This is a genomic window from Aeromonas sp. R10-1, from assembly GCF_040908465.1.
Lineage (GTDB): Bacteria > Pseudomonadota > Gammaproteobacteria > Enterobacterales > Aeromonadaceae > Aeromonas > Aeromonas caviae.
The window spans coordinates 1-54836 of sequence record NZ_JBFODT010000027.1; the positions used below are offsets into that span (position 1 = coordinate 1).

64 protein-coding genes (1 of these 64 running past the window's edge) are annotated in these 54836 nt (G+C 60.7%); 19 read left to right on the forward strand and 45 right to left on the reverse strand.

The features are described 5' to 3' along the window. Nucleotides 1-506 precede the first annotated feature (506 nt). The 28 genes from rplQ to rpsJ form a co-directional block, all read right to left on the reverse strand. Nucleotides 507-890 carry a 50S ribosomal protein L17 gene (rplQ, locus tag AB5Y93_RS13860; protein ID WP_005307999.1) on the reverse strand — a complete coding sequence of 128 codons (384 nt, stop codon included), beginning with the start codon at nt 888-890 and terminating at the stop codon, nt 507-509. A gap of 43 nt (nt 891-933) precedes the next feature. After that, nucleotides 934-1923: a DNA-directed RNA polymerase subunit alpha gene (gene rpoA, locus AB5Y93_RS13865; RefSeq protein ID WP_005307997.1), complete on the reverse strand. Its 990-nt coding sequence runs from the start codon at nt 1921-1923 to the stop codon at nt 934-936. A 25-nt stretch (nt 1924-1948) separates the two neighbouring features. Continuing rightward, nucleotides 1949-2569, reverse strand: coding sequence for a 30S ribosomal protein S4 (rpsD, locus tag AB5Y93_RS13870; RefSeq protein ID WP_010672568.1), 621 nt, complete (start codon nt 2567-2569; stop codon nt 1949-1951). Nucleotides 2570-2608: 39 nt separating this feature from the next. Continuing rightward, nucleotides 2609-2998 (reverse strand): 30S ribosomal protein S11, encoded by a 390-nt coding sequence (gene rpsK / locus AB5Y93_RS13875; RefSeq protein ID WP_005319702.1) that lies wholly within the window; start codon nt 2996-2998, stop codon nt 2609-2611. Between the two features lie 14 nt (nt 2999-3012). Next, nucleotides 3013-3369 (reverse strand): 30S ribosomal protein S13, encoded by a 357-nt coding sequence (gene rpsM, locus AB5Y93_RS13880; RefSeq protein ID WP_005307991.1) that lies wholly within the window; start codon nt 3367-3369, stop codon nt 3013-3015. 139 nt (nt 3370-3508) lie between these two features. Beyond that, complete coding sequence (gene rpmJ / locus AB5Y93_RS13885; protein WP_005319705.1) at nt 3509-3622, reverse strand: 50S ribosomal protein L36; 114 nt, start codon at nt 3620-3622, stop codon at nt 3509-3511. A gap of 27 nt (nt 3623-3649) precedes the next feature. Further along, nucleotides 3650-4978, reverse strand: a complete 1329-nt coding sequence (gene secY, locus AB5Y93_RS13890; RefSeq protein WP_010672567.1) for a preprotein translocase subunit SecY — start codon at nt 4976-4978, stop codon at nt 3650-3652. 8 nt (nt 4979-4986) lie between these two features. Then, nucleotides 4987-5424 carry a 50S ribosomal protein L15 gene (gene rplO, locus AB5Y93_RS13895; protein WP_005307987.1) on the reverse strand — a complete coding sequence of 146 codons (438 nt, stop codon included), beginning with the start codon at nt 5422-5424 and terminating at the stop codon, nt 4987-4989. Between the two features lie 2 nt (nt 5425-5426). Next, nucleotides 5427-5606, reverse strand: coding sequence for a 50S ribosomal protein L30 (gene rpmD, locus AB5Y93_RS13900; RefSeq protein WP_005307985.1), 180 nt, complete (start codon nt 5604-5606; stop codon nt 5427-5429). Between the two features lie 6 nt (nt 5607-5612). Further along, nucleotides 5613-6113, reverse strand: coding sequence for a 30S ribosomal protein S5 (gene rpsE / locus AB5Y93_RS13905; RefSeq protein WP_005340605.1), 501 nt, complete (start codon nt 6111-6113; stop codon nt 5613-5615). Nucleotides 6114-6127: 14 nt separating this feature from the next. After that, entirely contained in the window at nt 6128-6481 is a 354-nt protein-coding gene (rplR, locus tag AB5Y93_RS13910) for a 50S ribosomal protein L18 (RefSeq protein WP_010672566.1), read from the reverse strand. A 9-nt stretch (nt 6482-6490) separates the two neighbouring features. Next, a complete protein-coding gene (gene rplF, locus AB5Y93_RS13915) occupies nt 6491-7024 on the reverse strand; it encodes a 50S ribosomal protein L6 (RefSeq protein ID WP_010672565.1) in 534 nt (177 codons plus the stop codon). Nucleotides 7025-7037: 13 nt separating this feature from the next. Beyond that, on the reverse strand, nt 7038-7430 hold the full coding sequence (rpsH, locus tag AB5Y93_RS13920) for a 30S ribosomal protein S8 (protein ID WP_010672564.1): 393 nt from the start codon (nt 7428-7430) through the stop codon (nt 7038-7040). Nucleotides 7431-7449: 19 nt separating this feature from the next. Continuing rightward, nucleotides 7450-7755 carry a 30S ribosomal protein S14 gene (gene rpsN, locus AB5Y93_RS13925; protein WP_005331161.1) on the reverse strand — a complete coding sequence of 102 codons (306 nt, stop codon included), beginning with the start codon at nt 7753-7755 and terminating at the stop codon, nt 7450-7452. Nucleotides 7756-7765: 10 nt separating this feature from the next. Next, the gene (rplE, locus tag AB5Y93_RS13930; RefSeq protein ID WP_005331162.1) at nt 7766-8305 is read right to left on the reverse strand and encodes a 50S ribosomal protein L5; all 540 of its coding nucleotides are present in this window, start codon (nt 8303-8305) and stop codon (nt 7766-7768) included. Nucleotides 8306-8318: 13 nt separating this feature from the next. Then, nucleotides 8319-8636: a 50S ribosomal protein L24 gene (gene rplX / locus AB5Y93_RS13935; protein WP_005307977.1), complete on the reverse strand. Its 318-nt coding sequence runs from the start codon at nt 8634-8636 to the stop codon at nt 8319-8321. A gap of 11 nt (nt 8637-8647) precedes the next feature. Beyond that, entirely contained in the window at nt 8648-9016 is a 369-nt protein-coding gene (gene rplN / locus AB5Y93_RS13940; RefSeq protein ID WP_005307975.1) for a 50S ribosomal protein L14, read from the reverse strand. A gap of 148 nt (nt 9017-9164) precedes the next feature. Then, nucleotides 9165-9413 carry a 30S ribosomal protein S17 gene (gene rpsQ, locus AB5Y93_RS13945; RefSeq protein WP_005307966.1) on the reverse strand — a complete coding sequence of 83 codons (249 nt, stop codon included), beginning with the start codon at nt 9411-9413 and terminating at the stop codon, nt 9165-9167. Beyond that, nucleotides 9413-9604, reverse strand: a complete 192-nt coding sequence (rpmC, locus tag AB5Y93_RS13950) for a 50S ribosomal protein L29 (protein WP_005307965.1) — start codon at nt 9602-9604, stop codon at nt 9413-9415. Before rpmC ends, rpsQ begins: the two co-directional genes overlap by 1 nt. Next, nucleotides 9604-10017, reverse strand: coding sequence for a 50S ribosomal protein L16 (rplP, locus tag AB5Y93_RS13955; RefSeq protein ID WP_010672562.1), 414 nt, complete (start codon nt 10015-10017; stop codon nt 9604-9606). The genes rpmC and rplP overlap by 1 nt, the downstream gene beginning before the upstream one ends. 13 nt (nt 10018-10030) lie before the next feature. Then, nucleotides 10031-10744, reverse strand: coding sequence for a 30S ribosomal protein S3 (gene rpsC / locus AB5Y93_RS13960; RefSeq protein WP_005331168.1), 714 nt, complete (start codon nt 10742-10744; stop codon nt 10031-10033). 3 nt (nt 10745-10747) lie between these two features. After that, nucleotides 10748-11092, reverse strand: coding sequence for a 50S ribosomal protein L22 (gene rplV / locus AB5Y93_RS13965; RefSeq protein ID WP_010672561.1), 345 nt, complete (start codon nt 11090-11092; stop codon nt 10748-10750). A 10-nt stretch (nt 11093-11102) separates the two neighbouring features. Next, complete coding sequence (gene rpsS / locus AB5Y93_RS13970; protein ID WP_005307960.1) at nt 11103-11381, reverse strand: 30S ribosomal protein S19; 279 nt, start codon at nt 11379-11381, stop codon at nt 11103-11105. Between the two features lie 22 nt (nt 11382-11403). Beyond that, on the reverse strand, nt 11404-12225 hold the full coding sequence (gene rplB, locus AB5Y93_RS13975; RefSeq protein WP_010672560.1) for a 50S ribosomal protein L2: 822 nt from the start codon (nt 12223-12225) through the stop codon (nt 11404-11406). Nucleotides 12226-12240: 15 nt separating this feature from the next. Further along, a complete protein-coding gene (rplW, locus tag AB5Y93_RS13980; RefSeq protein WP_342690021.1) occupies nt 12241-12540 on the reverse strand; it encodes a 50S ribosomal protein L23 in 300 nt (99 codons plus the stop codon). Further along, complete coding sequence (gene rplD, locus AB5Y93_RS13985; RefSeq protein ID WP_005340616.1) at nt 12540-13145, reverse strand: 50S ribosomal protein L4; 606 nt, start codon at nt 13143-13145, stop codon at nt 12540-12542. Before rplD ends, rplW begins: the two co-directional genes overlap by 1 nt. A gap of 17 nt (nt 13146-13162) precedes the next feature. After that, nucleotides 13163-13795 carry a 50S ribosomal protein L3 gene (rplC, locus tag AB5Y93_RS13990; protein WP_010672559.1) on the reverse strand — a complete coding sequence of 211 codons (633 nt, stop codon included), beginning with the start codon at nt 13793-13795 and terminating at the stop codon, nt 13163-13165. A 22-nt stretch (nt 13796-13817) separates the two neighbouring features. Further along, nucleotides 13818-14129, reverse strand: coding sequence for a 30S ribosomal protein S10 (gene rpsJ, locus AB5Y93_RS13995; protein WP_005307944.1), 312 nt, complete (start codon nt 14127-14129; stop codon nt 13818-13820). A gap of 354 nt (nt 14130-14483) precedes the next feature. Here rpsJ and AB5Y93_RS14000 point away from each other — a divergent pair, with 354 nt between their 5' ends. Then, nucleotides 14484-15398: a DMT family transporter gene (locus AB5Y93_RS14000; RefSeq protein ID WP_368229645.1), complete on the forward strand. Its 915-nt coding sequence runs from the start codon at nt 14484-14486 to the stop codon at nt 15396-15398. Nucleotides 15399-15434: 36 nt separating this feature from the next. Here AB5Y93_RS14000 and envZ read toward each other — a convergent pair whose 3' ends face one another. Both envZ and ompR read right to left on the reverse strand, forming a co-directional pair. Then, on the reverse strand, nt 15435-16745 hold the full coding sequence (envZ, locus tag AB5Y93_RS14005; protein ID WP_010672557.1) for a two-component system sensor histidine kinase EnvZ: 1311 nt from the start codon (nt 16743-16745) through the stop codon (nt 15435-15437). Then, nucleotides 16742-17461, reverse strand: a complete 720-nt coding sequence (ompR, locus tag AB5Y93_RS14010) for a two-component system response regulator OmpR (protein ID WP_010672556.1) — start codon at nt 17459-17461, stop codon at nt 16742-16744. Before ompR ends, envZ begins: the two co-directional genes overlap by 4 nt. A 202-nt stretch (nt 17462-17663) precedes the next feature. On the opposite strand from ompR, the gene greB reads away from it, so the two are divergent. Next, nucleotides 17664-18137, forward strand: a complete 474-nt coding sequence (gene greB, locus AB5Y93_RS14015) for a transcription elongation factor GreB (protein ID WP_041214073.1) — start codon at nt 17664-17666, stop codon at nt 18135-18137. A 267-nt stretch (nt 18138-18404) separates the two neighbouring features. Next, nucleotides 18405-20711, forward strand: coding sequence for a Tex family protein (locus tag AB5Y93_RS14020; protein WP_368153940.1), 2307 nt, complete (start codon nt 18405-18407; stop codon nt 20709-20711). 58 nt (nt 20712-20769) lie between these two features. Here the strand turns inward: AB5Y93_RS14020 and AB5Y93_RS14025 are convergent, their stop codons facing one another. The 3 genes from AB5Y93_RS14025 to bioH form a co-directional block, all read right to left on the reverse strand. Continuing rightward, nucleotides 20770-21531 (reverse strand): putative metalloprotease CJM1_0395 family protein, encoded by a 762-nt coding sequence (locus AB5Y93_RS14025; protein WP_368229646.1) that lies wholly within the window; start codon nt 21529-21531, stop codon nt 20770-20772. A 1-nt stretch (nt 21532) separates the two neighbouring features. Continuing rightward, nucleotides 21533-21766 (reverse strand): hypothetical protein, encoded by a 234-nt coding sequence (locus tag AB5Y93_RS14030; protein WP_010672552.1) that lies wholly within the window; start codon nt 21764-21766, stop codon nt 21533-21535. Nucleotides 21767-21838: 72 nt separating this feature from the next. After that, complete coding sequence (gene bioH / locus AB5Y93_RS14035; protein ID WP_041212176.1) at nt 21839-22603, reverse strand: pimeloyl-ACP methyl ester esterase BioH; 765 nt, start codon at nt 22601-22603, stop codon at nt 21839-21841. Nucleotides 22604-22641: 38 nt separating this feature from the next. Here bioH and AB5Y93_RS14040 point away from each other — a divergent pair, with 38 nt between their 5' ends. Both AB5Y93_RS14040 and nfuA read left to right on the forward strand, forming a co-directional pair. Then, nucleotides 22642-23370, forward strand: a complete 729-nt coding sequence (locus tag AB5Y93_RS14040) for a ComF family protein (protein ID WP_029313494.1) — start codon at nt 22642-22644, stop codon at nt 23368-23370. 148 nt (nt 23371-23518) lie between these two features. Further along, entirely contained in the window at nt 23519-24097 is a 579-nt protein-coding gene (gene nfuA / locus AB5Y93_RS14045; protein WP_010672549.1) for a Fe-S biogenesis protein NfuA, read from the forward strand. Nucleotides 24098-24169: 72 nt separating this feature from the next. Here the strand turns inward: nfuA and gpsA are convergent, their stop codons facing one another. The 3 genes from gpsA to AB5Y93_RS14060 are packed head-to-tail and all read right to left on the reverse strand — an operon-like array spanning nt 24170 to nt 26126. Continuing rightward, a complete protein-coding gene (gpsA, locus tag AB5Y93_RS14050; RefSeq protein WP_010672548.1) occupies nt 24170-25174 on the reverse strand; it encodes an NAD(P)H-dependent glycerol-3-phosphate dehydrogenase in 1005 nt (334 codons plus the stop codon). Between the two features lie 2 nt (nt 25175-25176). Beyond that, nucleotides 25177-25647, reverse strand: coding sequence for a protein-export chaperone SecB (secB, locus tag AB5Y93_RS14055; protein ID WP_010672547.1), 471 nt, complete (start codon nt 25645-25647; stop codon nt 25177-25179). A gap of 47 nt (nt 25648-25694) precedes the next feature. Then, entirely contained in the window at nt 25695-26126 is a 432-nt protein-coding gene (locus AB5Y93_RS14060; protein WP_010672546.1) for a rhodanese-like domain-containing protein, read from the reverse strand. A gap of 347 nt (nt 26127-26473) precedes the next feature. Here AB5Y93_RS14060 and gpmM point away from each other — a divergent pair, with 347 nt between their 5' ends. Beyond that, entirely contained in the window at nt 26474-28003 is a 1530-nt protein-coding gene (gene gpmM, locus AB5Y93_RS14065) for a 2,3-bisphosphoglycerate-independent phosphoglycerate mutase (protein WP_045522397.1), read from the forward strand. Nucleotides 28004-28012: 9 nt separating this feature from the next. Then, nucleotides 28013-29416, forward strand: a complete 1404-nt coding sequence (locus tag AB5Y93_RS14070) for a peptidoglycan DD-metalloendopeptidase family protein (RefSeq protein ID WP_368229648.1) — start codon at nt 28013-28015, stop codon at nt 29414-29416. A 206-nt stretch (nt 29417-29622) separates the two neighbouring features. On the opposite strand, the gene AB5Y93_RS14075 is transcribed toward AB5Y93_RS14070, so the two are convergent. Continuing rightward, on the reverse strand, nt 29623-30273 hold the full coding sequence (locus AB5Y93_RS14075) for a Qnr family pentapeptide repeat protein (RefSeq protein ID WP_042864588.1): 651 nt from the start codon (nt 30271-30273) through the stop codon (nt 29623-29625). 88 nt (nt 30274-30361) lie between these two features. On the opposite strand from AB5Y93_RS14075, the gene AB5Y93_RS14080 reads away from it, so the two are divergent. Further along, nucleotides 30362-31369: a substrate-binding domain-containing protein gene (locus AB5Y93_RS14080; protein WP_039039499.1), complete on the forward strand. Its 1008-nt coding sequence runs from the start codon at nt 30362-30364 to the stop codon at nt 31367-31369. Nucleotides 31370-31479: 110 nt separating this feature from the next. Continuing rightward, complete coding sequence (locus AB5Y93_RS14085) at nt 31480-31869, forward strand: nuclear transport factor 2 family protein (RefSeq protein ID WP_041214080.1); 390 nt, start codon at nt 31480-31482, stop codon at nt 31867-31869. 55 nt (nt 31870-31924) lie between these two features. Here the strand turns inward: AB5Y93_RS14085 and AB5Y93_RS14090 are convergent, their stop codons facing one another. The 4 genes from AB5Y93_RS14090 to AB5Y93_RS14105 all read right to left on the reverse strand — a co-directional run bounded on the left by AB5Y93_RS14090 (nt 31925) and on the right by AB5Y93_RS14105 (nt 35771). Beyond that, entirely contained in the window at nt 31925-32617 is a 693-nt protein-coding gene (locus AB5Y93_RS14090; protein ID WP_139736782.1) for an AraC family transcriptional regulator, read from the reverse strand. 136 nt (nt 32618-32753) lie between these two features. Next, nucleotides 32754-33395 carry a bifunctional 4-hydroxy-2-oxoglutarate aldolase/2-dehydro-3-deoxy-phosphogluconate aldolase gene (locus AB5Y93_RS14095; RefSeq protein ID WP_368229650.1) on the reverse strand — a complete coding sequence of 214 codons (642 nt, stop codon included), beginning with the start codon at nt 33393-33395 and terminating at the stop codon, nt 32754-32756. Nucleotides 33396-33404: 9 nt separating this feature from the next. After that, the gene (gene edd / locus AB5Y93_RS14100) at nt 33405-35201 is read right to left on the reverse strand and encodes a phosphogluconate dehydratase (RefSeq protein ID WP_039039503.1); all 1797 of its coding nucleotides are present in this window, start codon (nt 35199-35201) and stop codon (nt 33405-33407) included. 60 nt (nt 35202-35261) lie between these two features. Further along, nucleotides 35262-35771 carry a gluconokinase gene (locus tag AB5Y93_RS14105; protein ID WP_368229651.1) on the reverse strand — a complete coding sequence of 170 codons (510 nt, stop codon included), beginning with the start codon at nt 35769-35771 and terminating at the stop codon, nt 35262-35264. A 165-nt stretch (nt 35772-35936) separates the two neighbouring features. Here AB5Y93_RS14105 and AB5Y93_RS14110 point away from each other — a divergent pair, with 165 nt between their 5' ends. The 4 genes from AB5Y93_RS14110 (at nt 35937) to AB5Y93_RS14125 (ending at nt 43361) form a co-directional block, all read left to right on the forward strand. Further along, the gene (locus AB5Y93_RS14110; protein ID WP_223931884.1) at nt 35937-37298 is read left to right on the forward strand and encodes a GntP family permease; all 1362 of its coding nucleotides are present in this window, start codon (nt 35937-35939) and stop codon (nt 37296-37298) included. 152 nt (nt 37299-37450) lie between these two features. After that, on the forward strand, nt 37451-38800 hold the full coding sequence (gene pssA / locus AB5Y93_RS14115) for a CDP-diacylglycerol--serine O-phosphatidyltransferase (protein ID WP_041212167.1): 1350 nt from the start codon (nt 37451-37453) through the stop codon (nt 38798-38800). A 176-nt stretch (nt 38801-38976) separates the two neighbouring features. Beyond that, nucleotides 38977-41046, forward strand: coding sequence for an ATP-dependent DNA helicase RecG (gene recG / locus AB5Y93_RS14120; protein ID WP_048209245.1), 2070 nt, complete (start codon nt 38977-38979; stop codon nt 41044-41046). 254 nt (nt 41047-41300) lie between these two features. After that, nucleotides 41301-43361, forward strand: a complete 2061-nt coding sequence (locus tag AB5Y93_RS14125; protein WP_368229653.1) for an AsmA-like C-terminal region-containing protein — start codon at nt 41301-41303, stop codon at nt 43359-43361. Between the two features lie 46 nt (nt 43362-43407). Here the strand turns inward: AB5Y93_RS14125 and AB5Y93_RS14130 are convergent, their stop codons facing one another. After that, nucleotides 43408-44316, reverse strand: a complete 909-nt coding sequence (locus AB5Y93_RS14130; protein ID WP_010672532.1) for a bifunctional GNAT family N-acetyltransferase/hotdog fold thioesterase — start codon at nt 44314-44316, stop codon at nt 43408-43410. Nucleotides 44317-44489: 173 nt separating this feature from the next. Here AB5Y93_RS14130 and AB5Y93_RS14135 point away from each other — a divergent pair, with 173 nt between their 5' ends. Next, nucleotides 44490-45170: a methyltransferase domain-containing protein gene (locus AB5Y93_RS14135; RefSeq protein ID WP_368229655.1), complete on the forward strand. Its 681-nt coding sequence runs from the start codon at nt 44490-44492 to the stop codon at nt 45168-45170. 66 nt (nt 45171-45236) lie between these two features. Here the strand turns inward: AB5Y93_RS14135 and dtd are convergent, their stop codons facing one another. The 3 genes from dtd to typA form a co-directional block, all read right to left on the reverse strand. Beyond that, entirely contained in the window at nt 45237-45674 is a 438-nt protein-coding gene (dtd, locus tag AB5Y93_RS14140) for a D-aminoacyl-tRNA deacylase (RefSeq protein WP_010672529.1), read from the reverse strand. Between the two features lie 126 nt (nt 45675-45800). Beyond that, nucleotides 45801-46673 (reverse strand): virulence factor BrkB family protein, encoded by an 873-nt coding sequence (locus tag AB5Y93_RS14145; protein ID WP_368229657.1) that lies wholly within the window; start codon nt 46671-46673, stop codon nt 45801-45803. 177 nt (nt 46674-46850) lie between these two features. Then, the gene (typA, locus tag AB5Y93_RS14150) at nt 46851-48662 is read right to left on the reverse strand and encodes a translational GTPase TypA (RefSeq protein ID WP_043153538.1); all 1812 of its coding nucleotides are present in this window, start codon (nt 48660-48662) and stop codon (nt 46851-46853) included. A gap of 350 nt (nt 48663-49012) precedes the next feature. On the opposite strand from typA, the gene glnA reads away from it, so the two are divergent. The 5 genes from glnA to add form a co-directional block, all read left to right on the forward strand. Beyond that, the gene (glnA, locus tag AB5Y93_RS14155; protein WP_010672526.1) at nt 49013-50422 is read left to right on the forward strand and encodes a glutamate--ammonia ligase; all 1410 of its coding nucleotides are present in this window, start codon (nt 49013-49015) and stop codon (nt 50420-50422) included. A 191-nt stretch (nt 50423-50613) separates the two neighbouring features. Next, complete coding sequence (locus AB5Y93_RS14160; RefSeq protein WP_010672525.1) at nt 50614-51183, forward strand: DUF4124 domain-containing protein; 570 nt, start codon at nt 50614-50616, stop codon at nt 51181-51183. Between the two features lie 86 nt (nt 51184-51269). Then, nucleotides 51270-52325: a nitrogen regulation protein NR(II) gene (gene glnL, locus AB5Y93_RS14165; RefSeq protein ID WP_010672524.1), complete on the forward strand. Its 1056-nt coding sequence runs from the start codon at nt 51270-51272 to the stop codon at nt 52323-52325. Between the two features lie 9 nt (nt 52326-52334). Next, the gene (glnG, locus tag AB5Y93_RS14170; RefSeq protein WP_010672523.1) at nt 52335-53753 is read left to right on the forward strand and encodes a nitrogen regulation protein NR(I); all 1419 of its coding nucleotides are present in this window, start codon (nt 52335-52337) and stop codon (nt 53751-53753) included. 141 nt (nt 53754-53894) lie between these two features. Beyond that, nucleotides 53895-54836, forward strand: the 5' portion of a protein-coding gene (gene add, locus AB5Y93_RS14175) for an adenosine deaminase (protein ID WP_041212164.1). It continues 60 nt past the right edge of the window; the window shows 942 of its 1002 coding nt (coding positions 1-942); the start codon lies at nt 53895-53897; the stop codon falls past the right edge of the window.

The following is a 54836-nucleotide window of genomic DNA, read 5'->3' on the forward strand; positions in this document are numbered from 1 at the left end:
TTACGAGGCTTTTACGAGGCACCGACGGGCTTGTTTGCGTTGCCGCTTGCCCTGTCGATGGAGGCGCATTATAGGGAGCGAATTCGTTCTGGCAACCCCTCCTCTGCAATAAAATTGCAAAAATCGGCACTTTTTTAGTTATTCATGTCCAAGCACAGCTTTTATACAGGCTTATCCACAGGAGAAGCCCTCAACGGCACTACAGCAGCCACACGCCATCACTCACGGCCTGCTTAATACGTCAGATGGACAATGACATTGCCCTACTCTGGGCTATGTAACACGAACCGCTGTCGTTCAGGTAGAGATAAAGACTTAATATAGAGACTATTGAAAAATCATCGCTCACTTACAAAGTAAGGCAGTAGAGGCAGTAGAGGCAGTAGAGGCAGTAGAGGCAGTAGAGGCAGTAGAGGCAGTAGAGGCAGTAGAGGCAGTAGAGGCAGTAGAGGCAGTATCAGAATCCACCAAAAGAAAAGCCGGGACAAGCCCGGCTTTTTCTTTTATCACTCAGCAGCTGCTTCAGCAGCGGCCGGGCGGTCTACCAGCTCAATGTAAGCCATAGGAGCGTTGTCGCCAGCACGGAAACCGCATTTCAGAATGCGAGTATAACCGCCGGCGCGCTCCAGGTAGCGCGGGCCCAGTTCATTGAACAGCTTAGCCACGATCGCGTTATCGCGAGTACGGGCAAATGCCAGGCGACGATTAGCAACGCTATCAGTCTTGGCAAGGGTGATCAGCGGTTCAACTACACGACGCAGCTCTTTTGCCTTAGGCAGAGTCGTCTTGATGATCTCATGACGAACCAGGGAGCTGGCCATGTTGCGGAACATAGCCTGACGATGGCTGCTGTTCCGGTTCAGTTGACGACCACTCAAACGATGGCGCATGACCTTATCCTTCTAACTAAATCTGTGAAACCCGTAATCTGGATTACTCGTCAGCGATGCTGGCGGGCGGCCAGTTCTCAAGGCGCATGCCAAGAGACAGACCACGGGAGGCCAACACGTCCTTGATCTCAGTCAGGGACTTCTTACCGAGGTTAGGAGTCTTAAGCAACTCAACTTCGGTACGCTGTACCAGATCACCAATATAGTGGATAGCTTCTGCCTTCAGACAGTTCGCTGAACGAACTGTCAGCTCCAAATCATCGACAGGACGCAGCAGAATCGGATCAAACTCGGGTTTCTCTTCTTTCTTCTCGGGCACGCTGACATCGCGCAGATCCACGAAGGCTTCCAGTTGCTCTGCCAGAATAGTGGCTGAACGACGGATGGCTTCTTCCGGATCCAGAGTACCATTGGTCTCCATGTCGATAACCAGCTTGTCCAAGTCGGTGCGCTGTTCCACACGTGCCGCTTCGACATTGTAGGCGATGCGAACGATGGGGCTGAACGCGGAGTCCAGCAGCAGGCGACCGATAGGACGCTCTTCATCATCGTTGTGAACACGAGCAGAAGCAGGCACATAACCACGACCGCGCTGAACTTTCAGGCGCATGCTTATCTCAGCATTTGCACCAGTCAGGTGGCAGATTACGTGCTCCGGGTTTACGATCTCGACTTCATCACCGTGAGTGATATCACCAGCGGTAACGGGGCCTGTTCCAGACTTGGTCAGGGACAGAGTTACCTCGTCCTTGCCTTCCAGCTTCACAGCGATACCTTTCAGGTTGAGCAGGATTTCAAGAATGTCTTCCTGTACACCTTCTTTGCTGCTGTACTCGTGCAGTACTCCGTCGATCTCGACTTCAGTAACCGCACAACCGGGCATAGATGACAGCAAAATACGACGCAGGGCATTGCCCAGCGTGTGGCCAAAGCCACGCTCAAGCGGCTCGAGAGTCACTTTCGCGTGAGTCGGGCTAACTTGCTCGATGTCAACTAGCCGCGGTTTAAGAAAATCTGTTACAGAACCCAGCATTGTGTCCTCTCTTTAGAAGCTAGCTTTACTTGGAGTAAAGCTCGACGATCAGCTGTTCGTTAATGTCGGCAGACAGGTCGGAACGCTCCGGCAGGCGCTTGAAGGCACCTTCCATCTTAGCAGCGTCAACCTCTACCCAAGTCGGCTTCTCGCGCTGACCAGCAACTTCCAGGGAAGCTTTGATACGCGCTTGCTTCTTAGCCTTCTCGCGAACGCAGATCACGTCCTCAGGGGATACCTGGAAAGAAGGAACATTCACAACGCGGCCGTTTACCATGATGGCTTTGTGGCTCACCAGCTGACGAGATTCAGCACGAGTGGCGCCGAAGCCCATGCGGTAGACGACGTTGTCCAGACGACCTTCCAGCAGCTGCAACAGGTTTTCACCGGTGTTACCCTTTTGACGGGCAGCGTCGCGGTAGTAGTTGCGGAACTGTTTTTCCAATACGCCGTAGATACGACGTACTTTTTGTTTCTCGCGCAGTTGCACACCGTAGTCGGACAGACGCGCTTTACGCGCACCGTGTTGACCAGGAACGGTGTCAATCTTGCACTTAGAATCAATCGCACGAACACCAGACTTCAGGAAGAGGTCGGTGCCCTCACGACGGCTAAGCTTAAGCTTAGGACCGATATATCTTGCCATCTTCTTTCTCCAACAATCCTAGACCAAGTAGCTACAGCGTTACACGCGGCGCTTCTTGGGAGGACGACAACCGTTGTGCGGGATCGGAGTCACATCAGTAATGTTAGTGATGCGGAAACCAGCCGCGTTCAGAGCGCGGATGGAAGACTCACGACCGGGACCCGGACCTTTGACCATGACTTCCAGGTTCTTCACGCCGTATTCTTTGGCGATCTCACCAGCACGCTCAGCAGCTACCTGGGCAGCAAACGGAGTGGACTTACGGGAACCACGGAAACCGGAACCACCAGAGGTAGCCCAAGACAGAGCATTGCCCTGACGGTCAGTAATGGTCACGATTGTGTTGTTGAAAGATGCATGAACGTGCGCAATACCGTCGCTCACTTGCTTTTTAACGCGCTTGCGAGCACGAGTCGGAGTTTTAGCCATTTTCTACCTTCCCGTTACTTCTTGATAGCCTTGCGCGGACCCTTACGGGTACGAGCGTTGGTCTTGGTACGTTGACCACGAACAGGCAGGCTACGACGGTGACGCAAACCACGGTAGCAACCCAGATCCATCAATCGCTTGATGTTCATGGAAATCTGACGACGCAGGTCACCTTCAACGGTGAATTTACCTACTTGTTCACGCAGACTCTCGATCTGAGCTTCGTCCAGGTCTTTAATTTTCACATTCTCAGCGATACCGGCTGCGGCACAGATGGCCTTGGAGCGGGTACGACCGACGCCATAAATAGCAGTCAACGCAATGACTGCATGTTTATGGTCAGGAATGTTAATGCCAGCGATACGGGCCACTATTCACTCCTACATATAGTAGATAACGACCACCACAAAGCCCGTGAGCGGATACGTGGCGGTCAACCAATACACAACAAAAGTTGGCTGGCTATATTAGCCAGCACAACTATTTGTTGCAAGTACTAACCGTAAAAAATTAGCCTTGGCGCTGTTTATGCTTTGGCTCGCTGCAAATCACACGCACCACACCGTGACGCTTGATGATTTTGCAGTTACGGCAGATTGCCTTAACGGAAGCACGAACTTTCATTGCTTAACTCCGTAACTACGCCGACCTTTAGCGGCCGTAGCCCTTCAGGTTGGCCTTCCTCAGGACGTCGCCATATTGATGAGACATCATATGGGTCTGAACCTGAGCCATGAAGTCCATGATAACTACCACGATAATCAGCAGCGAGGTGCCACCGAAGTAGAACTGTACGTTCCAGGCAGTCATCAGGAACTGGGGTACCAGACAGATAAAGGTAATATAGAGCGCACCTGCCAATGTCAGGCGAGTCATAACCTTATCGATGTAACGTGCTGTCTGCTCGCCCGGGCGGATCCCCGGGATAAAGGCTCCACTCTTCTTCAGGTTATCTGCTGTCTCGCGGGGGTTGAACACCAACGCGGTATAGAAGAAGCAGAAGAAGATAATGGCTGCTGCATAGAGCATCTCGTACAAGGGCTGACCCGGCTGCAGGACCATAGAGACCTGTTGCAGAATGTCAGCGATCTTGCCCTCCCCCTGACCAAACCAGGAGGTAATGGTACCCGGGAAGAGGATGATGCTGGATGCGAAAATCGCAGGAATCACACCGGCCATATTCACTTTCAACGGCAGGTGTGTGCTTTGCGCAGCGAATACCTGGCGGCCTTGTTGACGCTTGGCATAGTTAACGACGATACGACGCTGACCACGCTCCACGAACACCACAAAGTAAGTCACAGCGAAAACAATCAAGCCCAGCAACAACAACAGCAGGATGTGCAATTCCCCTTGACGTGCCTGTTCGGCCGTAGCGCCAATGGCATGAGGCAGACCGGCGACGATACCTGTGAAGATAATCAACGAGATACCATTACCAATCCCACGCTCGGTAATCTGTTCACCCAACCACATCAAGAACATGGTACCGGTGACCAGACTCACAACGGCTGTGAAATAGAAGCCCAAACCCGGATGAGTCACGAGTCCTTGCATCATATTCGGCAGACCTGTTGCAATACCAATGGCCTGGAACGTTCCCAAAACCAGCGTGCCCCAACGGGTATATTGGCTAATCTTGCGACGGCCGGATTCACCTTCTTTCTTGAGTTCAGCAAGAGCAGGGTGAACCACAGTCAGCAACTGGATAATGATCGACGCCGAAATGTACGGCATGATCCCCAGTGCAAGAATAGAAGCACGCGAGAGTGCACCACCACTGAACATGTTGAACATCTCAATGATGGTGCCCTTCTGTTGTTGGAACAACTCGGCCAGTACGGCGGCGTCAATACCAGGGATCGGCACATAAGAGCCTGCACGGAACACGATAATTGCCCCGAGAACGAAGAGCAGACGGCTCTTCAGTTCGCTCAGACCACCTTGTGCTTTAACATCCAATCCTGGTTTCTTAGCCATTGTACTGATTATTCCTCGATTTTACCGCCAGCGGCCTCGATGGCTGCACGTGCACCCTTGGTGACGGACAGACCACGAACGGTCACAGCACGGTCAATGTTGCCAGACAGAACAACTTTAGCGAACACGATGTTTTTGGTAATAACACCGGCTTGCTTCAGAGTGCTCACGTCGACCACATCACCTTCTACCAGGGCGATTTCGTTCAGGCGCACTTCGGCAGAAACCAAAGACTTGCGAGAGAAGAAACCGAACTTCGGCAGACGGATTTTCAAAGGCATCTGGCCGCCTTCGAAACCGTTGCGGACCTTGCCGCCACCGGAACGAGAGGTTTGACCTTTAACACCACGACCACCGGTCTTGCCCAGACCAGAACCGATACCACGGCCCGGACGGTGCTTGACGCGCTTGGAGCCAGCGGCCGGAGACAGAGTATTCAGACGCATGCTTAGCCCTCCACCTTAACCATGTAATAAACCTGGTTGATCATGCCGCGTACGCAGGGAGTATCTTCCAGCTCAACGGTGTGACCAATGCGACGCAGACCCAGACCACGCAGAGTCGCCTTGTGCTTTGGCAGACGGCCGATAGAGCTGCGAGTTTGAGTTACTTTTACAGTGTTAGCCATGTCGCATTACCCCAGAATTTCTTCAACGCGCAGACCACGCTTGGCCGCGATCTGTTCCGGTGATTGACCGTGAACCAGAGCGTCGACAGTTGCGCGAACAACGTTGATTGGGTTGGTGGAACCGTAGGTCTTGGCCAGCACGTTGTGGATACCGGCAACTTCCAGTACGGCACGCATGGCGCCGCCTGCAATGATACCAGTACCTTGGGAGGCCGGCTTCATGAACACGGTGGAACCAGAGTGAACGCCACGCACCGGGTGGTGCAGGGTGCCGTTGTTCAGCTCAACCTTGTTCAGGTTACGCTTAGCCTGTTCCATCGCCTTTTGAATGGCGGCCGGAACTTCACGGGCCTTACCGTAACCGTAACCTACACGGCCGTTACCATCACCCACCACGGTCAACGCGGTGAAGGACATGATACGACCACCTTTAACAGTTTTCGAAACACGGTTTACTGCAATGAGCTTTTCTTGCAGTTCGCCGGCTTGAGATTCGACTTTAGCCATCTTCGACTCCTAGCTTAGAACTGAAGACCAGCGTCACGAGCAGCGGCAGCCAGAGCGGCTACACGACCGTGATACTTGAAACCGGAACGATCGAAAGATACGTTCTGAACGCCTTTGGCAATAGCACGCTCAGCGATAGCCTTTCCTACAGCGGTAGCAGCATCTGCGTTACCGGTGTATTTCAGAGCTTCACTGATGGCTTTCTCTACTGTGGAAGCAGAGGCCAGAACTTCGGAACCGTTGGCTGCAATAACCTGCGCATAGATATGACGCGGGGTACGGTGAACAACCAGACGGGTAGCTCCCAGTTCCTGCATCTTTTTCCGAGCACGAGTAGCACGACGGAGACGAGCTGCTTTCTTGTCCATAGTGTTACCTTACTTCTTCTTAGCTTCTTTAGTACGCACTTGCTCGTTGGCATAGCGTACACCCTTGCCCTTGTAGGGCTCCGGAGCGCGGTAAGCACGGATATCGGCGGCGACTTGGCCAACCAGCTGCTTGTCCACACCACGCAGAACGATCTCGGTGGCGGACGGACATTCAGCGGTGACACCAGCCGGCAGCGCATGCTCTACCGGGTGAGAGAAGCCCAGTGCCAGCGCAACAGCATTGCCCTTGATGGAGGCTTTGTAACCTACACCAACCAGCTGCAGCTTGCGCTCGAAGCCTTGGGTAACACCGACTACCATGTTGTTGACCAATGCACGGGCAGTACCGGCCTGAGCGTCAGCACCAGCGATGCCGTCGCGCGGGGCGAACTTCAGTACATTGTCTTCTTTGGTCACTTCTACACCGGCGTGGATGGAACGAACCAGGGAACCTTTACCACCTTTGATGGACAGTTCCTGACCGTTCAGAGTCACCTCTACGCCAGCAGGAATAGTGACGGGTGCCTTAGCAACGCGAGACATTTCCGACCTCCTATTAAGCGACGTAGCAGATGATCTCACCACCCATGCTTGCCTTGCGGGCAGCACGGTCGGTCATCACACCTTTAGACGTGGACACGATAGCAACACCGAGACCGCCCATGACTTTCGGCAGATCAGTAGTGCGCTTGTAAATACGCAGGCCGGGACGGCTCACGCGTTGGATCAGTTCTACAACCGGCTTGCCCTGGAAATACTTCAGTTCGATTTCCAGTTCCGGTTTCACGTCACCAGCTACGTTGTAGCCAGCGATGTAACCTTCTTCTTTCAGCACTTTGGCGATAGCCACTTTCAGCTTGGAAGAAGGCATGGAAACCGCAACTTTGCTCGCCGCCTGACCGTTACGGATGCGGGTCAGCATATCCGCGATCGGATCTTGCATGCTCATAGTCTAACTCCCGAGATTCTTACCAAGAGGCCTTTTTGAGGCCCGGAATTTCGCCCTTCATGGCATGCTCACGCACCTTGATGCGAGAGAGGCCAAACTTCCGCAGGAAACCGTGCGGACGACCAGTGATGTTGCAACGGTTACGCTGGCGGGACGGACTGGAATCACGGGGCAGCTGTTGCAGTTGCAAGACAGCATCCCAACGCGCTTCTTCAGAAGCGTTCATATCAACGATGATAGCTTTCAGCTCGGTACGCTTGGTCGCGAACTTGGCTGCCAGCTTCGCACGCTTTGCTTCACGTGCTTTCATGGATGTTTTAGCCATAACCCTAACCTTACTTGCGGAATGGGAAGTTAAAGGCAGCCAGCAGAGCACGGCCTTCTTCGTCGGTATTCGCGGAAGTGGTGATGGTGATATCCAGACCACGGACGCGATCGACCTTGTCATAGTCGATTTCCGGGAAGATGATTTGCTCACGCACGCCCATGGAGTAGTTACCACGGCCATCGAACGCCTTGGCGTTCAGACCACGGAAGTCACGGATACGCGGTACGGAGATGCAAATCAGCCGTTCCAGGAACTCCCACATACGCTCGCCACGCAGGGTTACTTTACAACCTATCGGGTAGCCTTCACGAATCTTGAAGCCCGCAACAGATTTGCGTGCTTTGGTGATCAGCGGTTTCTGACCGGAAATGGCAGCCATATCGGCAGCAGCATTTTCCAGCAATTTCTTGTCAGAGATCGCTTCACCAACACCCATGTTCAGGGTGATTTTCTCGATCCGAGGGACTTGCATGATAGTCTTGTAACCGAACTGCTTGGACAGTTCATTTACTACATCGGATTTGTAGTAATCATGCAGTTTCGCCATCGTTAAACTCCAATTACTTCACAAGTTCGCCGGTGGATTTGAAGAAACGGACTTTCTTGCCGTCTTCAATCCGGAAACCAACGCGGTCAGCCTTGCCAGTGGCAGAGTTGAACAGCGCGACGTTAGATACATCGATGGGGGCTTCTTTGGTGACGATGCCGCCAGCCTGACCCAGTGCGGGTACCGGCTTTTGGTGTTTCTTCACCTGGTTGATGCCTTCCACGATTACCTTACCTTTTGCAATCAGGACTTGAGTGACTTTGCCACGCTTGCCCTTGTCTTTGCCGGTAAGAACAATTACTTCGTCTTCGCGACGGATTTTAGCTGCCATCGTTCGACTCCTTACAGTACTTCGGGTGCCAGGGACACAATCTTCATGAACTTCTCGTTACGGAGTTCACGGGTCACCGGGCCAAAAATACGAGTACCGATTGGCTGTTGGTTGTTGTTAAGCAACACAGCCGCATTGTTGTCGAAACGGATGACAGAGCCGTCCGGACGACGAACGCCTTTACGGGTGCGTACGACCACCGCGTTATACACATCACCTTTCTTCACTTTACCGCGAGGAATGGCTTCCTTGATGGAAACCTTGATGATGTCGCCGATGCCGGCATAACGGCGGTGCGAACCACCCAGAACCTTAATACACATTACACTGCGAGCGCCGGAGTTGTCGGCAACACCCAGCATACTTTGCATCTGGATCATCTTAGTGCTCCGCTTTGTTTACTTCTTATCCCTGATGGGATCTGGCTGCCTTCAAAAGGCGCGAAACTATAACACAGCTATTTTTGAAAAGGTAGCCTAAAAAACAAACGGCCCCGATGGGGGGCCGTTTGGGCTAAAAAGTACCGAATTAGGCCTTTTCTACGACAGCAACCAGGGTCCAGGACTTGGTCTTGGACAGCGGGCGGCACTCGCGGATTTCCACGAGATCGCCAGCCTTGCACTCGTTGTTCTCGTCATGCACGTGCAGCTTGGTAGTACGCTTGATGATCTTACCGTAGATCGGGTGCTTTACCTTGCGCTCGATAGCGACGGTGATGGACTTGTCCATCTTGTCGCTAATTACACGACCTTGCAGAGTACGGATCTTGTCAGTCATTACGCACCTGCCTTCTCAGTCAGTACAGTCTTGATACGTGCGACGTCACGACGCACTTGTTTCAGAGTGTGAGTCTGAGCCAGCTGGCCGGTGGAAGCTTGCATGCGCATGTTGAATTGCTCACGCAGCAGACCCAGCAGCTCCTGGTTCAGTTCTTCGACGCTCTTTTGACGCAGATCTTGGGCTTTCATCACATCACCGTCTTAATTACGAAAGTGGTCTGAACAGACAGCTTAGCTGCGGCCAGGGCAAACGCTTCACGCGCCAGAGCCTCAGGTACACCATCCATCTCGTACAGAACCTTGCCAGGCTGGATCGGGCAAACCCAGTATTCCACGTTACCCTTACCTTTACCCATACGAACTTCGAGGGGCTTTTCGGTGATGGGCTTGTCCGGGAACACACGGATCCAGATCTTGCCTTGACGCTTAACGTGACGGGTCATGGCACGACGGGCTGCTTCGATTTGACGAGCAGTCAGTTGACCACGAGATGTCGCCTTCAGGCCAAAGGTACCGAAGGATACTTCGTTACCGGCATTGGCCAGACCGCGGTTACGACCCTTGTGGGTCTTGCGGAATTTAGTACGCTTAGGTTGCAACATTTACCGAATCTCCTTACTTGGCAGCGCGGCGCTTGTTGTCACGCTTGGGCTTCGCAGGAGCTTGCTCTTGAGCAGCGGCAGCATTGACTGCAGCCAGACCGCCCAGAACTTCGCCCTTGAAGATCCAAACTTTAACGCCGATCACACCGTAAGTGGTGTGGGCTTCAGAAGTTGCGTAGTCGATGTCGGCGCGCAGGGTGTGCAGGGGCACACGACCTTCACGGTACCATTCGGTACGCGCGATTTCAGCGCCGCCCAGACGGCCGGAAACTTCCACTTTGATGCCCTTGGCACCCAGGCGCATGGCGTTCTGTACGGCGCGCTTCATAGCACGACGGAACATTACGCGACGCTCCAGCTGGGAAGTGATGCTGTCGGCAACCAGTTTGCCATCCAGCTCCGGCTTGCGGACTTCGGAAATGTTGATCTGAGCAGGCACGCCAGCGATTGCGGCTACAGCTTTGCGCAGTTTTTCAACGTCTTCGCCTTTCTTGCCGATCACGACACCCGGACGAGCGGTGTGAATGGTCACACGGATGCTCTTGGCCGGACGCTCGATAGTGATCTTGGACAAGGAAGCGTTTTTCAGCTCCTTGGTCAGGAACTGGCGTACTTGGAAATCGCTGTACAGGTTGTCAGCGAAGTCTTTGGTGTTCGCGAACCAGGTAGAATTCCAAGGCTTGGTAATACCCAGGCGAATGCCATTAGGATGTACTTTCTGACCCATTGCTTATCTCCCAGCCTTAGCGTCGGATACCACTACAGTGATGTGAGCGGTACGCTTGAGGATACGATCCGCGCGACCTTTGGCACGCGGGCGGATGCGCTTCATGGAGGGACCTTCGTCTACCATGATGGTGGCAACACGCAGGGTGTCGATATCGGCACCTTCGTTGTGCTCAGCGTTGGCAATGGCAGATTCCAGCACTTTCTTCACCAGAACAGCAGCCTTTTTCGGGCTGAAGGTCAGGATGTTCAGAGCCTTGTCTACGGACAGACCACGTACTTGATCGGCTACCAGACGAGCTTTCTGGGCAGAAGTACGGGCATAACGGTGTTTAGCGATAGCTTCCATCATTTATCCCTTAGCGCTTCTTAGCCTTCTTATCAGCAGCATGGCCGCGATAAGTACGAGTCGGTGCGAATTCACCCAGTTTGTGACCGATCATTTCTTCGGTAACGAAAACCGGAACGTGCTGACGACCATTATGGACAGCGATGGTCAAACCGATCATGTTCGGGATGATCATTGAACGACGGGACCAGGTCTTAACCGGCTTTTTATCCCCGCTTTCCACCGCTTTCTCTACCTTCTTCAGCAAGTGCAGGTCGATAAATGGACCCTTCTTGAGAGAACGTGGCATGGTGATTCCTCTATGTTAACAATTACTTGTTACGACGACGTACGATGTACTTGTCGGTACGCTTGTTCTTACGGGTCTTGAAGCCCTTAGCCTTCTGGCCCCATGGGGACACAGGCTGCATGCCCTTGTTACGACCCTCACCACCACCGTGCGGGTGATCAACCGGGTTCATCGCCATACCGCGAACGGTCGGACGAATACCACGCCAGCGGTTAGCACCGGCTTTACCCAGTTGACGCAGCATGTGCTCGGAGTTACCCACTTCACCGATGGTAGCGCGGCACTCGGCCAGAACTTTACGTACTTCGCCGGAACGCAGACGCAGAGTTACATAGTTACCTTCACGAGCCAGGATCTGGATGAAAGTACCAGCGGAACGAGCCAGCTGGGCACCTTTACCAGGCTTCATCTCAACGGCGTGAACGGTAGAACCGACCGGGATGTTGCGCATCGGCAGGGTGTTACCTACCTTGATGGCAGCATCAGCACCAGAGGCGATTGCATCACCAGCTTTCAGGCCTTTCGGAGCCAGGATGTAACGACGCTCACCGTCTGCATACAGCACCAGGGCGATGTTTGCGGTACGGTTAGGATCGTATTCCAGACGCTCAACTTTGGCCGGAATGCCGTCTTTGTCGCGCTTGAAGTCGATCAGACGGTAGTGTTGCTTGTGACCACCACCGATATGACGAGTGGTGATACGGCCGTTGTTGTTACGGCCACCGGACTTGCTTTTGCTGTCCAGCAGAGCGGCGAAGGGCTTGCCCTTGTACAGCTCTTGGTTGACGATCTTGACGACGTGGCGGCGGCCCGGAGAAGTAGGCTTGCACTTAACGATTGCCATTTTTCAGAACTCCTCTTACTCGGCTGCGCCCATGAAGTCGATGTCCTGACCAGCTTTCAGGGTCACATAAGCCTTTTTCCAATCGGAACGACGGCCTACGCGTGCACCTGCGCGCTTGGTCTTACCCTTCATGTTCAGGGTACGGACGGTCTCAACTTCGACCTCGAACAGTTTCGCAACTGCAGCTTTGACTTCCGCCTTGGTGGCATCAACAGCAACTTTGAACACGATAGTGTTCTGCTTTTCTGCGACCATGGTGCTCTTTTCAGAGATGTGCGGAGCCTTCAGAACTTTCAGCAGACGCTCTTCACGGATCATGCCAGCATCTCCTCGATTTGCTTAACTGCGTCAGCAGTCATCAGAACCTTGTCGAAAGCGATCAGGCTGACCGGGTCGATACCGGCAACGTCACGCACGTCAACTTTGTACAGGTTACGAGCAGCCAGGAACAGGTTCTCATCGACTTCAGCAGTCACGATCAGAACGTCAGTCAGTTCCATTTCTTTCAGCTTGGCGATCAGTTCTTTGGTCTTCGGCGCTTCGATGCCGAACTTCTCAACAACGATCAGGCGCTCTTGACGTACCAGCTCGGACAGGATGCTACGGATAGCGCCGCGGTACATCTTCTTGTTTACTTTCTGGCTGTGATCTTGCGGCTTAGCAGCAAAGGTCACACCACCGGAACGCCAGATGGGCGAACGGATGGAGCCAGCACGGGCACGACCAGTACCCTTCTGACGCCACGGCTTTTTGCCGCCACCAGACACTTCAGAGCGAGTCAGCTGCGCACGAGTACCCTGACGGGCACCAGCGGCATATGCAACGACAACCTGGTGAACCAGAGCTTCGTTGAATTCGCGCCCGAAGGTAGTCTCGGAAACTTCAAGAGCGCTCTTGGCGTCTTTCATTACCAATTCCATTACTATCTCCTCAGACGTTACGCTTTGACGGCAGGTTTGACGATCACGTTGCCGTTGGTTGCACCCGGTACTGCGCCTTTGATGAGCAGCAGGTTGCGTTCAGCGTCAACACGAACCAGTTCCAGGTTCTGAGTCGTTACACGCTCAGCACCCATGTGACCAGCCATCTTCTTGCCCTTGAATACACGGCCCGGGGTCTGGTTTTGACCGATGGAGCCAGGTACACGGTGGGACAGGGAGTTACCGTGGGTCATATCCTGGGTACGGAAGTTCCAGCGCTTAACAGTACCGGCAAAACCTTTACCCTTGGATGTGCCGGTAACGTCTACCAGCTTAACGTCAGCGAGAAGATCTACTTTCAGCTCGCTACCAACAGTGAAAGTTTCACCGTTGTTCAGGCGGAATTCCCACAGACCGCGACCGGCTTCTACACCAGCTTTGGCGAAGTGGCCAGCTTCCGGCTTGGTTACGCGGCTGGCTTTCTTGGCGCCAGTGGTAACCTGAATAGCGTTGTAGCCGTCGGTTTCTACAGATTTGACCTGAGTTACACGGTTAGCTTCAACTTCGATAACAGTCACCGGGATAGAAACGCCATCTTCAGTGAAGATGCGAGTCATACCCACTTTGCGACCTACAAGACCGATTGTCATTGTTATCAACCTCTTTCCGTAATTAACCCAGGCTGATCTGGACGTCTACACCAGCTGCCAGATCCAGACGCATCAGAGCGTCAACGGTCTTGTCAGTCGGTTCAACGATGTCTACCAGACGCTTGTGAGTGCGGATCTCGTACTGATCACGCGCGTCTTTGTTGACGTGCGGGGAGATCAGAACGGTGAAACGCTCTTTGCGAGTCGGCAGCGGGATAGGACCGCGAACCTGCGCGCCAGTGCGCTTAGCAGTTTCAACGATTTCCGCAGTGGATTGATCGATCAGGCGATGATCAAAAGCCTTCAGGCGGATACGGATTCTTTGGTTCTGCATTGACAGAGCTCCAATAGATAAAAGAACATAAATCAACACCGCCCGACCGGGACTACTCCCGCCAGAGGTGTGATTTTTCACGTTTCCTCCCATATCGGGAGGACTGTATGGCTGGCAACTCGTAAACGGGAAGCTCAGCAAGCAGACATATCGTCTGGCTGCCTCATGGGCAAGCGGAGGGGATTATACGGATTTTTTCCACTCACGCAAGTGAAGGCGGACAGATTGTGCGCAATGTTGTGTGGCAGATGGATCTCCAGGCGATCAAATCATCGCCATCGGCGAGACGGTAACGACAATGTTGCAAACAGGCTGATAGACTGCACCCTCGCCCCAGTTTGCGGAACGCATCCCATGCTCAAGAATCAGAAGAAAGCCTACCAGTACGGGCTCTGTGCCGTCGCCCTCTGGTCCACGGTGGCCAGCGCCTTCAAGATCTCCCTCGCCTACTTTGAACCGGTACAGCTGCTGCTGGTCGCGGCCTGCACCTCGACCCTGACCCTGGGGTGCATCGTGGCCTGTCAGGGCAAACTGCCGCTACTGCTCGACTACATCAAGAGTCGCCCCCTCTACTACCTCGCTCTCGGGGTCCTGAACCCCTTCCTCTATTACCTGCTGCTGTTCAAGGCATATGATCTGCTGCCCGCCCAGCAGGCACAGACTCTCAACTACACCTGGGCCATCACCCTCAGCCTGCTGGCCGTTCCCTTCCTCGGTCAAAAGCTGCGCCGCCGCGATGGCGTCGCCATCGTGCTCGGCTATTTCGGCGCCCTGGTGATCGCCACCAGGGGGGACGTGTTCGGTCTACAGTTCGACAGCCCCCTCGGCGTCACGCTGGCGCTGGTGTCGACCCTGATCTGGGCCGGTTACTGGATCCTCAACACCCGCAATCAGGGGGATCCCGTCGTCAGCCTGCTGCTCGGCTTCCTCATCAGCCTGCCCTTCATCATCGTGGCGACCTGGTTGCTCTCGGACTTTGCCATGACCGCCTGGCAGGGATGGGCCGGCGCCATCTATGTGGGGCTGTTCGAGATGGGCTTCGGTTTCGTGCTCTGGCTGATGGCCCTGCGCCACGCCACCAACACAGCCCCCATCAGTAACCTCATCTTCATCTCGCCGTTTGCCTCTCTGGTGCTGCTCAACCTGTTGATCGGCGAAACCATTCACCCGGCAACCCCCATCGGGTTGGCTCTCATCGTCGCCGCCCTGCTTATCCAGCAACTCAAATATGGCAAGCGCTACCGCAAGGTGAGCGCCCCCCACCCCTGACAGACAAAAGGGCGCATCTCTCGATACGCCCTGCTTTCAATCCATCCACTCCAGCGGCTGGTTCTTGGGTAGCCGGATCTCCACCTGCAAGCCCCCCAGTTCGGAGCGCCCCAACCTGATGGTGCCGTGATGCTGGGAGACTATCTTGGCAACGATGGCCAACCCCAGCCCGCTGCCTCCACCGGTGCGCGCCACATTGCCCTGGGTGAAGGGCTTGAGCACCCGGGAGTAGTCCTCTTCTGCGATCCCCGGGCCATTGTCGGAGAGTCGCAGCCGCACCCAGTGGCCATCATCCCTGAGCTCGGCCTGCAACCGGGTCGCGCCATAGCGCAGGGAGTTGCCCGACAGATTGTTGAGGATACGGCGAATGCTGATGGGATGGCAGGCCACACGCACCGCCTCCTCCGGCAGGAGCAGCTCCACTTCCAGTCCCTGATCGGTCTGCATCAGCAACGCATCGTGAATGAGCTGGGTCAGGTCGACGGGCCGGGCATCGAGTCCCTCGTTCGGGCGAATGTAGTCGATGAACTGATCGATGATGCCGTTCGACTCATCGATATCCGCATTGATGCTCTCCTTGAGGTACTCATCCCCCGAGGACATCATCTCGGTTGCGAGACGAATGCGGGTGAGAGGGGTGCGCAAATCGTGGGATACCCCGGCCATCATCAGGTTGCGCTCCTCGATCAGCCCCTTGATGGAGCTCGACATGTGGTTGAAGGTGCGGGTCAGGCGGCGCACCTCCCGCGAGCCCTGCTCCCCCAGGGCATCGGGAAAGTTGCCGCGCGCCACCGCCACGGCCCCCGCTTCCAGATCCTCCAGCGGTCGCACCAGCTGACGGGCAAAACGCCAGGCTGCAAACAGGGTCACCACCAGCAAGACGCTCATATAGAGGATGAGCGGTTCGATGTCGTCATCTTCAATTTCAGTCAGGGGAATGCGCACCCACATCTGGCTGGCCTGGGGAGGCTGGATCCAGATGATATAGTGATCCTGGATTTCAACTCTGACCCTGGTATCCCCTTTCAATTCGCGGCTGATGCTCTGCTCCAGATAGGGGTAGGGCTTGGAATCATTCAGCCCGTGCTGCTCCGCCTCGCTCTGGGTATAGATGTCGCTGCCAGTGGTGACATAGACCAGCGCCTCGGCATCTTCACTGAGCGCCAGCTGGTTGTTGTCCACCGGAAAGATGAGTTTGACCTGGTTTGCCAGCAGGTGGCTGATCTGCTTGACGGTCGGCGCCAGCAGGTAGTTGTAGAAGGTAACGTAGGAGACGACTTGATAGACCACCAGCACGGCAGCCAGAAACCAGAGCATGCGGGAGAACATGCTGCCCACTTTCTTCATGCGTTCTCACCGTCCGGTACGAACACATACCCCAGACCCCAGACGGTCTGCAGATAGCGAGGCTGGGCCGGGTCCTGTTCCAGCAGGCGGCGCAGGCGGGAGACCTGCACATCAATGCTGCGCTCGGTGGCCGTGTACTCGCGACCACGGGCCAGGTTCATCAGCTTGTCACGGGAGAGCGGTTCGCGAGGATGACTCACCAGCACCTTGAGCACGGCGAACTCCCCGCTGGTCAGGGCAACCGGTTCGCCATCACGGCTCAGTTCACGGGTCGCCAGATTGAGCTGGTAGGCCCCGAAACTCACCATCTTCTCCGCCGCGGAAGGGGCGCCGGGCAGCTCCACGGTATGGCGGCGCAGCACGGCGCGGATCCGGGCCAGCAGCTCACGGGGGTTGAACGGCTTTGGCAGATAATCGTCGGCCCCCATCTCCAGGCCGACGATGCGATCCACTTCATCCCCCTTGGCGGTGAGCATCAAAACAGGGATCTGGTTGCCGGCCTCACGCAGGCGGCGGCAGATGGAGAGGCCGTCTTCCCCCGGCAGCATCAGGTCGAGCACCATCAGGCTGAAGTTTTCACGCGTCAGCAGGCGATCGGCCTGCTCCCCGTTGGCGACACCCCGCACTACAAACCCCTGCTCGGTGAGGTAGCGCTCCAGCAAGGAACGCAGTTTCAGATCGTCGTCCACCACCAGGACCTTGTATTGCTGACTCATTGCCACCTCTCTTTTCTGTCTCCCCTCATACTAGAGCCGCCCCCTGCAACCACAAAGCATAAATATGTTACCGGTTATTGCCCTCATTCGGCCCCGGAGCCGGGAAGGATGGATGGCCAGCTCTGCTTTTTGCTCGACAGCGCGGCGACAATGACTAAGATCCCGAGCAACCGGATGCAATTGGCGAGGGAGTGATAACCCCATGAAAACCAAACTCATTACCCGTGAAGGCTACACCAGGCTCCGGCAGGAGCACGACATGCTCTGGCGGGAGGAGAGGCCCGATGTCACCAAAAAAGTGGCCTGGGCGGCGAGCCTGGGTGATCGCAGCGAGAATGCCGATTACCAGTACAACAAGAAACGCCTGCGGGAGATCGACCGCCGGGTTCGCTACCTGCGCAAGTGCCTGGAAGAGCTGACCATAGTCGACTACTCCCCCTCCCAGGAGGGCAAGGTCTTCTTCGGCGCCTGGGTCGAGGTGGAAAACGACGAGGGTGAGACCAAGCGCTTTCGCATCGTCGGCTATGACGAGATCTTCGGCCGCAAGGATTACATCTCCATCGACTCCCCCATGGCCCGCGCCCTGCTCAAGAAGGAGGTGGGCGATGAAGCCATGGTGCAAACGCCAGTGGGTGACGCCTGCTGGTACGTCAATGAGATCAGCTATTCCCAATGAGCCAGCCACCGTCATACTGGCGGTCACCGCCCAGGGCGGGCAGGAGAGTCAACCCGGCGAGCTGAAGACCCCCTCCCCGCCTTGTCGGCCAGGGTGGCATCCCGCTGCCCGACCCCATATAGTGCTCACATCCGGCGCCTTGCGGCGCCAACCGGCCCGCGCGGCAGTGGCCTGGCAGGTATCTAAAGTATCGCCAGGACAGACCCCCTGTTTGGCGACATAGCCCCACGCTGACCAGTTAGACAGGACCCGACCAAGAGACCCTCCATGCAAAGCCACGTAATAGAACATCAGATCGCCGGTGAGCTGAATGCCCGCCCGGAACAGGTGCAGGCAGCCGTTCGCCTGCTGGACGAAGGCGCGACCGTTCCCTTCATCGCCCGTTACCGCAAAGAGGTGACCGGCGGTCTGGACGACAGCCAGCTGCGTACCCTGGAGAGCCGCCTCGGCTACCTGCGTGAACTGGCGGATCGCCGCCAGGTGATCCTGCGCTCCATCGAAGAGCAGGGCAAACTGACCCCCGAGCTGGCCCGCGAGCTGAACGACGCCGACAGCAAGACCCGGCTGGAAGACCTCTACCTCCCCTACAAGCCCAAGCGGCGCACCAAGGGGCAGATGGCCATCGAGGCGGGGTTGGAGCCACTGGCGGATTTGCTGCTGGGTGACCCCATGAAGGATCCCGAACAGGAGGCGGTTCGCTTCCTCAATGCCGAGCAGGGGATCACCGACGGCAAGGCCGCCCTCGACGGTGCCCGCTACATCCTGATGGAGCGTTTCGCCGAGCAGGCCGATCTCCTCGAGAAGCTGCGGGACTACCTGTGGCAGAACGCCACCCTGCGCGCCCGCGTGGTGGCCGGCAAGGAGCAGGAAGGGGCCAAGTTCAAGGACTACTTCGAACACGACGAACCCCTGCACAAGGCCCCCTCCCACCGGGTGCTGGCCATGTTGCGCGGCCGCAACGAGGGGATCCTCAACCTGGCGCTGGTCACCGGCGAGGATGAGGGTACCAGCCCCTGCGAAGGGATCATCGCCCATCACCTCAGACTCAACCTGCAAAGTCGCCCGGCCGACAAGTGGCTGCAGGGGGTGGTGAGCTGGACCTGGAAGATCAAGCTCTCCTTGCAGATGGAAACCGAGCTGATCGGCCGCATCCGCGAGTCAGCAGAGGAGGAGGCGATCAAGGTGTTCGCCATGAACCTCAAGGATCTGCTGATGGCGGCACCGGCTGGCATGCGCTGCACCATGGGGCTGGATCCCGGCATCCGCACCGGGGTCAAGGTGGCGGTGGTGGATGCCACCGGCAAGCTGGTCGATCACGCGACCATCTATCCGTTCGAACCCAAGCGCCAGGTTGACCAGAGTCTCAAGACTCTGAGCGAGCTGTGCCAGAAGCACAAGGTCGAGCTCATCAGCATCGGCAACGGCACCGCATCCCGGGAAACCGACCGTCTGGTGAGCGATCTGTTCGAGCGCTACCCGGCCGCCAAGGCGCAGAAAATCGTGGTCAGTGAAGCGGGGGCATCGGTCTACTCCGCCTCCGAGCTCGCCTCCCAGGAATTCCCGGATCTCGACGTCTCCATTCGCGGCGCCGTCTCCATCGCTCGCCGGCTGCAGGATCCCCTGGCGGAGCTGGTCAAGATCGATCCCAAGAGCATAGGTGTGGGCCAGTACCAGCACGACGTCGGCCAGAGCCAGCTGGCCCGCCGCCTCGATGCGGTGGTCGAGGATTGCGTGAACGCGGTGGGGGTGGATGTGAATACCGCCTCGGTCGCCCTGCTCAACCGGGTTTCCGGCCTCTCCCAGACCCTGGCCCAGAACATCGTCGCCTACCGCGACGAGAACGGCGCCTTCAAGAGTCGTCAGCAGTTGCTGAAAGTAAGCCGGCTCGGGCCCAAGGCATTCGAGCAGTGCGCTGGCTTCCTGCGCATTCGGGGCGGCAGCAATCCGCTGGACGGCTCGGCGGTGCACCCGGAATCCTACCCTGTGGTGGAGCGGATCCTCGCCAAGCTGGAGCAGACCGTGGACAGCCTGCTCGGCAACAGCAGCCTGCTGCGCACCCTCAAGCCCACCGACTACACCGACGAGCAGTTCGGGGTGCCTACCGTCACCGACATCATCGGCGAACTGGACAAGCCCGGCCGCGACCCGCGTCCCGAGTTCAAGACCGCCACCTTCAAGGAAGGGGTGGAGAAAATCAGCGATCTGGTGCCCGAGATGGTGTTGGAGGGTGTGGTCACCAACGTCACCAACTTCGGCGCCTTCGTCGACATCGGCGTCCATCAGGACGGGCTGGTGCACATTTCTTCCCTCACCGATCGCTTCGTCAAGGATCCCCGCGAGGTGGTCAAGGCCGGTGACATCGTCCGGGTCAAGGTGCTGGAAGTCGACGTACCGCGCAAACGCATCAGTCTGACCATGCGTCTGGATGAAAAAGCCGGCCAGCCTGCACGCAAACCGGCCGAGCCGCGTCACACCGGCAACGCCCGACCGAAACAGGCGCCCCGTCAGAGCGCTCCGACCGAGGGCGCCATGGGCAACGCCTTCGCGGCTGCCCTGTCGAAACTGAAGAAATAAGTCCCCAGAATGCAAAAAAGCCCCGAAAGGGGCTTTTTCATGCCTGCACGGAGCGGGATCAAACGTCCTGACTCAGGCTATGCGGGGAGGCTGGCCTCACCGCTTGCTGATAGTGCCTGGCAATCACCTGGTTTCGATTGTCCATATAAGCACCGAGCGGGCCTGTGGTTTCCTGCCTGAGGGTCATCAGATCCTTGCGGGCCTGTGCCTCCTTGCCAGAGGCGGCACGGGCCACACTCAGGTCTTGTAACGATGGTTCATCGGGAGCCAGTGCAGCGGCACGCACCTGCTGCATCTTGGCGATGGTCGCGGCGGGATCCCCGGGAATGGTCCCCATGTCGATGACCACCTCCCCCCCGGTGGCATAACGCTTGCCATCCGGCCCACGGGAAAACTGGTAGGTAGGGCTCCCCGCATGCTCGCCGCCGGCTGCCTGGTGAGCCTGCTCGTGCTTGCGAACTTCGAGATCCCGTTCGACCAGCGCAGCCACCTGACGCTGCTGCTTTTGCTGCTCCTGCTGCTCACCCTCCTGACGTTGTCGACGCTCCCCCTCCTCCCCCGTTGCCTCGACAAAACGGTGCGCCACCATCACGGGGCCGGTCTGGCCGTTCTCTTTCGTGGACGAGGATGGGGTGGCGGGATTGGCCTGGGCGGCCCGGGATCTCTCTTTCTGGGAACCGACGCCGGACTCCGCGTTGGACGCTTCGCTCTGGCGGCTGGGGGGCACCAGTTCTGCACGGCGGTTGTCAGTCTGTGCCGATTCCGTCTGCGGCTGCAGTTGATTCGGAATAATGGTCGGCAGACTGACGTTGATGTTCATGTCACACCCGGATATCGATCAGGGTGCCCAGCATGTCGCTGGCCGTCTGGATCACCTTGGCGGATGCCCCGGCATGCAGCTCGGCCACCTTGAGATTCACCAGTTCATCCGGCAACTGCACCTGATCACCCGCTGGCGTATTGAGACGGGCGATCTGGCTGGACGCCTGTCCGGCCAACTGCTCGGCTCGTTGGAACCCCTGCACGCCCGCCGTCATGGCTGATTCGATACGCATTGGCACACTCCTCTGTAGGGTTGGCTAATTATCCATCAACCTGACGAGTTATTGAAGCCTGCCGCTCAAATCTCAGTCAATGAACTGCCGCAGGAGGGTGATGAACTGCTCTGGATGGGAGATGAAGGGAGCATGGGATGCCTTCTCCAGCACCAGACTGTGGCTGGCAGGGTAGCGCGCATCCAGCAAGGGAATGGCGGCCTTCGGCACCAGGGTATCCAGCCTGCCGTAAAGACGCAGCCAGGGCAGATCCAGGCCGATCAGTTCATCCCGCAGATCGACCTCGGCCAGCAGGCCCAGACCCGCCTCCAGGGCCGCAAGCCGGGGAGCGGGTCGCTCCGCCAGCCAGTGACGCAACTGGCGAATGTCGTTTCTGGCGTGCTCGCTGCCCATGGCCTGGATCGCGAGAAAGCGCTCTATGGTCTGCATGAAGTCGCCGGCCAGCATCTGGTTGAACCCTGCCAGCACCTTGGGGGCAATCCCGGGCCACTCGTCGCGGGCCATGAAGCAGGGAGAGCTGGCTACGGTAATGAGAGAGTGAAGGCGTTCAGGCATGGTCAGCGCCAACTGACTCGCCACCAGACCACCGAGGGACCAGCCGAGCAGATGGCATTTTTCAGGTAATATGGCCGCCACCTGCTCTGCCAGCCAGGGCAGGGTGTAGTCTGTCCCTGCTTGCAGGGGGCTGTTGCCAAAGCCGGGCAGGTCCACCAGATGCAGCCGATAGTGGGCAGCCAGTTCTTGGGCAATACCGTGCCAGACGGCCCCGTTCATGCCCCAGCCATGCAACAACACCAGGTCCGGGCCCTGGCCAAACCGCTCAACCGATACGCTCATCTAGACTCAAGATCCCTGTTTATCTGCTTGGAGCCTGCATGTTAAAGCGGCTGCTCGCCAAAGCAAGTCCGATCCTTGGCACCCAGTCCGACTGGCTCGGTCTGTGCCTGCTCTGTCGCCAACCCTGTGACGAGACGCCCTTGTTGTGCTCCTGGTGCCGCCACGCCCAGCGCCAGCACGACAGACGATGCCTGATGTGTGCAGCACCGCTGCCGGAGCAACATCGCGAGAGCGAACTGCTGTGCGGACGCTGCCAGCGCAGACCCGCCCCCTGGGAGCGTTTGCAGGTGATCGGCGACTATCAGGCACCCTATGCCCAGCTCATCCCCCGGCTGAAGTATTCCGGTCAGATCCTGCTCGCGCCGCTGCTTGCCCGCCTGCTGGCAGACCATCTGGACCTCGCCAACCCGCCGCAGGTCATCATTCCGGTTCCCCTGCACTGGTGGCGCCAGTGGTGGCGCGGCTTCAATCAGGCAGAAGAAATCGGCCATGCCCTGAGCGCACTCACCGGCATTCCTTGCGACACCCGCGTACTGCGCCGGACAAGGTCGACCCCGCAACAGACCCGGCTCAGTGCCGGCCAGCGACGACGCAATCTGCGTGGCGCCTTCGAAATAGAACCTCACCACTACCGGCATGTGGCACTGCTCGATGATGTGGTCACCACGGGCGCCACCGCAGGTCAGCTCACCCGGTTGCTTCATGAGCACGGCGTCACCACGGTAGAGGTGTGGGCCATCTGCCGTACCCTCCGACACCTGAAATAACCGGGCTGGGATCCGGCCCGGGAGTCCGCTGGCGGCATGATTCCGATACGCCCGGGCTCACAGGCTCGCCATCGGCACGCTACCCAAGCCCCGCCAAGCGAGTTATCATGAATACCCTAGTCGTACACTCAGGTTTATGAGGATAGTGATGATCAGCATTTCCGACACCGCCCAGGCCCACTTCCGCAAGTTGCTGGAGAAGCAGCCTGATGGCACCAACATCCGGGTGTTTGTGGTCAATCCGGGAACCCAGAATGCCGAGTGCGGCGTATCCTATTGCCCACCCGACGCGGTCGATCCGGAAGATCAGCACCTGCCCTTCAGCGGCTTCGACTGCCTGGTCGATCCCCTGAGCGCCCCCTTCCTGGTGGATGCCACCATCGATTTCGTCACCGATCAGATGGGCTCCCAGCTCACCCTGAAAGCCCCCAACGCCAAGATGCGCAAGGTGGCCGACGACGCCCCGCTGATCGACCGTATCGAATACGTGCTGATGTCCGAGGTGAACCCCATGCTGGCCGGTCACGGCGGCAAGGTCACCCTGGTCGAGCTGACCGACGACAAACTGGCCATCCTGCAGTTTGGCGGCGGTTGCAACGGTTGCTCCATGGTCGACTACACCCTGAAAGAGGGGATCGAGAAGCAGTTGCTGGAGAAATTCCCGGGCGAGCTCAACGGCGTCAAGGATGCCACCGAGCACCAGCGCGGCGACCACTCCTACTACTGATTTGCCCCCTTGCGGCAAAGAAAAGGCCCCGCCAGTTGGCGGGGCCTTTTGCATGCTGCGGCTGGCAGAAGATCACTCGTCCTTCTTGTCTCGCGACAGCAAGGCGATGGCCGCCTCTTTCGGATTCTTGCCCTCGTACAGCACCTTGAAGATCTGTTCGCAGATGGGCATCTCGACGCCGCAACGGGCCGCCAGCAGATGCACTTCTTTGGTGTTGCGATAGCCTTCCACCACCTGGCCTATCTCGGCCATGGCGGTGTCAACCGACTTGCCCGCTCCCAGCGCCAGACCGAAACGGCGGTTGCGCGACTGGTTGTCGGTACAGGTCAGCACCAGATCCCCGAGCCCCGCCATCCCCATGAAGGTCTTGGCGTCGGCCCCGAGGGCGGCGCCGAGGCGCTGCATCTCCACCAGGCCCCGGGTGATGAGCGCGGTTCTGGCGTTGGCGCCAAAGCCGAGTCCGTCGGAGAGACCGGCACCGATGGCGATGACGTTCTTGACCGCCCCGCCCAGCTGCAGACCGATGAAGTCCGGATTGGTATAGACCCGGAACGAGCGGCCGCAGTGCAGCAGGTGGGAGAGATCGTCAGCAAAGTCGTCGTGGGTCGAGGCCACCGAGATGGCGGTCGGCAGACCGGCAGCCAGCTCGCGGGCGAAGGTCGGGCCCGAGATGACCGCCAGTGGAATGGCATCCCCCAGCACCTCCCGCGCCACCTCTTGCAGCAGACGGCCGCTGTCCGGCTCCAGCCCCTTGGTCGCCCAGGCGATCCGGGTATCCGGGCGCAGGAAGGGTTTGACCCGGGCCAGTACCTGGCCGAACACATGGCTCGGCACCACCAGCAGCAGCACGGGAGCGGCTTGCACCGCCGCCTGCAGATCCGACGTCAGTTGCAGATCGGCCGGGAAGGGGACATCCGGCAAGAATGCCTTGTTGCAGCGATCCTGTTCCAGCTCGGCGACATGGGCAGGGTCGTGACCCCACAGCAGGGTCGGATGACCATTGCGCGCCAGAGAAATGGCAAGGGCGGAGCCATAAGACCCCGCCCCCAGGACCGAGATTGCGATCTGGTCGGCCATTATCAGGCTTCCGCAGTCGCCTGCTGGGCCTGTACCTGCGCCATGTGCTGGGCGAACAGGGCGTCGAAGTTGACCGGTGCCAGGTTCAGTTGCGGGAAGGAACCCTTGCTCACCAGGTTGGACACCGCTTCGCGGGCATACGGGAACAGGATGTTCGGGCAGAAGGCCGCCAGGCAGTGGGCCAGTTGCGGCTCAGGCAGGTTGCCGATGGTGAAGATGCCGGCTTGCTGCACTTCGCACAGGAAGGCGGTCTCGGTTTCCAGCTTGCAGGTGACAGTCAGGGTCAGCACCACTTCATAGACGCTGTCGGCCAGGACATTGGTCTTGGTGTCCATGTCCAGCTTGACGTCCGGCTGCCACTCTTTCTGGAAGATGTGCGGGGTATTCGGGGCTTCGAAGGAGACATCCTTGGTGTAGACACGCTGGATGTGGAATTCCGGTTGCACTTCCTGGTTGTTGATTTCGTCAGCCATTTCGTTTGATTCCTTTTTAAGATAATGAGTGGGCGCAGGCCCTTAAATCAGCGTTTTTTGGTCACCGGCAGATTGTCTGCACGCCATTGGGCCATGCCACCGCTGAGCACATACACCTGCTTGAAACCGGCCTTGCTCAGTTGGCGACCCGCGCCACCAGCGGTCATCCCCGACTCGCACACCACTATGATGGGGGCATCCTTGTGCTTTTCAACCGGACCCAGATTATTCGCCTGGATCTGGGCGAGCGGCAGGTGATGGGCCCCGGCCAGATGGCCCTTGGCAAATTCATCCTGACTGCGAATGTCCACGACGGTGGCATTTTCACGGTTGATAAGCAGGGTAGCGGCGTGGTTGTTGACCGCCTTCACCGGAGAAAAACGAGCACGCACAGTGGTATACACCAGGGTGCCTGCCAGGCCCAACCAGGCTGCGGTCAGCAGCGGATTGCGGGCCGCGAAATCCAAATACTCTTGCATCTTCTACTATCCAGGGACCAAGACAAGGGCCCGAGTATACATGGGGCCCTGCATAAGATCAGCCATCTTGGCGGCAAAGCGAGAGCAAGCTCCCATCAGGGATGGCTGCCGATTCTTCCTCCTCCAACCGGGCCGAACGAGAGGATGCTCCATGCCGAAAAGAGGGGGAAACAGAGGAAAACCCGCCGCGGCAGACAAGCCGGCAACATGCCTAAAACAGCGGGATAACAGTTAAAAAGCGAGGCTGGAGAGGGACTTGGCTATCAGGTGACTATTTCGGCAGATGTAGTAATATTACGCTAGTTTCACTTCCCGCAATTCATTCCTATCCGAGAGGACATAGCCTTATGTCAACAGCTAAGAAACCGCTGGTTCTGGTCATCATGGACGGTTGGGGCTACAGCACCAAGCAAGAGTACAACGCCGTTGCTGCCGCCAAGACCCCCAATCTGGATCGCCTGGCCCGTGACTACACCAGCACCCTGATCTCCGGCTCCGGCCTGGACGTGGGTCTGCCGGACGGCCAGATGGGCAACTCCGAAGTGGGCCACACCAACATCGGTGCCGGTCGCGTCGTCTATCAGGAGCTGACCCGCATCTCCAAGGACATCCAGGACGGCGACTTCTTCCAGAACGTCGAGCTGGCCAAGGCTGTCGACGCTGCCGTGACCAAGGGCAAGGCCGTGCACATCATGGGTCTGATGTCCCCGGGTGGCGTACACAGCCACGAAGAGCACATCATGGGCATGATCGAGATGGCCGCCAAGCGTGGCGCCGAGCAGATCTACTTCCACGCCTTCCTGGATGGCCGCGACGTCCCGCCGCGCAGTGCCCAGTCCTCCATCGAGCTGTTCGACGCCCTGTTTGCCCGACTGGGCAAGGGTCGTTTCGCCTCCATGATCGGTCGTTACTACGCCATGGACCGCGACAACCGCTGGGATCGCGTGCAGCAGGCCTATGACCTGATGACCCAGGGCAAGGGCGAATTCACCGCCGACAACGCCACCGACGCGCTGGCCGCCGCCTATGCCCGCGACGAGAACGACGAGTTCGTCAAGGCCACCCGCATCGGCGACGCTGTACCGATGATCGACGGCGACGCGCTGATCTTTATGAACTTCCGTGCCGACCGCGCCCGCGAAATCACCCGCGCCTTCGTCGACAGCGACTTCACCGGCTTCGCCCGCACCGCCACCCCGGCCCTGCACTTCGTGATGCTGACCGAATACGCGGCCGACATCAAAACCGCCTGCGCCTATCCGCCCACCGCCCTGGTCAACACCCTGGGTGAGTGGCTGGCCAAGCAGGGCAAGACCCAGCTGCGCATCTCCGAGACCGAGAAGTACGCCCACGTCACCTTCTTCTTCAACGGTGGCGAAGAGGCCTGCTTCACTGGCGAAGATCGCGAAATCGTAGCGAGCCCGAAAGTGGCTACCTATGACCTGCAGCCGGAGATGAGCTCCGAAGAGCTGACCGACAAGCTGGTTGCGGCCATCAAGAGCGGCAAGTACGACGTCATCATCTGCAACTACCCGAACGGCGACATGGTCGGTCACACCGGCGTGTTCGATGCGGCCGTCAAAGCCTGTGAAGCGGTCGACCACTGCATCGGTCGCGTCACCGACGCCCTGGCGGAAGTGGGCGGCGAGTGCCTCATCACCGCCGACCATGGCAACGCCGAGAAGATGATGGACGAAGAGACTGGTCAGGCCCACACCGCCCACACCAATCTGCCGGTTCCCCTCATCTACTTCGGTCGTAAAGCCGAGGTCGCCGAAGGTGGCAAACTGTCCGATCTGGCCCCCACCATGCTGACCCTGATGGGTCTGCCGGTGCCGCCGGAAATGACTGGCAAGCCCCTGATGATTCTGAAATAATCCTGCCCCATGCGGGGATGCGAAATTATTTCACAGAAAACCAGTCGCGTCGGCCTGTTGGCCGGCGCGCTGTTTTTTTGCCTGATCGGCGGTACCGGCACAGCCCAGGCTGCGAACCAGCAGCTGGGGGCCATGCAGTCCCAGATCAAGGAACAGCAACAGACCCTCAAGCTCAGCAAGCAGGAGCTTGCCAAGCTCAACACCCAGCTCAAGGCTGACGAGCAGGCCATTTCGGCTGCCGCCGCCAAACTCGAGCAGACCAAACAGCAACTCCGGCAGAACCAGCAGAAGCTGGCGTCCCTGCAGCAGGACAAGCTGGCACTGGAGCAACAAGCAAAACATCAGAAACAGTTGCTGGCCAAGCAGGCGGAAAGCGCCTTCCAGGCGGGCAACCACGATTACCTCAAACTGCTGCTCAACCAGCAGGATCCGGCCAAGCTGAGCCGCGCCCTCGACTATTTCGACTACCTCAACAAGGCCCGTATCGAGGCCATCGAAGCCCTGCGCGCCACCCGTGACAAGCTGGCCAAGAACCAGCAGGCCACCAAAGAGACCGAGAACCGCCTCCAGACCCTGCTCGGCGAGCAGCAGGAGCATCACCAGAGCCTGCTGGCCAGCCAGCAGAGCCGTGCCAAGGTGCGTAACCAGTTGCAGCAGTCGGTGCAGGCCGACGAGCAGAAGCTCGACAAGCTGGTCAAGGCGGAGAAAGCGCTCAAGGCGCGGCTGGAAGAGCTGCGTCGCCAGCAGGAAGAAAAGGAACGCCGCGAACGGGCCGAGCGGGAGCGCCTCGCCAAGATCAAGGCCGAGCAGGAGCGCCAGCGCCGTCTGGAGGCCCAGCGCCTGGCAGCCGAACAGAAACGCATCGAGGAGCAGCAGCGGATCGCGGCCCAGCAGCGCCAGGTCGGCGAACAGCAGCGGCTGGCGGCCCAGCAGCAGCGCGTCGCCGAACAGCAGGCCAAGGTGGCGCAGCAGCAAGCGGCCGCCCGCAACAGCGCCAAGGCGAGCAGCAACGGCTACGGCGGTCTGAGCACGGGTGGCAACCTGCGCTGGCCGGTGCAGGGCCCCATCCTCATCTCCTACGGCTCGCCGCGTACCGCCGAGCTGAAGTGGAAGGGCACCCTGATCGGCGCCAGCGAAGGGACCCAGGTCAAGGCGGTGGCACCGGGACAGGTGGTCTACGCCGACTGGCTCGACGGCTTCGGCATGCTGCTGGTCATCGACCACGGCAAGGGCTACATGAGCCTCTACGGCCACAACCAGTCGCTGCTGCGCCAGGTGGGACAAAAGGTGGAGCAGGGTGAGCCCGTGGCCCTGGTCGGCGACAGCGGCGGACAGGAGCGCTCCGGCCTCTACTTCGAGATCCGCTATCAGGGCGAGGCCATCAACCCGACCAAGTGGCTGGCCAGACGCTAGGCCCGCCTTGTCGGTGCCCGAGTGGAGTCCGCTACCTCATCCCCAGCCCTTCTCCCGCGAGGGGGGCAGGGAGCAAAAGACAGCAACACCGCGTCGTTTACCACTTCACCTGACAAAAAGTCTGCATCGCGCAGGCTTTTTGCTTGGCAGGGGAGGCACCACACCGCCCGCCCCGATGATGAAAACTTACCTCTTTTCCACCCCGCTCAGGGGAAGACCACCAGCCCGATCTGCTCCAGCAGCCCCTGCTGCTGATCTTCATTGATCTGCACCCCGGCGAGGTTGACCCGGCGCAGATCCAGACCGGGTAGATCGCACTGGCGCAGATCGCAGCCTTGCAGGTTGAAGCTGGTCCAGTCGATTTGCCCGAACTCGGAGCCGCTGAGATCCGAGCCTGCCAGGGAGGCGCCCAGCAGGTTGGCCCCCTGCCAGCGGTTTCCGGCAAGCTCGCACCGCTCCAGCAGGCAGCTTTCGAAGTTGGCGTAGCTGAAGTTGTTGCCGGTGAGGTGGGCCTCGCAGAAATAGCTTTTGGCAGTGATCCGGTTGGCGAAGCTGGCATGGGCGAAGTTGATCCCCATGGCCTGGCAGTCGCGCATCTCCAGCCCAAGACACTGGCTGCGGCCGAAGTCCGCCAGGGTGAGATCGCAGCGCAGGAAGCTCGCCTCCCTCAGATCGCAGCCCTGAAACAGGCATCCCAGCTCCCGTTCCCTGTCATAGAAGCTGCAGTCGACGAAGCGGCTCTCCCCGAGATCCAGCCAGGAGAAGTGACAGCCGATGAAGCGGCACCCCTGGAACTGCTCCCCCTCCACCTCCTGCTGCTCGAAGTGGATCCCCTCGAAACACCTGCCCTTGATCATCCCCTGCCCCCTGTTGATGGCGTCATATGCTGACATTGCCGTGCAAAAACGGTAATGTTACGTGTAACATTTTTTGCCGGATCCCCAGATGAACGACACCCGCAAGCGCCGCCCTACCCTGCAGGACATTGCCGACCTGACCGGTGTCACCAAGATGACCGTCAGCCGCTACCTGCGCGACCCGTCCGCCGTGGCCGAAGGGACCCGCGAGCGCATCGCCGCCGCGGTGGAGGAGCTCGGCTACATCCCGAACCGGGCGCCGGACATGCTGTCGAACGCCACCAGCAAGGCGATTGGCATCCTGATCCCCTCCCTCTCCAACCAGGTCTTCTCGGCGGTGATCCACGGCATCGAGGCGGTGACCCGGCCCGCCGGCTACCAGACCCTGCTCGCCCACTACGGCTACAGCCCGGAGCGGGAGGAGGAGCAGGTCGCCTCGCTCCTCTCCTACAACGTGGACGGGCTCATCCTCTCGGACACCCAGCACACCGAGCGCACCCGCAAGATGATCGCCACCGCCGGCATCCCGGTGGTGGAGACCATGGATCTGCCCCTCTCCCCCATCGACATGGTGGTGGGCATGGATCACCGGGCCGCCGCCCGGGCCATGGTAACAGAGATGCTGCGCCGGGGACGGCGCAAGGTGATCTACCTCGGCGCCCGGCTCGACGTGCGCACCCAGCTGCGAATGGAAGGCTACTACCAGGCGATGGCCGATTTCGGTCTGACCGGCCAGCACCTGCTGACGGAGCAATCCTCCAGCTTCACCCTGGGGGGAGAGCTGCTGGCCCAGGCCATGGCGCGCTTCCCCGATCTCGACGGCCTGTTCTGCACCAACGACGACCTGGCGGTGGGGGCACTGCTGCAATGCCAGGCCAGGTGGATCCCGGTGCCCCAGCAGGTGGCCATCGCCGGCAGCAACGCCCTCGACATCGGCCACGCCATGACCCCCAAGCTCGCCAGCATCGTCACCCCCCGCGAGACCATAGGTCGCGAAGCCGCCATCATGCTGCTGGCCCGCCTCGGCGGCCAGCCGCTGGCGACCAGGTGCAAGGACATCGGCTTCTCCCTCTATGAGGGGGAAAGCCTCGGCTGATCCCTGGCCATCATGGCGCGTTCGACCGCCATGATGGCGCCTTCTCCCCTCTCCCCTCGCCGCCCCCTGGCCTATGCTGGCTCCTCCATCCAACCTGTCAGGAGCAGACCATGCACCACACCGAACGATTGAAAGCCTGCCTGCAGCGCGTCATCTGCGATCCCGCCTTCCCCCTGGCGGAGCTCGACGCCTGGTTCACCCCCGACTACTGCCAGGAGGTGAACGGCGAGCGGCTCGACTACCCGGCGTTTCACCAGCACATCGCCACACTGCGCCGCCATCTGGCCGGTGCGAGCATCGAGTTTGTCGCCACCCTGGCGCAGGGGGAGCGGGTGCACTCGACCCATGTGGTACGGGCCACCCGCCAGGACGGCGGCACCCTGGTCTGCAAGGTGAGCGGCCTCTTCACCTTTCGCGGCGATCGGATCTGCCACACCGACGAGGTGACCTGCCTGCTGGCAGGCAGCAAGGAGGATGCGGATATAGGCTCGCGGCGCTGACTGCCGGCAACCCGCAGACACCGCCATGGCGGGCAGGAAGGCAGACGACGGGCCCTCAGGCCGCCGGTTCGCGTCGGGCAAGGCGCTGGAGGGCGCGGGACAAGGCGCCGGGATCCTCGTAGCCGAGCCGATCGGCGATCTGGGCCAGCGTGAGCCCCCGGTGCTGCAACTGGCGCGCCCGTCCCAGCACCACCTGCTCCCGCCACTGGCGAAAGCTGCACCCCAGCTGCTGGAGGAAGAGCCGGTTAAGGGTACGCACCGAGGCGCCGCAATCTGCCGCCAGCGCCGTCAGCGTCAGATGGATGGCGGGTGCCTGGCACACCCTGTCCAGCACCCGCAGCAGGCGCGGGTCCAGCGCCCCGGCGAGGGGAATGCGCGCCGCGAGCGGGTCGGCGCGCTCCAGCTCCTGGCCAAGCACCGTCAGATAGGCCCCTTTCACCTCCTCCTCGGCCAGCTCGGGCAGGCGGGCGAAGAGGCCCGCCAGCAGCGGGCTGGCCTGCAAGGGGCCGAAGGCGGTGCGGGCCGACGTCGGCACATAGAGGAGGGAGAGCCGGGAGCGGCGCAGCACGCGAAACTCGTGCTCCCACCCCGCCGGAATAAAGCAGATCTGGCCCGCCACCAGCAGTTCTCCCTCCCCTCGCCCCGTGATGATGCCGCCCCCGTCGTGCAGATAGCAGTATTGGGCATGGGGGTGGCAGTGCAGCGCGGTGAAGTGCCCTTGCGGGTAGGATGGATGCAGACAGGACATGAAGGCTCCAGGGGAGAGGGGCAGCCCCCGACCTTAAGCCAGGGCGAGGCCGGAAGCAAACGGCCCCCCCTCCGGGGGCGGAAAAACAGCAGGCCACCCGGGGGTGGCCTGTTTAATTTTTCTAAACGATATTTGCTTAGCGTTTAACCATTTCAACCGCTTCCCGGGAGAGGCGGGTCACCTCCTCCCAGTTGCCGCTCTTGACGGCGTCTGCCGGCAGCATCCAGGAGCCGCCGACGGTGGCCACACATTTCAGCGCCAGGTAGTCGGCCACGTTTTTCGGGCCGATGCCGCCGGTGGGGCAGAATTTCACCTGGGGCAGGGGCGCCGCGATGGCGGAGAGTGCCTTGGTGCCGCCGTTCGCCTCGGCCGGGAAGAATTTGAGGTGGTCGTAGCCCGCTTCCAGCGCCTGCATCACCTCGGACGGGGTGGCCACCCCCGGGATCAGCGGCGCCGTGCTCTTGGCCGCGTGGGCCAGCAGGGCCGGGGTCATGCCCGGGGAGATGACGAAGCGGGCACCGGCAGCGACGGCGGCATCAAACTGCGCGCAGTTGAGCACGGTACCGGCACCGACCATGGCATCCGGCATCGCCTTGGCGATGAGGGTGATGGCGTCCAGCGCCACCGGGGTGCGCAGGGTGATCTCGAACACCGAGATGCCACCATCCAGCAGGGCCTTGGCCATGGGCAGGGCCTGCTCCAGGTCGTTGATGACCATCACGGGTACCAGGGGGGAGGCGGCAAACACCTCGGCAGGGGTCACTTTCCAGTTCTGCATAGCTCTTCCTTAGTCAAAGATGGTGGCGCCGCACTCGGCGCTCGATACCGCGCGACGCATCACGCTGAACAGTTCACGGCCCCACCCCTCTTGTTCCAGGGTGAGGTCGATCTCGGCCTGGGTACGGCCGCTCAAATCGGTCAGGCAGTCGAGGCGGCCTGACTCGGCATCCACCCGCAGCAGGTCGCCATCGGCAAGCAGGCCGATGGCCCCGCCGTGCAGCGCTTCCGGGGTGACGTGGATGGCGGCCGGGATCTTGCCGGAGGCGCCGGAGAGACGGCCGTCGGTGACCAGGGCCACCTTGTGACCCGCCTTCTGCAGGTTGCCAAGCACCGGCATCAGCTTGTGCAGCTCCGGCATGCCGTTGGCGGCCGGGCCGTTGTGGCGCACCACGATGACGGCGTCCTGGTTCAACTCACCGGCCTTGTAGGCCGCCTCCACCGCATGCTGGGAGGAGAAGACCCGGGCCGGGGCCTCGATGACCCGATACTCGGGCGCGACGGCGGAGACCTTGACCACGGCGCGGCCCAGGTTGCCCGCCAGCAGCTTGGTGCCGCCGGTGGCCTGGAACTCGCTGCCAGAGGGGGAGAGCACGCTCGGATCCGCGCTCTCGCCCACCGGTTGCCACACCAGCTTGCCATCCACCAGTGCCGGACGGCTGAGGTAGTCCTGCATCTCGCCGAAGACCGGGGTGGCATCCATGTGGATCAGCCCCTCTTCGGCCAGACGACGCATCAGGCCAGGCACGCCCCCCGCCTGTTCGAAGGCGTTGACGTCCGCCGGGCCGTTCGGGTACATGCGCACCAGGAGCGGCACCACGTCGGAGAGATCACTCAGGTCGTCCCAGGTCAGCTCCAGCCCGGCGGCGCGGGCCAGCGCCACCATGTGGATGCTGTGGTTGGTGCTGCCGCCGGAGGCGAGCAGGGCCACCAGGCCGTTGACCAGGGCGCGCTCGTCGATCACCGCACTCAGGGGGCGATAGGCCGGGGAGCCCGGGATCATGGCGCTGATGCGGCGGGCCGCTTCCTCGGTGAGGGCGTGGCGCAGCTCGCTGTGCGGATGCACGAAGGCGGAGCCCGGCAGCATCAGGCCCATGGCTTCGAACACCAGCTGGTTGGTGTTGGCGGTGCCGTAGAAGGTGCAGGTGCCCGCCGCGTGGTAGGCGCCGCACTCCATCTTGAGCAGGGCGTCGCGGCCCACTTCACCGGCAGCGTACTGCTGGCGCACCTTCACCTTCTCGTCGTTGCTGATGCCGCTCGCCATGGGGCCGGCAGGCACGAAGGCGGTGGGCAGGTGGGCGTGGGAAAGCGCCCCCATGATCTGGCCCGGGGCAATCTTGTCGCAGATGCCGAGCAGCAGGGTGGCGTCGAAGGTGTTGTGGGAGAGGGAGACCGCGGTGGCCTGGGCGATGAGGTCCCGGGAGAAGAGGGACATGTCCATCCCCGGCTGACCCTGGGTCACGCCGTCGCACATGGCGGGCACGCCGCCGGCGACCTGGGCGCTGTGGCCGAGCTCGGCCAGGGCGCCCTTGATGATGTCCGGGTAGCCCTGATAGGGCTGATGGGCACTCAGCATGTCGTTGTAGGCGGTGACGATGGCCACGTTGGCGCGGGTCATGTCGAGGATCCGCCCCTTCTCGTCACAGCTCGAGGCGGCCACGGCGTGGGCCAGGTTGCCGCAGGAGAGGGAGGCGCGGGTCTTGCCCTGATCGGCCTGGCGCTGGATGCGGGCCAGGAAGCGGGCACGGCGGGCGGTGCTGCGCTCGCGGATGCGGTTGGTCACCTGGGTGATCACGGGATGGGTCATAGCTTTCTCTCCAACTCTATATACGGGCGCGGTCGGCCGCAGCCGGGCGCGCGACATGGCTCATTGCGCCTGCGTCAGCGCGGTGACGGCACGGTCGACCACCTGTTCGAAGGTCCCGTCGATATCGATGCGAAACACGCCGAGCTCGCCATCCGGTCGCTCCAGGGTATCAAACTGGCTTTGTACCATGGCTTCGCGCATGAAATGGCCCTGCCGTGCCCGCATCCGTTCGAGAATGAGGGACTGGCTGCCATCCAGAAACAGGAAACTCACCGAGTCGTTGCCCTCGCGGATCTGGTCGCGGTACTGCTTCTTGAGGGCCGAGCAGACGATGACGCCGAGCTCGTTCTTGCGCTCCAGGCTGTAGGCCGCATCGCGGATCCGCTCCAGCCAGGGGGCTCTGTCTTCATCGTTGAGCGGGTTGCCCGCCGCCATCTTCTGGATGTTCGCGCGAGGGTGCAGATCATCGCCGTCGATGAACTTGGCCCCCAGGGCATTGGCCACCTTGAGGCCGATGCTGGACTTGCCGCTGCCACACACACCCATCACGATAATGCACTTGCCCGCCATTATTTGACCTCTCTCTCACTTTTCAAAAAACGTTCGCCTGATGGGTTCTAAGCTACCACGTTACCGGTAACATGTTACCGGTAACGTTTCGCAATGTGAAGTGCAGCACAGAAATGTGCAGAACAACAACTAGAACCATTTGAGGACAATTTTATGGACGGAGCAATGAACACACCCGATGTCGCCTATCTGCTCTCGGTAGCGGGCGGAGCCATTGTCATGTTGCTGGTGCTGATCATGCGATTCAAGGTACATGCCTTCGTGGCATTGACCCTGGTCAGCATGCTGACGGCCCTGGCCACCGGGGTCACCTATGACCAGGTGATCCCCACCATGCTGACCGGTTTCGGCGGCACCCTGGCCTCGGTCGCGCTGCTGGTCGGCCTCGGCGCCATGATAGGCCGGATCCTGGAGATGACGGGGGGCGCCAAGGTACTGGCCGATACCCTGATCAACCGCTTCGGCTCCCACCGCGCCCCCTTCGCACTGGGTGTGGCCTCCCTGCTGTTCGGCTTCCCGATCTTCTTCGACGCCGGCCTCATCGTCATGCTGCCCATCATCTTCAGCGTGGCGAAGCAGTTCGGCGGCTCCGTCCTCAAGTATGCCCTGCCCTCCGCCGGCGCCTTTGCGGTGATGCACGCCTTCCTGCCGCCCCACCCGGGCCCGGTGGCCGCCAGCGAGCTGCTGGGTGCCAACATCGGTCTGCTCACCATCGTGGGCCTGCTGGTCGCGCTGCCCACCTGGTATCTGGGTGCCTACCTGTTCGGGCTCTGGTCCGGCAAGAAGTTTGAGCTGCCCCTGCCCCCGAGCTTCACTGCCAGCGCCGAGCAGCTCTCCGACAAGGCGCCGAGCTTCGGCCAGGTGATCTCCATCCTGCTGCTGCCGCTGGTGCTCATCTTCATGGATACCGGCCTCAATACCCTGGGCGTCATGGGCGTCATCGACAAGGGTGCGGACTGGGTCAACGTGCTGCGCATGGTCGGCAAGACCCCGGTCGCCCTGCTCATCACTGTGCTGTACGCCCTCTGGATGTTCCGCCAGAGCCAGGGTAAGGTGCAGCTCGAGAAGTTCTGCAACGACGCCCTGGCCCCGGTCTGCGCCGTCATCCTGGTCACCGGTGCCGGCGGCATGTTCGGCGGCGTATTGCGGGCGAGCGGCATCGGCACCGCGCTGGCCGACGTGCTCTCCGATACCGGCATGCCGGTGATCCTCGCGGCCTTCCTGGTGTCCGCCGCGCTGCGGGTCGCCCAGGGTTCCGCCACCGTGGCCCTGACCACCACCGCCGCCCTGATGGCGCCGACCGTGGCCGCCACCACCGGCCTGAGCGAGCTGGACCTGACCTTCATCGTCATCGCCATCGCCGGGGGCGCCACCGTGCTCTCCCACTTCAATGACTCCGGCTTCTGGCTGGTCAGCCGCTTCCTCAACATGGACGAGAAGACCACCCTCAAGACCTGGACCGTGATGGAGACCCTGCTCGGCACCATCGCCTTCCTCATCGTGGCCACGGCCAGCGCCATCCTCTGACGGAAACACATCGGGGCCGCATCCGTCGGCCCCGATGTGATATTGCACCGACTTTTTACGGATTCTTGCTTGGGCCCATCGCCACAGATTGCTAGAATTGCCTATTCTTCGCCCCGAGTGGAACGCTTCATCCCGTGATTTCAGGCTTCTCTATGCATTCATCGGCACATTATCGACAGTTGCTGACCCGCTTACCCCAGATCGCGGTCGCCGCGGATCAGTTCCAGATACTCAGCAGCGCCAAAGACTTCAAGAGCCGGATCCTGTCGCTCATCGCCCATGCGACCCAGCGCATCTATCTGATCGCGCTCTATCTGCAGGATGACGAGGCGGGACGGGAGATCCTCTCCGCCCTCTATGCCGCCAAGCAGCGCAATCCCTCTCTCGACATCAAGGTGTTCGTCGACTTCCACCGCGCCCAGCGCGGCCTGATCGGCAAGGGCAAGCAGGGGGGCAACCACCTGATGTACCAGGCCATGGCCGCCAGCCACCAACACCAGATCGAGATCTACGGCGTGCCGGTCAAGGGCCGCGAGCTGCTCGGGGTGCTGCACCTCAAGGGCTTCATCTTCGACGACACCCTGCTTTACTCCGGCGCCAGCCTCAACGACATCTACCTGCACCAGCAGGAGCGCTACCGCTTCGATCGCTATCACCAGATCCACAGCCCGGCACTGACCCGCAGCATGGTCAACTACGTGGATGACGTCTTCCTCGGCAGCGAAGCCGTCCAGCGACTGGATCGCACCGGCATCCCCGGCGCCAAGCAGCTCAAGGGACCGATCCGCCGCTTCAAGCAGCGCCTGCGCCTCTGCCAGTACCGCTTCGAGAGCATCCAGCCCAACGATCGGGAGATCGCCGTGACCCCCATGGTGGGCCTGGGCAAGCGGGGCAACCAGCTCAACCGGATGATCCGCAACCTGGTGCGGGCCACCGAGCGGGAGATCTTCATCTGCACCCCCTACTTCAACCCCCCCAAGGAGTTGAACAAGGACGTGGAGGCACTGCTCAAACGCGGCTGCAAGGTGACCATCGTCGTGGGCGACAAGACCGCCAACGACTTCTTCATCCCCCCGGAGGAGAAGTTCTCCACCATCGGCGGTCTGCCCTATCTCTACGAGACCAACCTGCGCAAGTTTGCCGAGCGCAACCAGCACCACATCGACAACGGCCGGCTCAACCTCATGCTCTGGTGCTGCGAGAAGAACTCCTATCACCTCAAGGGGATCTTCGTGGATGAGGAGTGGGCCCTGCTCACCGGCAACAACCTCAATCCCCGAGCCTGGGCGCTGGATCTGGAGAACGGCCTGCTGGTACACGACCAGCACCATCACCTGCGCGAGCAGTTCAGTGCGGAGCGGGAGAACATCCTGGCCCACACCCGCCGCATCAGTCACTTCGACCAGATAGAGCAGATCAAGGATTACCCGGATCAGGTGCGCAAGCTGCTGGCCCGGATCCACAGGGTCAAGGCTCACCTCCTGCTCAAGCGCATCATCTGACCGCCAGGGCGCCCCGTCAGTGAAAAGGCCTGCCGTTTCCGGCAGGCCTTTTTCATGGATGACCCTCCCCCCGCTCCCTTGCCCACCAGCCCGGAACGGCACAACGCGGCTTGCATCGAGGCCGCAACACCCCCTATCATCTGGACATATTTACAGTGTTTTCGGGCATCTAATTGATGAAATTGGATAAAATCTCCCTCGACAGCCTCAAGGGTGTCGGCAGCAAGATGCTGGAGAAACTCGAGCGGCTGGGGCTGGCCACGGTACAGGACCTGCTGTTCCACCTCCCCCTGCGCTACGAGGACCGCACCCAGGTGTGGCCCATCGGTGATCTGCCGCCCGGCCTGCACGGTGCCGTCGAGGGCGAGATCCAGGACACCCAGCTGGTGATGGGGCGCCGCCGCATGCTGGTGTGCCGTATCAGCGACGGCACCGGCAGCCTGACCCTGCGCTTCTTCAATTTCACCGCTGCCCAGAAAAACAGCCTGGCTCAGGGCCGCCTTATCCGCTGCTTCGGCGAGACACGTCCCGGCAAGTACGGCCTGGAGATGGCCCACCCCGAGTACAAGCTGCTCGGCGAGGAGCAGGCCGGCCAGACCGAAGAGGCCCTCACCCCCGTCTACCCCACCACAGAGGGGCTGCGCCAGCTCACCCTGCGCAGCCTCACGGATCAGGCCCTGGCCCAGCTCGACCTCTACGGGGTCGAGGAGCTGCTGCCTGCCGGCCTCTATCCCCAGCAGATTGATCTGGCCGCCGCCCTGAAGCTGCTGCACCGCCCGCCTCCCTCGGTGGCGCTGGCCCTGCTCGAGAGCGGCCAGCACCCGGCACAGCAGCGGCTGGTACTGGAAGAGCTGCTGGCCCACAACCTCTCGGTCTTGAAGGTGCGCGCCCAGGCACAGACCCAGCTGGCCCGTGCCCTCAAACCAGCTCCCGAGCTGGTCCGGCAGCTGCTCGGCGCCCTGCCGTTCACCCCCACCGGCGCCCAGAGCCGGGTGGTGGCGGAGATCGGCCGGGATCTGCAGCAGAGCCACCCCATGATGCGGCTGGTCCAGGGGGACGTGGGCTCAGGTAAAACGCTGGTCGCGGCACTGGCCGCCCTGCAGGCCATCGGCAACGGCTGCCAGGTGGGGCTGATGGCCCCGACCGAGCTGCTGGCCGAACAGCACGCCATCAACTTCGCCAGGTGGCTGGAGCCGCTCGGCATCAAGGTGGGCTGGCTGGCGGGCAAGCAGAAGGGCAAGGCGCGGGAAGAGGCGCTGGCCGCCATCGCGGACGGCAGCGTCAAGATGGTGGTGGGCACCCACGCCATCTTCCAGGAGCAGGTGGTATTCCAGCGCCTCGCCCTGGTTATCATCGATGAACAGCACAGGTTCGGCGTGCATCAGCGCCTCGCCCTGCGAGAAAAAGGAGAGCGGGAAGGGGTGCATCCCCACCAGCTCATCATGACCGCCACCCCCATCCCCCGCACCCTGGCGATGACCGCCTATGCCGACCTCGACACCTCCATCATCGACGAGCTGCCGCCGGGCCGCACTCCCATTACCACGGTCGCCCTGCCGGACAGTCGCCGCCAGGATGTGATCGAGCGGGTGAGGCTCGCCTGCGAGGAGGGCAAGCAGGCCTACTGGGTCTGCACCCTGATCGAGGAGTCGGAGGTGCTGGAGTGCCAGGCCGCCGAAGACACTGCCGCCGAGCTGCAAACCCTGCTGCCCGGCCTGCACATCGGCCTGGTACACGGCCGGATGCGCCCCGTCGAGAAACAACGGGTGATGGAGGAGTTCAAGGCGGGCATACTGCAACTGCTGGTCGCCACCACCGTCATCGAGGTGGGGGTGGATGTGCCCAATGCCAGCCTGATGATCATCGAAAACCCGGAGCGACTGGGGCTGGCCCAGTTGCACCAGCTGCGCGGCCGGGTCGGGCGGGGGTCGGTGGCCTCTCACTGCGTGCTGCTCTATCATGCCCCCTTGTCCAAGACCGCCCAGAGCCGCCTCGGGGTACTGCGGGAGACCAATGACGGCTTTCTCATCGCCCAGCGAGATCTGGAACTGCGCGGCCCAGGCGAGCTGCTCGGTACCCGCCAGACCGGTCTGGCCGATCTCAAGATCGCCGATCTGGTGCGCGACCAGCCGCTCATCCCTCAGGTGCAGAAGATGGCGCGCTTCCTGATGGACAAACACCCGGCTCATGTCGAGCCCCTGATCCGCCGCTGGCTGGGCCTGCGGGACCACTACTCCAATGCTTGACCAGGGCAGATGCAGAAGAGGGTCACCTTGCCTGATGGATAAACACACGAGCCATGTCGAGCCCCTGATCCGCCGCTGGCTGGGCCTGCGGGACCACTACTCCAATGCTTGACCAAGGCAGATGCAGAAGAGGGTCACCTTGCCTGATGAATAAACACCCGAGCCATGTCGAACCCTTGATACGATGCTGGCTCGGTCTACGGGATCACTACTCGAATGCCTGACCAAGCAACAGAAACAGGAGGAAAGCACTGATGAATTCCTGGCTCCGCGGCCTGCTCTACACCTTTGCCTTCCTGCTGCTCTTTGTCTGGGTCGGTCTCGGCCTGTTCGATGCCGAGCGCGCCAAAGGCCCCATCGCCAACTGGCTCAGCCAGCAGACCGGGGTGCCCGTCACCATAGGCCGACTGGTGTTCAATCCGCTGCACCCCTACACCCTGCTGGCGGAACAGGTGCGCTATGGGGATGCGGTACAGCTGGAAAAACTCTATCTGGAGATCGAGCACATCGACTGGTTGAACCGGGATGTGCGCATCGCCCACCTGGACCTCATCCGTCCCGTCATCAAGCTGCCGCTCCCCAACCAGTTGCCAAGCTTGCCGGTTCACTCCCTCACCATCAGCGACAGCACCATCGACAACCTGAATCTGCAGAGCGAGGCCCTGACCCTGCGCGGCCTCAGTGCATCCCTGAGTGACTGGGAACTGATCGACCCGAGACGCCAGCCCCAGGCCAACCTCACCCTGGGCATCAACCAGCTGGAGACCCCAATGTTCACCCTGGCCCGTCTCAGCCTCAAGGGGCGGCTGGAGGGGCAGGTGCTCAGCACCGACAGACTGACCACCAACCTGTTTGACGGCCTGCTCGAGACCGGCATGGTGCTGAACTGGCCAGAGCGCAGCCTGCAACTGCACGGTCTCAAGGCCCGCGCCATGCGCCTCGAGCTTGGTGACATACCCCCTGGCGAGTTCCCCCTGCGCCGCATCACCCTGGACAGGGGTCAGCTTGCCCAGATGAGCATCAATGCCATAGATCAGGAGCTCTCCCTCAACAACTTCAACGGCCAGCTCACCGCCTTCGACTGGCAGGCGGGCAGCCAGCCCAGCGGCTATCTGGCGGGCACCCTGGGCGACATGGGCCGCGGCTTGTTCCAGCTTGAGGCCGTCGAGGGCAAGCTCGCCTTCTCCCCCCGGCAGCTGGATGCCGAGCTGCGAGGCAAGGCATACGAAGGGGAGTTCAACGTCGAGCTGGCTCTCGACACCCAGCAGCAGAAGCTCACCCTGAAGGATCTGGCCCTGAGCGGCATGGACATCAGTTTGCCCCAGGGGTGGTGGCAGGATTGGCAGGGCTGGCGCCCGCAACAGATCGACATCCGCAAACTGGCCTTCGACAAGCTCAAGGTACTCTCTTTCGACGACACCCTGCCCCTCTCCCTGACCGGCTGGCAACTCTACCTGAACGATCTCGCCCTGCGGGGCAACCAGCCAGGCCCCCTGCTGGGGCGCGCCCGCATCGAGAGCAAGTGGTTCGAGCTGGTGTGGGACGGTCTCAGTGCTCGCAACGGCACCCTGGATGGCGAGCTGACCCCCAGCTCCTGGCAGCTCAACACCCTCGCCACCTCCCTGCCCGACGAGGGCTCCCTCAACCTGAGCGGCCAGTGGGGCAGGACGCCCGGGCAGGAGAGCCGCCTGCAGTTGCAGGGCAAGCAGCTGGATCTGGAGCAGTGGGGCAAGTTGCTGCGCTCCCCCGTCTCCTTCGCGGGCAAGGTGGATCTGGCGGCAGATCTGCAAGCCGACCTCAACGGGCAGCCCGGCGAGCAGACGGCCAACTGGCGCCGGACCCTTCAGGGCAGCCTGAGCCTGGAGAGCAAGGATCCCTTCTGGGACAAGGTCGGCATCGACCCCCTGCTGGATGACTGGTTCAGGGAGCAGACCCCCCCCGATCTGACACCGCAGACGCTGTGGCAGGCGATGCAACGCGGAGACACCCCCTTCTATCAGATCAGGCTGGATGCCAGGGCGGAGCAGGGCAAGGTGCGGATCGAGCAAGGCGGTGCCTCCACCATCACCCACCTGCTGGCACTGCAAGGGGGTGTCGACCTGGCCGCAGGCCAGTGGCAGCTCGACCTCGGGGTCCTGAACAAGGGACGCTGCGCCGAGCTGCTCGCCCGCTGGCGCGGCCCCCTCAATGCGCCCGACCTGGGCTGGAGTGTCCCCACGGGACAGGACGCCTGTGGCTGGGAGGCGGGTGTGAGCTACCCCGCCCAGGGACGAAGCGGCCCGCTCTGGCGCCCACGGCCACCCGCCGCCCAATAACGAACAAGGCCTCGCGAAGAGGCCTTGTTGCTGTGAACATCAGGGATCAGCGTGCGCCGCGCTTGATGGGCAGCACCACGTACTGACCGACAAACTCCACCGCCAGCTTGCGGCCGCTGAACAGCTGCACCCGCAGGCTGAACTTGGCGGATTCTCCGCCCCTCAGCGGCTCGAGCACGGCGGGCATGCCCTCCCGGGCCACCCGCGCCTCCGGCTCTTCGCTCACCGGCCGGTAATACTTGATGTTGCCCTCGGCCAGCACGGTATCGCCTCCCAGCCCTGCCTCCTTGAGCTGCAACCAGATAAGCCCCCAGCCCGCCAGCACGCACTGGCTGTAGATGCTGCCGGCGAACATGGTGTCGTGGACGTTGAGATTGGCCGCCAGGTTGGCCTTGAGGTGGAAGGTCTGGCCATCATAGTGGGTGATGTGCACCCCCATCTTCTCGCTGATGGGAATACCCCGCGACCAGCGGGTAGTGAGATCCTGGCACCACTCCGGACGGTACTGGATGGTCTGCATGGGACTCAGGGACTTGATCATCTGGCGGTGAGGGATGCGGCCGAAGGAGACGGGGCCTTCCCCTACCTCGAGGAAGCCGCAGCGGCGATAGAACTCCACCGCCTCCTGGCGGGCGTTCATCACCAGCCGTTTCACCTTCTCGTCGCGGGCAAGCTGCTCGAGATCTTCCACCATGCGGGCGCCCAGCCCCTGGCCGCGAAATTCGGGTCGCAGCGCCATAAAGCGGATCTGGGCTTCATCGCCACCCACAAAGAGGCGACCCACGGCGATGGGCGTTCCGTCGGGGGAGAGCATCAGCCGGTGAATGGCAACGGTATCGTACTCGTCACGCTCGGAGCCAAGGGGCAGATTGAAGGGTTTGCGCAGTAGTTCCCAGCGCAACTGATAGTAAGCATCCAGCTCCGCTGGTGTTTCTGGGGTGACTACCCGGTACATAAAGCGATCCTTGAGTGTGCGCCGACTGGCAGATGGAAGGACTGACGCAACCATTTCTCCCGGCGCAGCCTGTAGTAGGTATCCAGCTCGGCTGCCGTTTGGGGGGTGACCACCCGGTACATAACAACATCCTTGAGTTACACTGGTCGAAAGCCATCTTGCCGTGCAAATTCATGGACTTCAATCTGCAAGCGTACCAAGCCGATCACTTATTGCACCTCAGTGCCAAACCCGAACGCCGCGTTTCGGTGCTTGAAAATGCCCGTCATCGCTGGCTGGAAATGGACGGCGTGGTGCAATCCGCCATGAGCCTCAACCAGCCGGCACGCCTCTGTCTGCCTCATCAACGGAGCATCGCGGAGCAGTTGCCAAAGCAGGCAAGCCGGATCCTGGAGCTGGGGTTGGGCGGAGGGGATCTCACCCGTCACCTGGCGGCACGCTGGCCCGATGCCCACCACGACTGCGTGGATCTGGATGCCGAGATCCTCACCCTGTTCCAGCAGTTCTTCCTCCCCTCATCAGGGGGCTCGCCTCGGCTGCATCACGCCGATGCGCTGCACTTCCTGCACCAGAGCCAGGAGATCTACGATCTGGTGCTGCTGGATTTGTTCAGCCAGGACGGCAACCCCCTGCTGCTGTTCCAGGCCCCGCTCTATCAGGCGCTGGCCAGCCGCCTGAGCGGAACCCTCATCATCAATCTGCTGCCCCGCACCCGGCTCGAACAGTCACAGGCTCTGCGACTGGCAGAGGAGTGGATAGGCCCGACCCACGTCCACGACGTGCCCGGCTACCGCAACGTCATCCTGCACGCGACCCGTCAGCATGGCCAGGGCGGGCGAGCACCGGCAAGGTGAAGAACCTGCGAAGTGTGCAGGCATCGCTCCCAGTCCCCCCGGTGAGGCCTGCCCTGCCCGTCACCCTTATACCTGCAGCCAGAAGGTGACGGGGCCGTCGTTGAGCAGCCTGACCTTCATGTCGGCGGCGAAGCGGCCGGTTTCGGTCGGCACGCCGCTCTCCCTGGCGCGAGCCACGAAGTACTCATAGAGTCGCTCTGCATCTGCGGGATGGGCGCCACCGGAGAAGCTGGGTCTCATCCCCTTGCCGGTATCCGCCGCCAGGGTGAACTGGGAGACCACCAGCAGGCTGCCGCTCACCTGGCTCACGTTGAGGTTCATCTTGCCGTTCTCGTCAGAGAAGATGCGATAGCCGCTCACCTTGTGCAGCAGCTTGTCCGCCTTGGCCTCGTCATCCCCCTGCTCCACCCCGAGCAGCACCAGCAACCCCTGGCCGATGGCCCCGGTCACCTCTCCCTCTACCGTTACGCTGGCCTCGCTGACCCGCTGAATCAGTGCAATCACATCCCTCTCCTCTCAAAACAGCACGACCGCCCATCCTGCGGGATGAGCGGTCGTCGATGCTACCAATAAATGCCCTGCCCGGGCCAACGTCTTTGTGCCGGGATCCGGTGTGATGGCCGGCCGGCGTCAGGCCAGCTCCTCTGCACCGGGCTTCTCGTACTCCCCGAGGCAGGCGGTGGTCTCGGCCCCCAGCAACACCACCAGCCAGCTCAGATACACCCAGACGAACAGGATGGGAATGGTCGCCAGGGCGCCATAGATGGCCTGGTAGGAGGGGAAGTTGGTGATGTAGATGGCAAAGCCGCGCTTGGCCAGCTCGAACAGGGTGGCCGCCACCAGGGCACCGATGAAGGCGTGGGTCAGCCGCACGCGGCAGTTGGGCACCACGGTATAGATCAGCAGGAAGGTGAGCACGGAGAAGAGGAACGGCAGGCTGCGCAACAGCAGATAGCCGATACCGAACAGGCTGTCAGCCGCGAACAACCTGAGCGAGAGAATGTAGGAGGAGATGGCGATGCTGGCACCGATGAGCACGGGGCCCAGGGTCAGGATCATCCAGTACATGGCGAATGCCTGGGCCAAGGGCCGGCTTCGGGTGGATCGCCAGATGTAGTTGAGGTTCTTGTCGATGGCCGAGATGAGCATCAGGGCCACCACGATCAGGGCACCGATACCGACGGCCGTGGTGTTGGTGGCGTTGGCCACGAAACCGTCGATGTACTCCTTGAGCATCTCGCCGGCGGTGGGGACGAAGTTGTGATAGACGAACTGCTCCACCGCCTGCTTCAGGCTCTGGAACACCGGAAAGGCCGACATCATGCCGAACACCACGGCGATCATGGGCACCAGGGAGAGCAGGGTGACATAGGCCAGGTAACCGGCAGTCACCGTCAATCTGTCCTGCTGGAAGCGGCCCCAGACAAACTGGGCGAAGTGGGCACCATCGTGGCGCAAGAAGGAGAGTGCATGGGCCAGACGGCCGCGGATCTGCTGCTGCATCTTGTTTCTCGTAAGCGTGATCATGCAGACATTGTGTCAGATAGGGTGGTCATTTGGCCACCCGCAGACCGGCCGGATGCGCCTCCATCGGGCTCAGGCACCATGCGCCCTCATGTCGAGCCCATAAAAAAAGAGGCCATAAGGCCTCTCTTTGGTCTGTCGATGAACAGCTATCGATCAAGCACGACCAGCGCGCTTGCGATCCATCTCGGTCAGCAGTTTCTTGCGGATACGGATGGCTTTCGGGGTGATCTCGACCAGCTCGTCGTTGTCGATGAACTCGAGAGCCTGCTCCAGGGTCATGCGGATCGGCGGAGTCAGCACCTGGGCTTCGTCGGTACCGGAGGCACGCATGTTGGTCAGCTGCTTGCCTTTCAGGCAGTTGACGGTCAGGTCGTTGGAACGGGAGTGGATACCGATCACCTGGCCTTCGTACACTTCGGTCGCGTGACCGATGAACAGACGACCACGGTCTTGCAGACCGAACAGGGCGAAGGTCAGGGCCTTGCCGGTGGCGTTGGAGATCAGCACGCCATTCTGACGCTCACCGATGCTGCCACCCTTGTGCGGACCGTAGTGGTCGAAGGTGTGGTACAGCAGACCGGTACCAGAGGTCATGGTCAGGAACTCGGTCTGGAAGCCGATCAGGCCACGGCTCGGGATGATGAAGTCCAGACGGACGCGACCCTTGCCATCCGGGGTCATGTTGGTCATCTCGCCTTTACGCAGGCCGAGCTGCTCCATCACGGAACCCTGATGCGCTTCTTCCACGTCCACAGTGACGGTTTCGAACGGTTCTTGCAGTTCGCCATCCACGGTACGCAGGATAACTTCCGGACGGGATACCGCCAGTTCGTAACCTTCGCGACGCATGTTTTCGATCAGGATGGAGAGGTGCAGTTCACCACGGCCGGAGACGCGGAACTTGTCCGGATCTTCGGTCTCTTCCACGCGCAGGGCCACGTTGTGGACCAGTTCCTGGTTCAGACGCTCCAGAATGTTGCGGGAGGTGACGAACTTGCCTTCTTTACCGGCGAACGGCGAGGTGTTGACCTGGAAAGTCATGTTCACGGTCGGCTCGTCAACGGAGAGCGGCGGCAGGGCTTCGACGGCACTGTTGTCACAGATGGTGTCGGAGATCTTCAGCTCGCCCAGACCGGTGATGGCGATGATGTCGCCCGCTTGCGCGTCGGTCACTTCGGTACGGGACAGGCCCAGGTAGCCCAGTACCTGACCGACCTTGCCGGTACGCGGTTTGCCGTTGGCACTGACGATGGTGACCTGCTGGTTGGTCTTGACGCGACCACGAGTGATGCGGCCGATACCGATGACGCCCACGTAGGAGTTGTAGTCCAGCTGGGAGATTTGCATCTGGAAGGCACCGTCAACGTCGCCCTTCGGGGCTTCCACGTTGTCAACGATGGCCTGGAACAGGGGTTCCATGTTCTCGGACGGGACGTCCTGATCCAGGGTGGCCCAACCGTTCAGTGCAGAGGCGTAAACAACCTTGAAGTCCAGTTGCTCATCGGTGGCACCCAGGTTGTCGAACAGATCGAAGACCTGATCCATTACCCAGTCAGGACGAGCACCCGGACGGTCGATCTTGTTGATGACCACGATGGGCTTCAGACCCTGGGCGAACGCCTTCTGGGTCACGAAACGGGTCTGCGGCATCGGGCCGTCAACGGCGTCGACCAGCAGCAGCACGGAGTCAACCATGGAGAGTACGCGCTCAACTTCACCACCGAAGTCGGCGTGACCCGGGGTATCCACGATGTTGATGCGGTAGTCGTTCCAGCGGATCGCAGTGTTCTTGGCGAGAATGGTGATGCCACGTTCCCGTTCCAGATCATTGGAGTCCATGATCCGTTCCTGACCTTCGCTGGTGCGATCCAGAGTGCCGGATTGCTGCAGCAGCTTATCAACCAGAGTCGTTTTGCCGTGGTCAACGTGCGCAATAATCGCAATATTGCGTAAATTCTCTAACATTCTCGCCTCAAATCACCGGGTAAAATTGGGCGCTAATTGTACTCTCGCCTTTGTGATCTGCCTAGCAGAATTGCAACACATTCACACACAACAAAGGATCAGGATCATGGACCCCGCGGCAAAAGGCTGCTTAGATGGCCTGGATACGCTGGCGCACCATCTCGGTGCACCAAAACGATCCAAGGTTGCACCACTTTAATGCAGCAACCGGCATGAGAACGGGTTTCTCGGCAGCCTGAAACGGTGCAAGTGCCCTGAAATCAAGCTGTCACAAACTTGGCACGATACTGGCTTATGTGAATGTGACGACGCATTCACCCAAAGAGTTTTAACACCGGAGGTTACTTAGCATGTCAGCCCAGAACGTTTTGGCCCTGATCCAGGAACACGAAGTCAAGTTTGTTGATCTGCGTTTTACCGACACCAAGGGTAAAGAGCAGCACGTATCCATCCCTTCCCACCAGGTTGACGAAGACTTCTTCGAAGACGGCAAGATGTTCGATGGTTCCTCCATCGGCGGCTGGAAGGGCATCAACGAGTCTGACATGGTGCTGATGCCGGACCCGGCTTCCGCCAAACTGGACCCGTTCACCGAAGAGACCACTCTGAACATCGTCTGTGACGTGCTTGAACCCGCCACCATGCAAGGCTATGACCGTGATCCGCGCTCCATCGCCAAGCGTGCCGAAGATTTCCTGAAGTCCAGCGGCATCGCTGACACCGTGCTGTTCGGGCCGGAGCCGGAATTCTTCATGTTCGACAACATCACCTTCTCCAACACCATGGGCCACAGCTTCGTGAAGATCGAATCCGAAGAAGCTGCCTGGAACTCCGGTACCGACTACGAGCACGGCAACAAGGGTCACCGTCCGTTCGTCAAGGGTGGTTACTTCCCGGTTGCCCCGGTTGACTCCTCCCAGGACATCCGTGCCGCCATGTGCCTGGTGCTGGAAGAGATGGGCCAGGTCGTCGAAGCTCACCACCACGAAGTGGCGACTGCCGGTCAGAACGAGATCGCAACCCGCTTCAACACCCTCACTCTGAAGGCTGACGAAGTGCAGGTCCTGAAGTACGTGATCCACAACGTGGCCCACGCCTACAACAAGACCGTCACCTTCATGCCGAAACCCATGTTTGGCGACAACGGCTCCGGCATGCACTGCCACCAGTCCCTGGCCAAAGACGGCGTCAACCTGTTCGCAGGTGACCTGTATGGCGGTCTGTCCGAGATGGCACTGCACTACATCGGCGGCATCATCAAGCACGCCAAGGCCATCAACGCCTTCGCCAACCCGACCACCAACTCCTACAAGCGTCTGGTGCCGGGCTATGAAGCACCGGTCATGCTGGCCTACTCCGCCCGCAACCGCTCTGCCTCCATCCGTATCCCGGTCGTGCCGAGCCCGAAAGCCCGCCGCATCGAAGTACGCTTCCCGGATCCGGCTGCCAACCCGTACCTGGCCTTCGCTGCCCAGCTGATGGCCGGTCTGGACGGTATCATCAACAAGATCCATCCGGGCGATGCCATGGACAAGAACCTGTACGATCTGCCGCCGGAAGAAGCCGCCGAAGTGCCGACCGTTGCCGGTTCCCTGGACGAAGCGCTGTCCGCACTGGATGCAGACCGTGAGTTCCTGACCCGTGGTGGCGTGTTCAGCGATGACTTCATCAACTCCTACCTGGAACTGAAACAGCAGGATGTTGACCGCGTGCGCATGACCCCGCACCCGCTGGAGTTCGAGCTGTACTACTCCGTCTAATCCGCTTTCCCATGACAAACCCGCCATCTGGCGGGTTTTTTTCATTCTGGCAACGGAAATACCGCCGAACGGGCACGATCATGCAGAAAGATGATCCCGTTCACGGAGCCGTACCACCCTCGGCTGTTCACACCCCGACCCCGTGGTTTTTCTCTGATAGGATTAAGGTGAACCCCGTCAAGGAGAGATGGATGAACACTGTACCCTGGCTGCTGAGCCTCCTGCTGATGGCCTCCTGTTCCGCACAGGCCGCCCGCGTCTACTCCTGGGTCGATCCCCAGGGAGTGACCCACTACACCGATGCCCCCCCTCCCGGCAAGAGCGCAAAAGAGGTGGACCTGCGGGTCTCGCCGCTCATCGGCACAGCCCCCCACTCGGTCCAGGTGGACAACTTCAACAGCCTGACCGGTGTCGATGCCAGGAAAGCCCTGGAAGCGGCTCCCCTGGAGATCGACCTCATCTCTCCGGAACCGGGCAGCACATTGCGCGACAATACCGGCAACATCGTCTTCCAGGGCGAGATCTCTCCCCAGGTCCCGGTGCAATACGATGTGCGTCTGATCCTGAACGGCAAGGCGGTGCCCCTGGTTCACAACAGCCTGGCCATACGGGTGGAAAACCTCGATAGGGGCGCTTACGAGGCACGGCTCGAGTTGCTCGCCAAAGACGGTACGATCCTTGCTAAATCTAAGCCAACCACCTTTTACCTGCACAGGGCGTCGGTGAATCAGGCTCCCAGAGCCGCCCCCAAAGCCAATTAGGGGTGATGTGACGCACCGATGCGGGTAAACTTGATGCACTATATTGGTGCATTCTAGGTGTACAGCACCGTTTTAGGGAGAAACCTGTGCCAACCCGCTCGGACAACGCCAAGACACTCTTGGACAATCTGCTGACCGCCGTCATTCTCATGGATGAACGTCTCTGCATTCAATTCGTCAACCCGGCGGCAGAGCAGCTGCTTTCCCTCAGCGAACGACGGCTGATCGGCATCGAACTGCCCCACCTGCTGGAACACATCTCTCTCGATCTGCAGCGTTTCAAACAGTGCCTCATTTCGGGGCAGGGCTTCACCGACAGCGAAGTCACTCTGGTGGTGGAGGGGGAGCCCAGGCTGGTGGAGATCAGCGTCAGTCCCATGGCCGATCATGAACAGCGACTGATGGTGGTAGAACTGCGCAAGATCGATCAGCAGAAGAAGATCAGCCAGGAGCTGCAGCAACACGCCCAGCAGCAGGCCGCCAAGGAGCTGGTGCGCGGCCTGGCGCACGAAATCAAGAACCCCCTGGGGGGATTGCGCGGCGCGGCCCAACTGCTGCAAAAGGAGTTGCCCGACCCGGCCTTGCGTGAATACACCGGCATCATCATCGAGCAGGCCGATCGCCTGCGGGTGCTGGTCGACAGGTTGCTCGGCCCCCAGCGTCCCGGCCGTCACCAGATGCACAACGTTCACTCCGTGCTGGAGCAGGTGCGCCGTCTGGTGGACCTGGAGCTGCCGCCGCAGATCCGCATCGAGCGGGACTACGACCCCAGCATCCCCGAATTCGAGATGGAATCGGACCAGCTGCAACAGGCGTTCCTGAACATAGTGCGCAACGCCGCCGAGGCCCTTGGGGATCAGGACGGCCTCATCCGCATCAAGACGCGCACCGCCTTCCAGATCACCATCCATGGCCAGCGCTATCGCCTGGCGGCCGAAATCAAGATCATCGACAACGGCCCCGGCATTCCCGACGCCATTCGCGACACCCTCTTCTACCCCATGATCACCGGCAAGGAAGGGGGAACGGGCCTGGGCCTCTCCATCGCCCAGAACCTGATCGATCAGCACAAGGGTCGCATCGACTGCATCAGCTGGCCGGGCCACACCGAATTCACCATTTATCTACCACTTCGCAAATAAGGGAACCTCATGACAGCAAAAGTGTGGATCGTCGATGACGACAGCTCCATCCGGTGGGTTCTGGAGCGCACCCTTGGCAGCGAAGGCTTCGAATGCGAAAGTTTCGCCGACGGCGAAGCCCTGCTGAGTTCACTGGAGATGCGCTCACCGGACGTGATCCTCTCGGATATCCGCATGCCGGGCATCGACGGCCTGAGCCTGCTGGAGCAGATCCATCGCCGCCAAGCCGATCTGCCCATCATCATCATGACGGCCCACTCGGACCTCGACAGCGCGGTCAACGCCTACCAGCGCGGTGCCTTCGAATACCTGCCCAAGCCGTTCGACATCGACGAGGCGGTCACCCTGGTACGCCGGGCCGAGAACCACCTCAAGGAGCAACGTACCAAGCGCAAGGCTCGCCAGCAGGAAGCCACCACCACCCCGGAGATCATCGGCGAAGCCCCTGCCATGCAGGAGGTGTTCCGCGCCATCGGCCGGCTGTCGCGCTCCAGCATCTCGGTGCTCATCAACGGTCAAAGCGGTACCGGCAAGGAGCTGGTTGCCCATGCCCTGCACAAGCACAGCCCCCGGGCCCACAAGAACTTCATCGCCCTCAACATGGCGGCCATCCCGAAAGATCTCATCGAATCCGAGCTGTTCGGTCATGAGAAGGGAGCCTTCACCGGCGCCAACAACATTCGTCACGGCCGCTTCGAACAGGCCGATGGCGGCACCCTGTTTCTCGACGAAATAGGCGACATGCCGCTGGACGTGCAGACCCGGTTGCTGCGGGTACTGGCGGACGGGCAGTTCTACCGGGTTGGCGGCCACCAACCGGTGCAGGTGGATGTGCGGATCATTGCCGCCACCCACCAGAATCTGGAGAAGCGGGTCGCCGACGGCGAGTTTCGGGAAGACCTGTTCCACCGCCTCAACGTCATCCGCATCCATATTCCGGCCCTCAAGGAGCGCCGGGAGGACATCCCCCAGCTGGCCCAGCACTTCCTGCTGCGAGCCGCCAAGGAGCTGAACGTGGAGGCCAAGAGCCTGCACCCGGATACCCAGACCTACATCAGCCGCCTGCCCTGGCCGGGCAACGTGCGCCAGCTGGAGAACGTCTGCCGCTGGCTGACGGTGATGGCCTCGGGCCAGGAGGTGCTGGTAGGCGATCTGCCCACCGAGCTGCTGACTCCCATCACCAGCACCGCCGAGCCGGGCCAGCCCGCCCTGACCGGTGGCTGGCAGCAGCAGTTGCAGGACTGGGTGGCCGCCAAGCTGGCGCTGGGGGAGACAGATATCCTGGCGGATGCCATGCCCCAGTTCGAACGGATCATGCTGGAGACGGCACTGGATCACACCCACGGTCACAAGCAGGAGGCTGCCCGCCTGCTCGGCTGGGGCCGCAATACCCTGACCCGCAAGCTCAAGGAGCTCGACATTCCCTGAGCCTGCGGGAAAAACGATTCCCATCACGCCTTGAGGGAAAGCCTGACCAATCACACCCCGTTTGCTTGCAAACGGGGTATCTTTTTCAGGCGCCCCGCCTAGAATGGCAGGCTTTCCAACCCGACTCGCAGAAGGTGCCCCATGATTGACAGATCCCTCCCCCTGACCGACCTGCATCGCCATCTGGATGGCAACATCCGCCCGCAGACCATTCTCGAGCTGGGACGTCAGCACAACATCCGACTGCCGGCCGACGAGCTTGAAGCCCTGCGCCCGCACGTGCAGATCGTCGAGAACGAGCCGAGTCTGGTGGCCTTCCTGAAGAAACTGGACTGGGGTGTAGCCGTGCTGGCCGACTACGATGCCTGCCGCCGGGTCGCCTACGAAAACGTGGAAGATCTGCTGCGTGCCGGGATCGACTATGCCGAGCTGCGTTTCAGCCCGGCCTACATGGCGATGACCCACAAACTGCACCCGCAGGGTGTGGTCGAAGCCATCATCGACGGCGTGGCCGCAGGCAGCCGTGACTTCGGCATCAAGACCAACCTCATCGGCATCATGAGCCGTACCTTCGGCACCGAGCAGTGCAAGCAGGAGCTGGATGCCTGTCTGGCTCATCGCGATCGCCTGGTCGCCATCGATCTGGCCGGCGACGAACTGGGCTTCCCGGGCGATCTCTTCACCGACCACTTCCGCCGGGTGCGGGATGCAGGCATGCGGGTCACCGTGCACGCCGGTGAAGCCGCCGGCCCCGAGAGCATGTGGCAGGCCATTCGCGAGCTGGGAGCCGAGCGCATCGGCCACGGGGTCAAGGCCATCCAGGATCCGGCCCTGATGGCCTATCTGGCCGAACACCGCATCGGCATCGAGTCCTGCCTCACCTCCAACCTCCAGACCACTACGGTGGCGAGTCTGGCCGATCACCCGATCCGCCAGTTCCTGGCGGCCGGCGTGCTGGCCTGCCTCAATACCGACGATCCGGCGGTGGAGGGGATCGACCTGCCCCATGAATACGAGGTGGCGGCCCCGGCTGCCGGCATGACGGTGAGCGAGATCCGCACCGCCCAGCAGAACGGCCTGACC

Bases quoted from the DNA above. Each gene is read 5' to 3' on its own strand.
- rpsE (WP_005340605.1), bottom strand. From the start codon at position 6,113: ATGGCTAAAGTCGAATCTCAAGCCGGCGAACTGCAAGAAAAGCTCATT.
- rplN (WP_005307975.1), bottom strand. From the start codon at position 9,016: ATGATCCAGATGCAAAGTATGCTGGGTGTTGCCGACAACTCCGGCGCT.
- rplQ (WP_005307999.1), bottom strand. From the start codon at position 890: ATGCGCCATCGTTTGAGTGGTCGTCAACTGAACCGGAACAGCAGCCAT.
- rpsD (WP_010672568.1), bottom strand. From the start codon at position 2,569: ATGGCAAGATATATCGGTCCTAAGCTTAAGCTTAGCCGTCGTGAGGGC.
- rplV (WP_010672561.1), bottom strand. From the start codon at position 11,092: ATGGAAGCTATCGCTAAACACCGTTATGCCCGTACTTCTGCCCAGAAA.
- AB5Y93_RS14030 (WP_010672552.1), bottom strand. From the start codon at position 21,766: ATGCGTATCGAATCAGCCATGACGGCGGGCGTGCAGGGGTTCCAACGA.
- AB5Y93_RS14125 (WP_368229653.1), top strand. From the start codon at position 41,301: ATGAATTCCTGGCTCCGCGGCCTGCTCTACACCTTTGCCTTCCTGCTG.
- envZ (WP_010672557.1), bottom strand. From the start codon at position 16,745: ATGAAGAAAGTGGGCAGCATGTTCTCCCGCATGCTCTGGTTTCTGGCT.
- ompR (WP_010672556.1), bottom strand. From the start codon at position 17,461: ATGAGTCAGCAATACAAGGTCCTGGTGGTGGACGACGATCTGAAACTG.
- AB5Y93_RS14025 (WP_368229646.1), bottom strand. From the start codon at position 21,531: ATGAACATCAACGTCAGTCTGCCGACCATTATTCCGAATCAACTGCAG.
- AB5Y93_RS14160 (WP_010672525.1), top strand. From the start codon at position 50,614: ATGAACACTGTACCCTGGCTGCTGAGCCTCCTGCTGATGGCCTCCTGT.
- AB5Y93_RS14130 (WP_010672532.1), bottom strand. From the start codon at position 44,316: ATGTACCGGGTAGTCACCCCAGAAACACCAGCGGAGCTGGATGCTTAC.
- rpmC (WP_005307965.1), bottom strand. From the start codon at position 9,604: ATGAAAGCCCAAGATCTGCGTCAAAAGAGCGTCGAAGAACTGAACCAG.
- AB5Y93_RS14020 (WP_368153940.1), top strand. From the start codon at position 18,405: ATGCAAAGCCACGTAATAGAACATCAGATCGCCGGTGAGCTGAATGCC.
- typA (WP_043153538.1), bottom strand. From the start codon at position 48,662: ATGTTAGAGAATTTACGCAATATTGCGATTATTGCGCACGTTGACCAC.
- rpsJ (WP_005307944.1), bottom strand. From the start codon at position 14,129: ATGCAGAACCAAAGAATCCGTATCCGCCTGAAGGCTTTTGATCATCGC.
- AB5Y93_RS14085 (WP_041214080.1), top strand. From the start codon at position 31,480: ATGCACCACACCGAACGATTGAAAGCCTGCCTGCAGCGCGTCATCTGC.
- gpsA (WP_010672548.1), bottom strand. From the start codon at position 25,174: ATGGCCGACCAGATCGCAATCTCGGTCCTGGGGGCGGGGTCTTATGGC.
- recG (WP_048209245.1), top strand. From the start codon at position 38,977: ATGAAATTGGATAAAATCTCCCTCGACAGCCTCAAGGGTGTCGGCAGC.
- rpsN (WP_005331161.1), bottom strand. From the start codon at position 7,755: ATGGCTAAAACATCCATGAAAGCACGTGAAGCAAAGCGTGCGAAGCTG.
- glnG (WP_010672523.1), top strand. From the start codon at position 52,335: ATGACAGCAAAAGTGTGGATCGTCGATGACGACAGCTCCATCCGGTGG.
- secY (WP_010672567.1), bottom strand. From the start codon at position 4,978: ATGGCTAAGAAACCAGGATTGGATGTTAAAGCACAAGGTGGTCTGAGC.
- AB5Y93_RS14080 (WP_039039499.1), top strand. From the start codon at position 30,362: ATGAACGACACCCGCAAGCGCCGCCCTACCCTGCAGGACATTGCCGAC.
- AB5Y93_RS14060 (WP_010672546.1), bottom strand. From the start codon at position 26,126: ATGCAAGAGTATTTGGATTTCGCGGCCCGCAATCCGCTGCTGACCGCA.
- bioH (WP_041212176.1), bottom strand. From the start codon at position 22,603: ATGAGCGTATCGGTTGAGCGGTTTGGCCAGGGCCCGGACCTGGTGTTG.
- rpmD (WP_005307985.1), bottom strand. From the start codon at position 5,606: ATGGCTAACACTGTAAAAGTAACTCAAACTCGCAGCTCTATCGGCCGT.
- AB5Y93_RS14135 (WP_368229655.1), top strand. From the start codon at position 44,490: ATGGACTTCAATCTGCAAGCGTACCAAGCCGATCACTTATTGCACCTC.
- AB5Y93_RS14090 (WP_139736782.1), bottom strand. From the start codon at position 32,617: ATGTCCTGTCTGCATCCATCCTACCCGCAAGGGCACTTCACCGCGCTG.
- rpsQ (WP_005307966.1), bottom strand. From the start codon at position 9,413: ATGACTGACAAGATCCGTACTCTGCAAGGTCGTGTAATTAGCGACAAG.
- AB5Y93_RS14000 (WP_368229645.1), top strand. From the start codon at position 14,484: ATGCTCAAGAATCAGAAGAAAGCCTACCAGTACGGGCTCTGTGCCGTC.
- pssA (WP_041212167.1), top strand. From the start codon at position 37,451: ATGCATTCATCGGCACATTATCGACAGTTGCTGACCCGCTTACCCCAG.
- AB5Y93_RS14075 (WP_042864588.1), bottom strand. From the start codon at position 30,273: ATGATCAAGGGCAGGTGTTTCGAGGGGATCCACTTCGAGCAGCAGGAG.
- nfuA (WP_010672549.1), top strand. From the start codon at position 23,519: ATGATCAGCATTTCCGACACCGCCCAGGCCCACTTCCGCAAGTTGCTG.
- rpsH (WP_010672564.1), bottom strand. From the start codon at position 7,430: ATGAGCATGCAAGATCCGATCGCGGATATGCTGACCCGCATCCGTAAC.
- AB5Y93_RS14040 (WP_029313494.1), top strand. From the start codon at position 22,642: ATGTTAAAGCGGCTGCTCGCCAAAGCAAGTCCGATCCTTGGCACCCAG.
- rplP (WP_010672562.1), bottom strand. From the start codon at position 10,017: ATGTTGCAACCTAAGCGTACTAAATTCCGCAAGACCCACAAGGGTCGT.
- rplD (WP_005340616.1), bottom strand. From the start codon at position 13,145: ATGGAATTGGTAATGAAAGACGCCAAGAGCGCTCTTGAAGTTTCCGAG.
- rplC (WP_010672559.1), bottom strand. From the start codon at position 13,795: ATGACAATCGGTCTTGTAGGTCGCAAAGTGGGTATGACTCGCATCTTC.
- rplE (WP_005331162.1), bottom strand. From the start codon at position 8,305: ATGGCGAAACTGCATGATTACTACAAATCCGATGTAGTAAATGAACTG.
- rpsC (WP_005331168.1), bottom strand. From the start codon at position 10,744: ATGGGTCAGAAAGTACATCCTAATGGCATTCGCCTGGGTATTACCAAG.
- secB (WP_010672547.1), bottom strand. From the start codon at position 25,647: ATGGCTGACGAAATCAACAACCAGGAAGTGCAACCGGAATTCCACATC.
- rplB (WP_010672560.1), bottom strand. From the start codon at position 12,225: ATGGCAATCGTTAAGTGCAAGCCTACTTCTCCGGGCCGCCGCCACGTC.
- greB (WP_041214073.1), top strand. From the start codon at position 17,664: ATGAAAACCAAACTCATTACCCGTGAAGGCTACACCAGGCTCCGGCAG.
- rplX (WP_005307977.1), bottom strand. From the start codon at position 8,636: ATGGCAGCTAAAATCCGTCGCGAAGACGAAGTAATTGTTCTTACCGGC.
- rplO (WP_005307987.1), bottom strand. From the start codon at position 5,424: ATGCGTCTGAATACTCTGTCTCCGGCCGCTGGCTCCAAGCGCGTCAAG.
- AB5Y93_RS14095 (WP_368229650.1), bottom strand. From the start codon at position 33,395: ATGCAGAACTGGAAAGTGACCCCTGCCGAGGTGTTTGCCGCCTCCCCC.
- AB5Y93_RS14110 (WP_223931884.1), top strand. From the start codon at position 35,937: ATGAACACACCCGATGTCGCCTATCTGCTCTCGGTAGCGGGCGGAGCC.
- rpsS (WP_005307960.1), bottom strand. From the start codon at position 11,381: ATGCCACGTTCTCTCAAGAAGGGTCCATTTATCGACCTGCACTTGCTG.
- AB5Y93_RS14145 (WP_368229657.1), bottom strand. From the start codon at position 46,673: ATGCAGCAGCAGATCCGCGGCCGTCTGGCCCATGCACTCTCCTTCTTG.
- gpmM (WP_045522397.1), top strand. From the start codon at position 26,474: ATGTCAACAGCTAAGAAACCGCTGGTTCTGGTCATCATGGACGGTTGG.
- AB5Y93_RS14105 (WP_368229651.1), bottom strand. From the start codon at position 35,771: ATGGCGGGCAAGTGCATTATCGTGATGGGTGTGTGTGGCAGCGGCAAG.
- glnA (WP_010672526.1), top strand. From the start codon at position 49,013: ATGTCAGCCCAGAACGTTTTGGCCCTGATCCAGGAACACGAAGTCAAG.
- rpoA (WP_005307997.1), bottom strand. From the start codon at position 1,923: ATGCTGGGTTCTGTAACAGATTTTCTTAAACCGCGGCTAGTTGACATC.
- edd (WP_039039503.1), bottom strand. From the start codon at position 35,201: ATGACCCATCCCGTGATCACCCAGGTGACCAACCGCATCCGCGAGCGC.
- AB5Y93_RS14070 (WP_368229648.1), top strand. From the start codon at position 28,013: ATGCGGGGATGCGAAATTATTTCACAGAAAACCAGTCGCGTCGGCCTG.
- rplF (WP_010672565.1), bottom strand. From the start codon at position 7,024: ATGTCTCGCGTTGCTAAGGCACCCGTCACTATTCCTGCTGGCGTAGAG.
- rpmJ (WP_005319705.1), bottom strand. From the start codon at position 3,622: ATGAAAGTTCGTGCTTCCGTTAAGGCAATCTGCCGTAACTGCAAAATC.
- rplR (WP_010672566.1), bottom strand. From the start codon at position 6,481: ATGGACAAGAAAGCAGCTCGTCTCCGTCGTGCTACTCGTGCTCGGAAA.
- rpsK (WP_005319702.1), bottom strand. From the start codon at position 2,998: ATGGCTAAAACTCCGACTCGTGCTCGCAAGCGCGTTAAAAAGCAAGTG.